The sequence below is a fragment of the Kitasatospora sp. NPDC094016 genome (assembly GCF_040304045.1).
GTDB lineage: Bacteria > Actinomycetota > Actinomycetes > Streptomycetales > Streptomycetaceae > Kitasatospora.
Genome location: NZ_JBEOUK010000014.1, coordinates 1 through 57281, shown reverse-complemented (window position 1 = coordinate 57281; position 57281 = coordinate 1). Strand labels below are relative to the sequence as shown.

53 protein-coding genes (1 of these 53 running past the window's edge) are annotated in these 57281 nt (G+C 72.2%); 37 read left to right on the top strand and 16 right to left on the bottom strand.

What is annotated here, in order from left to right:
- From rho to ABT015_RS15740, 20 genes are all read left to right on the top strand, one after another.
- Nucleotides 1-1010 carry the end of a transcription termination factor Rho gene (gene rho, locus ABT015_RS15835; protein ID WP_350879611.1) on the top strand. 1102 nt of this gene lie to the left of the window's left edge, so 1010 of the gene's 2112 nt are visible here — the last part of the coding sequence; its start codon lies off the left edge, out of view; the stop codon is at nt 1008-1010.
- A 138-nt stretch (nt 1011-1148) separates the two neighbouring features.
- Complete coding sequence (locus tag ABT015_RS15830) at nt 1149-2249, top strand: LCP family protein (protein ID WP_350879610.1); 1101 nt, start codon at nt 1149-1151, stop codon at nt 2247-2249.
- 137 nt (nt 2250-2386) lie between these two features.
- Nucleotides 2387-2608 carry a 50S ribosomal protein L31 gene (gene rpmE / locus ABT015_RS15825; protein WP_350879609.1) on the top strand — a complete coding sequence of 74 codons (222 nt, stop codon included), beginning with the start codon at nt 2387-2389 and terminating at the stop codon, nt 2606-2608.
- 156 nt (nt 2609-2764) lie between these two features.
- Nucleotides 2765-3841, top strand: a complete 1077-nt coding sequence (gene prfA / locus ABT015_RS15820; RefSeq protein WP_350879608.1) for a peptide chain release factor 1 — start codon at nt 2765-2767, stop codon at nt 3839-3841.
- A gap of 63 nt (nt 3842-3904) precedes the next feature.
- A complete protein-coding gene (prmC, locus tag ABT015_RS15815; protein WP_063347810.1) occupies nt 3905-4771 on the top strand; it encodes a peptide chain release factor N(5)-glutamine methyltransferase in 867 nt (288 codons plus the stop codon).
- Between the two features lie 178 nt (nt 4772-4949).
- Nucleotides 4950-5597 carry an L-threonylcarbamoyladenylate synthase gene (locus tag ABT015_RS15810; protein WP_350879607.1) on the top strand — a complete coding sequence of 216 codons (648 nt, stop codon included), beginning with the start codon at nt 4950-4952 and terminating at the stop codon, nt 5595-5597.
- 32 nt (nt 5598-5629) lie between these two features.
- The gene (locus ABT015_RS15805; protein ID WP_063351136.1) at nt 5630-6271 is read left to right on the top strand and encodes an arsenate reductase/protein-tyrosine-phosphatase family protein; all 642 of its coding nucleotides are present in this window, start codon (nt 5630-5632) and stop codon (nt 6269-6271) included.
- A gap of 180 nt (nt 6272-6451) precedes the next feature.
- Nucleotides 6452-7732, top strand: a complete 1281-nt coding sequence (glyA, locus tag ABT015_RS15800; RefSeq protein ID WP_350879606.1) for a serine hydroxymethyltransferase — start codon at nt 6452-6454, stop codon at nt 7730-7732.
- A 173-nt stretch (nt 7733-7905) separates the two neighbouring features.
- Nucleotides 7906-9183, top strand: a complete 1278-nt coding sequence (locus ABT015_RS15795; RefSeq protein ID WP_350879605.1) for an MraY family glycosyltransferase — start codon at nt 7906-7908, stop codon at nt 9181-9183.
- 301 nt (nt 9184-9484) lie between these two features.
- Nucleotides 9485-9928 (top strand): Cg1360 family ATP-synthase-associated protein, encoded by a 444-nt coding sequence (locus ABT015_RS15790; RefSeq protein ID WP_350879604.1) that lies wholly within the window; start codon nt 9485-9487, stop codon nt 9926-9928.
- 285 nt (nt 9929-10213) lie between these two features.
- On the top strand, nt 10214-11029 hold the full coding sequence (gene atpB, locus ABT015_RS15785; RefSeq protein WP_350879603.1) for a F0F1 ATP synthase subunit A: 816 nt from the start codon (nt 10214-10216) through the stop codon (nt 11027-11029).
- Nucleotides 11030-11122: 93 nt separating this feature from the next.
- On the top strand, nt 11123-11359 hold the full coding sequence (gene atpE, locus ABT015_RS15780) for an ATP synthase F0 subunit C (RefSeq protein ID WP_350879602.1): 237 nt from the start codon (nt 11123-11125) through the stop codon (nt 11357-11359).
- 34 nt (nt 11360-11393) lie between these two features.
- On the top strand, nt 11394-11951 hold the full coding sequence (locus tag ABT015_RS15775; protein WP_350879601.1) for a F0F1 ATP synthase subunit B: 558 nt from the start codon (nt 11394-11396) through the stop codon (nt 11949-11951).
- Nucleotides 11948-12763, top strand: a complete 816-nt coding sequence (locus ABT015_RS15770; protein WP_350879600.1) for a F0F1 ATP synthase subunit delta — start codon at nt 11948-11950, stop codon at nt 12761-12763. Before ABT015_RS15775 ends, ABT015_RS15770 begins: the two co-directional genes overlap by 4 nt.
- Nucleotides 12764-12924: 161 nt before the next feature.
- On the top strand, nt 12925-14499 hold the full coding sequence (atpA, locus tag ABT015_RS15765; protein ID WP_350879599.1) for a F0F1 ATP synthase subunit alpha: 1575 nt from the start codon (nt 12925-12927) through the stop codon (nt 14497-14499).
- A gap of 32 nt (nt 14500-14531) precedes the next feature.
- Nucleotides 14532-15446: a F0F1 ATP synthase subunit gamma gene (locus ABT015_RS15760; protein WP_350879598.1), complete on the top strand. Its 915-nt coding sequence runs from the start codon at nt 14532-14534 to the stop codon at nt 15444-15446.
- A gap of 2 nt (nt 15447-15448) precedes the next feature.
- Entirely contained in the window at nt 15449-16894 is a 1446-nt protein-coding gene (gene atpD, locus ABT015_RS15755; RefSeq protein ID WP_350879597.1) for a F0F1 ATP synthase subunit beta, read from the top strand.
- 182 nt (nt 16895-17076) lie between these two features.
- Nucleotides 17077-17460: a F0F1 ATP synthase subunit epsilon gene (locus ABT015_RS15750; protein WP_350879596.1), complete on the top strand. Its 384-nt coding sequence runs from the start codon at nt 17077-17079 to the stop codon at nt 17458-17460.
- A gap of 149 nt (nt 17461-17609) precedes the next feature.
- Nucleotides 17610-18110 (top strand): DUF2550 domain-containing protein, encoded by a 501-nt coding sequence (locus ABT015_RS15745; RefSeq protein WP_063347798.1) that lies wholly within the window; start codon nt 17610-17612, stop codon nt 18108-18110.
- A gap of 68 nt (nt 18111-18178) precedes the next feature.
- Entirely contained in the window at nt 18179-18751 is a 573-nt protein-coding gene (locus tag ABT015_RS15740; protein WP_350879595.1) for a cob(I)yrinic acid a,c-diamide adenosyltransferase, read from the top strand.
- A gap of 7 nt (nt 18752-18758) precedes the next feature.
- Here ABT015_RS15740 and ABT015_RS15735 read toward each other — a convergent pair whose 3' ends face one another.
- A complete protein-coding gene (locus ABT015_RS15735) occupies nt 18759-19361 on the bottom strand; it encodes a hypothetical protein (RefSeq protein WP_350879594.1) in 603 nt (200 codons plus the stop codon).
- A 157-nt stretch (nt 19362-19518) separates the two neighbouring features.
- On the opposite strand from ABT015_RS15735, the gene ABT015_RS15730 reads away from it, so the two are divergent.
- From ABT015_RS15730 to ABT015_RS15710, 5 genes are all read left to right on the top strand, one after another.
- Nucleotides 19519-20721, top strand: coding sequence for a sensor histidine kinase (locus ABT015_RS15730; RefSeq protein WP_350879593.1), 1203 nt, complete (start codon nt 19519-19521; stop codon nt 20719-20721).
- Nucleotides 20718-21368: a response regulator gene (locus ABT015_RS15725; RefSeq protein WP_350879592.1), complete on the top strand. Its 651-nt coding sequence runs from the start codon at nt 20718-20720 to the stop codon at nt 21366-21368. Before ABT015_RS15730 ends, ABT015_RS15725 begins: the two co-directional genes overlap by 4 nt.
- A gap of 224 nt (nt 21369-21592) precedes the next feature.
- Nucleotides 21593-22462, top strand: coding sequence for a 3-hydroxyacyl-CoA dehydrogenase family protein (locus ABT015_RS15720; protein ID WP_350879591.1), 870 nt, complete (start codon nt 21593-21595; stop codon nt 22460-22462).
- A gap of 389 nt (nt 22463-22851) precedes the next feature.
- Nucleotides 22852-23172 (top strand): STAS domain-containing protein, encoded by a 321-nt coding sequence (locus ABT015_RS15715; RefSeq protein ID WP_350879590.1) that lies wholly within the window; start codon nt 22852-22854, stop codon nt 23170-23172.
- A 296-nt stretch (nt 23173-23468) separates the two neighbouring features.
- Nucleotides 23469-25859 (top strand): ATP-binding protein, encoded by a 2391-nt coding sequence (locus ABT015_RS15710; protein WP_350879589.1) that lies wholly within the window; start codon nt 23469-23471, stop codon nt 25857-25859.
- 4 nt (nt 25860-25863) lie between these two features.
- Here ABT015_RS15710 and nucS read toward each other — a convergent pair whose 3' ends face one another.
- Nucleotides 25864-26523, bottom strand: a complete 660-nt coding sequence (gene nucS / locus ABT015_RS15705; protein ID WP_280676005.1) for an endonuclease NucS — start codon at nt 26521-26523, stop codon at nt 25864-25866.
- A 480-nt stretch (nt 26524-27003) separates the two neighbouring features.
- Between nucS and ABT015_RS15700 the strand changes: the two genes are divergently transcribed.
- Nucleotides 27004-27396, top strand: coding sequence for an SCO5389 family protein (locus ABT015_RS15700; RefSeq protein WP_063347790.1), 393 nt, complete (start codon nt 27004-27006; stop codon nt 27394-27396).
- 120 nt (nt 27397-27516) lie between these two features.
- On the opposite strand, the gene ABT015_RS15695 is transcribed toward ABT015_RS15700, so the two are convergent.
- Nucleotides 27517-28689 carry an LLM class flavin-dependent oxidoreductase gene (locus tag ABT015_RS15695; RefSeq protein WP_350879711.1) on the bottom strand — a complete coding sequence of 391 codons (1173 nt, stop codon included), beginning with the start codon at nt 28687-28689 and terminating at the stop codon, nt 27517-27519.
- Between the two features lie 391 nt (nt 28690-29080).
- Here ABT015_RS15695 and ABT015_RS15690 point away from each other — a divergent pair, with 391 nt between their 5' ends.
- Entirely contained in the window at nt 29081-29404 is a 324-nt protein-coding gene (locus ABT015_RS15690; RefSeq protein ID WP_350879588.1) for an Rv1322 family protein, read from the top strand.
- A gap of 17 nt (nt 29405-29421) precedes the next feature.
- Here ABT015_RS15690 and ABT015_RS15685 read toward each other — a convergent pair whose 3' ends face one another.
- A complete protein-coding gene (locus tag ABT015_RS15685; protein ID WP_350879587.1) occupies nt 29422-30189 on the bottom strand; it encodes an ABC transporter permease subunit in 768 nt (255 codons plus the stop codon).
- Between the two features lies 1 nt (nt 30190).
- Nucleotides 30191-31195 (bottom strand): ABC transporter ATP-binding protein, encoded by a 1005-nt coding sequence (locus tag ABT015_RS15680; protein WP_350879586.1) that lies wholly within the window; start codon nt 31193-31195, stop codon nt 30191-30193.
- Between the two features lie 254 nt (nt 31196-31449).
- Between ABT015_RS15680 and ABT015_RS15675 the strand changes: the two genes are divergently transcribed.
- Nucleotides 31450-32247 carry an alpha/beta fold hydrolase gene (locus ABT015_RS15675; protein ID WP_350879585.1) on the top strand — a complete coding sequence of 266 codons (798 nt, stop codon included), beginning with the start codon at nt 31450-31452 and terminating at the stop codon, nt 32245-32247.
- A complete protein-coding gene (locus ABT015_RS15670; RefSeq protein ID WP_350879584.1) occupies nt 32244-32555 on the top strand; it encodes a hypothetical protein in 312 nt (103 codons plus the stop codon). Before ABT015_RS15675 ends, ABT015_RS15670 begins: the two co-directional genes overlap by 4 nt.
- A gap of 141 nt (nt 32556-32696) precedes the next feature.
- On the opposite strand, the gene ABT015_RS15665 is transcribed toward ABT015_RS15670, so the two are convergent.
- From ABT015_RS15665 to mce, 3 genes are all read right to left on the bottom strand, one after another.
- Entirely contained in the window at nt 32697-33626 is a 930-nt protein-coding gene (locus ABT015_RS15665; RefSeq protein WP_350879583.1) for a coiled-coil domain-containing protein, read from the bottom strand.
- A gap of 107 nt (nt 33627-33733) precedes the next feature.
- Entirely contained in the window at nt 33734-38605 is a 4872-nt protein-coding gene (locus ABT015_RS15660; protein ID WP_350879582.1) for a polarized growth protein Scy-related protein, read from the bottom strand.
- Between the two features lie 498 nt (nt 38606-39103).
- Entirely contained in the window at nt 39104-39547 is a 444-nt protein-coding gene (mce, locus tag ABT015_RS15655; protein WP_350879710.1) for a methylmalonyl-CoA epimerase, read from the bottom strand.
- Between the two features lie 301 nt (nt 39548-39848).
- Here mce and ABT015_RS15650 point away from each other — a divergent pair, with 301 nt between their 5' ends.
- Nucleotides 39849-41057: an acetyl-CoA C-acetyltransferase gene (locus ABT015_RS15650; RefSeq protein ID WP_350879581.1), complete on the top strand. Its 1209-nt coding sequence runs from the start codon at nt 39849-39851 to the stop codon at nt 41055-41057.
- Nucleotides 41058-41136: 79 nt separating this feature from the next.
- Nucleotides 41137-42093, top strand: coding sequence for a methylmalonyl Co-A mutase-associated GTPase MeaB (gene meaB, locus ABT015_RS15645; protein ID WP_350879580.1), 957 nt, complete (start codon nt 41137-41139; stop codon nt 42091-42093).
- 58 nt (nt 42094-42151) lie between these two features.
- Here the strand turns inward: meaB and ABT015_RS15640 are convergent, their stop codons facing one another.
- From ABT015_RS15640 to ABT015_RS15620, 5 genes are all read right to left on the bottom strand, one after another.
- Nucleotides 42152-42667, bottom strand: a complete 516-nt coding sequence (locus ABT015_RS15640; protein ID WP_350879579.1) for a MarR family winged helix-turn-helix transcriptional regulator — start codon at nt 42665-42667, stop codon at nt 42152-42154.
- 39 nt (nt 42668-42706) lie between these two features.
- The gene (locus ABT015_RS15635) at nt 42707-43516 is read right to left on the bottom strand and encodes an AIM24 family protein (RefSeq protein ID WP_350879709.1); all 810 of its coding nucleotides are present in this window, start codon (nt 43514-43516) and stop codon (nt 42707-42709) included.
- A gap of 203 nt (nt 43517-43719) precedes the next feature.
- Complete coding sequence (locus ABT015_RS15630) at nt 43720-44370, bottom strand: AIM24 family protein (RefSeq protein ID WP_350879578.1); 651 nt, start codon at nt 44368-44370, stop codon at nt 43720-43722.
- The gene (locus ABT015_RS15625; RefSeq protein WP_079135621.1) at nt 44370-45008 is read right to left on the bottom strand and encodes an AIM24 family protein; all 639 of its coding nucleotides are present in this window, start codon (nt 45006-45008) and stop codon (nt 44370-44372) included. The genes ABT015_RS15630 and ABT015_RS15625 overlap by 1 nt, the downstream gene beginning before the upstream one ends.
- Nucleotides 45009-45088: 80 nt before the next feature.
- A complete protein-coding gene (locus ABT015_RS15620; RefSeq protein ID WP_350879577.1) occupies nt 45089-45886 on the bottom strand; it encodes a DUF2127 domain-containing protein in 798 nt (265 codons plus the stop codon).
- Nucleotides 45887-46200: 314 nt separating this feature from the next.
- Between ABT015_RS15620 and ABT015_RS15615 the strand changes: the two genes are divergently transcribed.
- Nucleotides 46201-46512: a DUF3817 domain-containing protein gene (locus tag ABT015_RS15615; protein ID WP_371517107.1), complete on the top strand. Its 312-nt coding sequence runs from the start codon at nt 46201-46203 to the stop codon at nt 46510-46512.
- A gap of 104 nt (nt 46513-46616) precedes the next feature.
- Here the strand turns inward: ABT015_RS15615 and ABT015_RS15610 are convergent, their stop codons facing one another.
- Both ABT015_RS15610 and ABT015_RS15605 read right to left on the bottom strand, forming a co-directional pair.
- On the bottom strand, nt 46617-48245 hold the full coding sequence (locus ABT015_RS15610) for a M4 family metallopeptidase (protein ID WP_350879575.1): 1629 nt from the start codon (nt 48243-48245) through the stop codon (nt 46617-46619).
- 443 nt (nt 48246-48688) lie between these two features.
- Complete coding sequence (locus tag ABT015_RS15605) at nt 48689-50326, bottom strand: M4 family metallopeptidase (protein WP_350879574.1); 1638 nt, start codon at nt 50324-50326, stop codon at nt 48689-48691.
- Between the two features lie 493 nt (nt 50327-50819).
- On the opposite strand from ABT015_RS15605, the gene ABT015_RS15600 reads away from it, so the two are divergent.
- The 3 genes from ABT015_RS15600 to icmA all read left to right on the top strand — a co-directional run bounded on the left by ABT015_RS15600 (nt 50820) and on the right by icmA (nt 53662).
- Nucleotides 50820-51359, top strand: coding sequence for a MarR family winged helix-turn-helix transcriptional regulator (locus ABT015_RS15600; RefSeq protein ID WP_350879573.1), 540 nt, complete (start codon nt 50820-50822; stop codon nt 51357-51359).
- 77 nt (nt 51360-51436) lie between these two features.
- Nucleotides 51437-51778, top strand: coding sequence for a DUF3817 domain-containing protein (locus tag ABT015_RS15595; RefSeq protein ID WP_350879572.1), 342 nt, complete (start codon nt 51437-51439; stop codon nt 51776-51778).
- Between the two features lie 198 nt (nt 51779-51976).
- Nucleotides 51977-53662 (top strand): coenzyme B12-dependent isobutyryl-CoA mutase large subunit, encoded by a 1686-nt coding sequence (gene icmA / locus ABT015_RS15590; protein ID WP_350879571.1) that lies wholly within the window; start codon nt 51977-51979, stop codon nt 53660-53662.
- Between the two features lie 57 nt (nt 53663-53719).
- On the opposite strand, the gene ABT015_RS15585 is transcribed toward icmA, so the two are convergent.
- The gene (locus ABT015_RS15585) at nt 53720-54280 is read right to left on the bottom strand and encodes a TetR/AcrR family transcriptional regulator (protein WP_402450727.1); all 561 of its coding nucleotides are present in this window, start codon (nt 54278-54280) and stop codon (nt 53720-53722) included.
- Nucleotides 54281-54774: 494 nt separating this feature from the next.
- Here ABT015_RS15585 and ABT015_RS15580 point away from each other — a divergent pair, with 494 nt between their 5' ends.
- Complete coding sequence (locus ABT015_RS15580) at nt 54775-55767, top strand: tetratricopeptide repeat protein (RefSeq protein ID WP_350879569.1); 993 nt, start codon at nt 54775-54777, stop codon at nt 55765-55767.
- A gap of 719 nt (nt 55768-56486) precedes the next feature.
- Nucleotides 56487-57149 (top strand): DUF6230 family protein, encoded by a 663-nt coding sequence (locus ABT015_RS15575; protein WP_063347768.1) that lies wholly within the window; start codon nt 56487-56489, stop codon nt 57147-57149.
- Nucleotides 57150-57281 lie beyond the last annotated feature (132 nt).

Sequence of the window (57281 nt, the reverse complement as noted above, 5' to 3'; positions counted from 1 at the left end):
GCCTGCGCAAGGGCGACGCCATCACCGGCGCGGTGCGCCAGCCCAAGGACGGCGAGCGCCGCGAGAAGTTCAACGCCATGGTGCGGCTGGACTCCGTCAACGGCATGGACCCGGAGAGCGGCCGCGGCCGCCCCGAGTTCAACAAGCTCACCCCGCTCTACCCGCAGGACCGGCTGCGTCTGGAGACCGAGGCGGGCATCCTGACCACCCGGATCATCGACCTGGTGTCGCCGATCGGCAAGGGCCAGCGCGGTCTGATCGTGGCGCCGCCGAAGACCGGCAAGACGATGGTGCTGCAGGCGGTCGCCAACGCGATCACCCACAACAACCCCGAGTGCCACCTGATGGTCGTCCTGGTCGACGAGCGTCCGGAAGAGGTCACCGACATGCAGCGGTCGGTGAAGGGCGAGGTCATCTCCTCGACCTTCGACCGCCCGGCCGAGGACCACACCACCGTCGCCGAGCTGGCCATCGAGCGCGCCAAGCGCCTGGTGGAGCTGGGCCACGACGTGGTCATCCTGCTGGACTCGATCACCCGCCTCGGCCGCGCCTACAACCTGGCGGCGCCGGCCTCCGGCCGCATCCTGTCCGGTGGTGTCGACTCGACCGCGCTGTACCCGCCGAAGAAGTTCTTCGGTGCCGCGCGCAACATCGAGAACGGCGGCTCGCTGACCATCCTGGCCACCGCGCTGGTCGAGACCGGCTCGCGCATGGACGAGGTGATCTTCGAGGAGTTCAAGGGCACCGGCAACATGGAGCTCAAGCTCGACCGGAAGCTCTCGGACAAGCGCATCTTCCCGGCCGTCGACGTGGACGCCTCCAGCACCCGCAAGGAGGAGATCCTGCTCGGCAGCGAGGAGTTGGCCATCGTCTGGAAGCTGCGCCGGGTGCTGCACGCGCTCGACTCGCAGCAGGCGATCGAGCTGCTCCTGGACAAGATGAAGCAGACCAAGAGCAACGCCGAGTTCCTGATGCAGATCGCCAAGACCACCCCCGGCTCCAACGACTGACCGTAGCCGGACGGTTGTCGCCCACCGAACCCCGGACCGCGCGAGCGGTCCGGGGTTCGGTGCGTCCACTCGGCTTTGTTCCAGAGTTGGGACATCATGAGGCTTTTTGATCATCTTGTCCGTTTTACTCTGGACCGTATGGCCGAGCACAAGAGGGTCCTGACCCGCCGCCGCAAGATCCTGCGGGCGGCCGCCTGCGCGTTCGCCGCGCTCGTCGTCCTCGGCGCCGGAGCGGCCGGGTACGCGTACGTCAAACTCAACGGCAACATCAAGAGCGTCGACATCAACGCCCGCCTCGGCGACGCCCGTCCGCCGGCCGCCACCGACGGCTCGTTCAACGTCCTGGTGCTGGGCTCCGACTCGCGCAGCGGCGAGAACGGCGACCTGGCCGGCGGCGACACCGGCGACACCGCCCGCTCGGACACCGCGATGGTGCTGCACGTCAACCAGGACCACTCGCACGCCGAGGTCGTCTCGATCCCGCGCGACACCCTGGTCACCCGGCCCGACTGCACCGACGCCACCGGCAAGGCGGTGGCCGGCGCCAAGCGCGCGATGTACAACAGCGCCTTCGAGGCCGGCGGCGCGGCCTGCGCGGTGAAGACCACCGAGCAGCTCACCGGGCTGCGGATGGACCACTACGTGCAGATCGACTTCGCCGGCTTCGCCCGCGTCGTGGACGCGATAGGCGGGGCCACCGTGAACACCACGGTGGCCATCCACGACAAGGACAGCGGGCTCGACCTGCCGCCGGGCGAGCACCACCTCGACGGGCAGCAGTCGCTGGCCTTCGTCCGCACCCGGCACGGCGTCGGCGACGGCAGCGACCTCGGCCGGATCGAACTCCAGAAGCAGATGGTGAAGTCGCTGCTCCAGCAGGCCGGCGGGATCGGGCTGTTCTCCAACCCGGTCAAGCTCTGGTCGATCGGCGACACCATGACCCGCAGCATCACCACCGACTCCGCGCTGGGCTCGGTGAACGCCCTGGTGGGGCTCGTCCAGGAGCTCAAGGGGATCGGGCCGGACCAGCTCGGCATGGTGACCCTGCCGGTGGTGACCGCCCCCAGCGACCCCAACCGGGTGGTCCAGCAGCAGCCGCAGGCGGACCAGCTCTGGGCGGCCCTCAAGGCCGACCAGCCGGTCCCGCAGGCGATCGTCTCGGCGCAGCCCGAGAACCCCGCCCAGGCCGCTCCCACGGCCGCTCCCACGGCCCCGGCGAAGGCTCCCGCCCGGCGCTGAGCCGCGCCCGGAATATCCCGGAACACGACCCGGTTTGGGAAGATGCGGCCGGTCCTGGCAGACTGGTCCGTCGGTCCCGGTTCACGTGCGGCGTTCCCGCCGCCGACCCGGTGCCCTCCCGAACCTAGGAGAACCCCTTGAAGCCCAACGTTCACCCCGAGTACGTGGTCACCCGTGTGACCTGCACCTGCGGCGCCGAGTTCACGACCCGCTCGACCGAGGCCAGTGGCGAGATCCGCGCCGAGGTCTGCTCGCAGTGCCACCCGTTCTACACCGGCAAGCAGAAGATCCTCGACACCGGTGGCCGCGTGGCCCGCTTCGAGGCCCGCTTCGGCAAGCAGCACAGCGCGAAGGCCTAGCGCTCCCACGGCGCCGGTTCCCGGCGCCCCCGTACTCGTTCCGGGGGCGCTGGGGGCCGGCGCCGTTCGCATCCCCCAGCACCCCCTCCAGCGGTTCGCACGACCGGCCGGTCCTCCCCGGCTTCCAACGGTTCTCACGGGAAGAAGGCCCACTCCATGTTCGAGGCAGTCGAAGAGCTCCTCGTCGAGCACGCCGACCTCGAGAAGAGGCTGGCCGACCCGTCCGTCCACGCCGACCAGGCCAACGCTCGCAAGCTGGCCAAGCGGTACGCCGAGCTGACCCCGATCACCCGGGTCTACCGGCAGTGGCGACAGGCCGGCGAGGACATCGAGGCCGCGCGCGAACTCGCCGCCGAGGAACCGGAGTTCCTCGCCGAGGTGAAGGACGGCGAGCAGCGCCGCGAGGGGCTGACCGAGGAGCTGCGGCTGCTGCTCGTGCCGCGCGACCCGAGCGACGACAAGGACGTCATCCTGGAGATCAAGGCGGGTGAGGGCGGCGAGGAGTCCGCGCTGTTCGCCGGCGACCTGCTCCGGATGTACCTGCGCTTCGCCGAGCGGATCGGCTGGAAGACCGAGATCATCGACGCCAACGAGTCCGACCTCGGCGGCTACAAGGACGTCTCGGTGGCCGTGAAGACCAAGGGCAACGCCGAGCCCGGGCAGGGCGTCTGGGCCCGGCTGAAGTACGAGGGCGGCGTGCACCGCGTGCAGCGCGTCCCCGCCACCGAGTCCCAGGGCCGCATCCACACCTCCGCGGCGGGCGTGCTGGTCACCCCCGAGGCGGAGGAGGTCGAGGTCGAGATCGTCGCCAACGACCTGCGGATCGACGTCTACCGCTCGTCCGGCCCCGGCGGCCAGTCGGTCAACACCACCGACTCCGCGGTCCGGATCACCCACCTGCCGACCGGTATCGTGGCGTCCTGCCAGAACGAGAAGAGCCAGCTGCAGAACAAGGAGCAGGCGATGCGCATCCTGCGGTCGCGCCTGTTGGCCGCCGCGCAGGAGGAGGCCGAGCGCGAGGCCTCGGACGCGCGTCGCAGCCAGGTCCGTACGGTGGACCGCTCCGAGCGGATCCGGACGTACAACTACCCGGAGAACCGCATTTCGGACCACCGCACGGGGTTCAAGTCGTACAACCTGGACCAGGTCCTGGACGGCGAACTGAACGCGGTGATCCAGTCCTGCGTCGACGCGGACGCGGCGGCCAAGCTCGCCTCGGCCCAACAGAACTGAGACCGGCGCGCCCCAGCCCGAGCGACGGCGCGAGCCGGAGCGCAGAAACAAGAGGTCGTACGGATGAACCTGCTGCTCGCCGAGGTGGCCCAGGCCACCCAGCGGTTGGCCGCGGCCGGCGTGCCGTCGCCGCGCTTCGACGCGGAGGAACTCGCCGCCTACGTCCACAACGTCAAGCGCAGCCAGCTGCACTCGGTGAAGGACGCCGACTTCGACGCCCGCTACTGGGAGGCCGTCTCCCGCCGCGAGGCGCGCGAACCGCTCCAGCACATCACCGGGCGGGCGTTCTTCCGCTACCTCGAACTGGAGGTCGGCCCCGGGGTGTTCGTGCCCCGGCCGGAGACCGAGACGGTCGTCGAGTGGGCCATAGACGCCGTCCGCGACATGGACGTGGCCGAGCCGCTGGTCGTCGACCTGTGCTCCGGCTCCGGCGCCATCGCGCTCGCCCTGGCCCAGGAGCTGCCGCGCTCGACCGTGCACGCCTTCGAACTCGACGAGGGCGCGCTGCAGTACACCCGGCGCAACATCGAGGCCAGCCCCGACCGCGCCCGGGTCACCCTGCACGCCGGTGACGCCACCCGGGCCTTCGCCGACGACCGCTCCTGGGACGGCCGCTTCGACCTGGTGATCTCCAACCCGCCGTACATCCCGCTCACCGAGTGGGAGTACGTCGCCCCGGAGGCCCGCGACCACGACCCGCAGATGTCGCTGTTCTCCGGCGAGGACGGCCTGGACACCATCCGCGGCATCGAGCGGGTGGCCGCCCGGCTGCTGCGCCCCGGCGGCGCGGTGGTGATCGAGCACGCCGACCAGCAGGGCGGGCAGGTCCCGTGGATCTTCAACGAGGAACGCGGCTGGACGGACACCGCCGACCACCGCGACCTGAACAACCGACCGCGCTTCACGACCGCCCGCAGGGCGTCGTTGTGAACGATCGAGCACAGCACGACCGCCCGCAGGGCGTCGTTGTGAGCGGTCGAGTGCCGTACGCCCACCCGAGGGGCGTCGTCGTGACCGGCCGGGCCGCGGCAGCGCCGCTCGCCCGGCCGCGCCGTGAAGACCGTGCTGTGAACGCTGTGATGAGCCATTTCGGAAGGGGACCGCACCGATGAGCCGCCGTTACGACTGTGCCGACGCCGGGGACCGCGCCACCGGCCTGCGCGAGGCCGCCTCGGCCATTCGCCGGGGCGAACTCGTCGTGCTGCCCACCGACACCCTGTACGGGGTCGGTGCGGACGCCTTCTCGCCGGAGGCCGTCGGCGACCTGCTGGCCGCCAAGGGCCGCGGCCGCAACATGCCCTCGCCCGTGCTGGTCGGCTCGCCGACCACCCTGCACGGCCTGGTCACCGACTTCTCCGAGCAGGCCTGGGAGCTGGTCGACGCGTTCTGGCCGGGCGGGCTCACCCTGGTCGCCAAGCACCAGCCCTCGCTGCGCTGGGACCTCGGCGAGACCCGCGGCACCGTCGCCGTCCGGATGCCGCTGCACCCGGTCGCCATCGAGCTGCTGAACGCCACCGGCCCGCTCGCCGTCTCCAGCGCCAACAAGACCGGCGGCCCGTCCCCGGCCACCTGCGACGCGGCGCAGGCGCAGCTCGGCGACGCCATCTCGGTCTACCTGGACGGCGGACAGGCGGACCACGCGACCGCCTCGTCCATCGTCGACGTCACGGGCAAGGTCCCGGTCCTGCTGCGGGCGGGCGCGATCAGCGTCGAGCAGCTGAGGGAGGTCGTCCCCGACCTGGAGGCCGGCAGTTGACGCCCATCGCCTCGCTCCATGCCGGGCCCGGCATAGCGCCGTACCTGAGCGTGGGCCCCAGGCCGCTGGACCACTTCCGGATCCTGTTCGTCTGCACCGGCAACATCTGCCGCTCGCCGATCGCCGAGCGGCTCACCCGGCGTGAGCTGGACACCCGGCTCAGCCCCCGGGTGGCGGGCCGGATCCTGGTGGAGAGCGCCGGCACCTGGGGCCACGTGGGCGCGCCGATGGAGGACCACGCCGTGACCGTCCTGGACGAGTACGGCGCCGACAGCGGCGGCTTCACCGGCCGCGAGCTGCTGGACGAGCACGTGGTCGAGGCCGACCTGGTGCTCACCGCGACCCTGGACCACCGCGCCCAGGTCATCTCGATGGGCCACGAGGCGGGGCTGCGCACCTTCACCCTGAAGGAGTTCACCCGCCTGGTGCGGACGATAGACCCGGGCACCCTGCCCGACCCGCGCCGCGGCGCCGACGTCACCGAGCGCGCCCGCGCCCTGGTCCGGGCGGCCGCCGCGCTGCGCGGCTGGCTGCTCGCCGCCACCCCGGAGTCCGACGAACTGGACGACCCGTACGGGGCCCCGATCGGCATGTTCCGCAACTGCGGCGAGGAGATATTCCACGCGGTCGACCCGGTGGTCACCGCGCTCACCGGCGTGCCCGCGCTGCGCTGACCGCCCGCGCCGCGAGCGGCCCGGAGGCCCCCCGGCGGCCCGGGGACGGCCCGCGGCGGCCGAGCGCCGAATGGCCCCGCGCCGACGAGCCGCCCGGCCCGGCCGGTCCTACGCTGGAGGAACCCATCCTTCCCGGCCCCCACGCCGGGAGGCGCCCCCACGCCGCCCCGGAGCCCCGCCATGACCGTCACCGACGCCCCGACCGGCCCGACCGCGACCAGAGGGCGCCCGTGGGCCTCCGAGGCACTGCACCGGGCCGATCCGCAGGTGGCCGACCTGCTGGCGGCCGAGGCCGAGCGGCGGGCCGAGACGGTCCAGCTGCTGGCGGGGGAGAACCTGACCTCCCCGGCCGTCCTGGCGGCGCTGGCCGGGCCGCTGATCGACAAGTACGCCGAGGGCTACCCGGGCCGCCGGCACCACACCGGCTGCGCCCTCGCGGACGCCGCCGAGCTGCTGGCGATCGACCGGGCCCGTGGGCTGTTCGCCGCCCCGCACGCCAACGTCCAGCCCCGGTCGGCGACTTCGGCGATGCTGGCGGCGTACGCGGCGCTGCTGCGGCCCGGCGACGGGGTGCTGGCGATGTCGCTGGAGCACGGCGGCCACCTCAGCTGCGGGTCGCGGGCGAACTTCTCCGGCCGCTGGTTCGACTTCACCGGGTACGGGGTGCGCGAGGCCGACGGCCTGATCGACCTCGACCAGGTGCGCGACCTGGCCCGCGAGCACCGCCCGAAGGCGATCGTGGCGGGCTCGATCTCGCACCCCCGGCACCCGGACTGGGCCGCCTTCCGGGAGATCGCCGACGAGGTGGACGCCTACCTGATCGCCTCGGTCGCCCAGACCGCCGGCCTGGTCGCGGCCGGGGTGGCGCCCTCCCCGGTGCCGTACGCGGACGTCACCGTGGCGGCCACCCACAAGCTGCTGCGCGGCCCGCGCGGGGGCCTGCTGCTGTCCACCGCGGAGCTGGCCGAGCGGATCGACCGGGCGGTGTTCCCGTTCAGCCAGGGCGGGGCGGCGATGAACGAGGTGGCCGGCAAGGCGGTGGCGCTCGCCGAGGCGTCGACGCCCGGCTACCGGGCTTACGCGCAGCGGGCGGTGGACGGGGCGCGGGTGCTGGCGGCAGGGCTCGCGGCGGCCGGGATGCGCCCGCTGACCGGCGGCACCGACACCCACCTGGTGACGGCGGACGTGAGCCCGCTGGGCGTCACCGGAGCGGAGGCCGAGCGGCGCTGCGCCGCGGCCGGACTGCTGCTCGGCAAGTGCGCGCTGCCCTACGACCCGGCGCCGGCCGCCGAGGCCTCCGGGATCAGGCTGGGCACCGGCACGGTGACCAGCCAGGGGATGGGCGAGGCGGAGCTCGCCGAGCTCGCCGGGCTGATCGCTCAGGTGCTCGCCGGGGGCACGGGCGCGCGGGTGGCGAACCGGGTCCGGGAGCTGGCCCTGTCCTTCGCCGACCGGCGGTGACGAGAGCGTCGTCGACGGATATTCGGATCTCCTACCCGGGAGAGCGAACCGCGATGCACGCCTTGAGCGTCCGACTCAATAAGGTGTGGGCGTGGCGACGCACCTCGAACCCCGGGAACGCAGGGGAGTACCTTCGGTACCTCCCCGTTGGACAGTGACGCAGGAGGCCGGTGGTGCGTGAGTATCTGCTGGTGCTGTTCTGCACCGCCGCCGTCACCTACCTGTTGACCGGCCCGGTCCGGAAGTTCGCCATCGCGGCGGGCGCCATGCCGCCGGTCCGCGCCCGGGACGTGCACCGCGAGCCGACGCCGCGGCTCGGCGGGATCGCCATGTTCGGCGGGCTGTGCGCGGGCATCCTGGTCGCCTCCCAGCTGGACAACCTGAGCAAGGTGTTCTCCCAGGGCACCGACATCCGCGCGCTGCTGTCCGGCGCCGGGATCATGTGGCTGCTCGGGGTGCTCGACGACAAGTGGGGCGTGGACGCGCTGGTGAAGCTCGGCGGCCAGATGATCGCCGCCGGTGTGATGGTCTGGCAGGGCGTCACGGTGATCACCCTCCCGGTGCCCGGTGTCGGCGCGGTCGCGGTGAGCCCCACCCAGGGCATGGTCATCTCGGTCACCCTGGTCGTCGTCATGGTCAACGCGGTGAACTTCATCGACGGCCTGGACGGCCTGGCGGGCGGCATGGTCTGCATCGCCGCGATGGCGTTCTTCCTGTACAGCTACCGGCTCTGGTACGGCTACACGATCACCGACGCGGCGCCCGCGGTGCTGTTCAGCGTGCTGCTGATCGGCATGTGCCTGGGCTTCCTGGCGCACAACATGCACCCCGCGCGGATCTTCATGGGCGACTCCGGCTCGATGATGCTGGGCCTGATGCTGGCCGTGGCCGCGATCTCCATCACCGGCCGCGTCGACCCGGACCTGATCAGCAGCGAGACCGGTTCGCAGACCGCGACCGTGCACGCCCTGGTGCCGATCTACATCCCGCTGCTGCTGCCGCTGACGGTCATCGCGCTGCCGCTGGCGGACCTGCTGCTCGCGGTGGTGCGCCGCACCTGGGCCGGCCAGTCGCCGTTCGCCGCGGACAAGCGCCACCTGCACCACCGGCTGCTCCAGGTCGGGCACTCGCACAGCCGTGCGGTGCTGATCATGTACTTCTGGGCCGCGCTGATCGCCTTCGGCACGGTGGCCTTCTCGGTCACCAACACCGGCCGCACGGTGGTGCTGACGCTCGCCGGGCTCTGCCTGGTCGGCCTGGTGGTGCTGCTGACGCCGCAGTTCCGGCCGCGCGCGCCGAGGGCGGTGCAGTCCTTCGTCCCGCCGCGCTACCGGCGCCGTCCGCCCGCCCCCATGGCTGAACTGTCGGCAAAGGACAAGCAACTTCTTGGTGAAGCCGACCGGGGCGCCTCCGCGCTCGACGACCACGGCCGAGCCACCGGCCGTCGCTAGCAAGGCAGTTGATGTTCCGTCAAATGGCCTCACCCGTTCGGCTGCATCGTTGCGCCGTCGGTGTGACAGGTGCCACACATTCATGGTAAAGCTCTCATCAAATAGTTTGTGATACCGTTCACGAGTACCGAGAACACGCCGAAAGACCTGACAGGTGGAGGACTTCCGTCCCTGGTCGGTCTCCCTCGACGGGCCCGCCGCTCCAGCGGGCGGCCCGGGCGGCGGCCTCTCGGTCCGGTGTCACCCACCACCTTCTGTGCCCCGTCCCCCGTCACATCGACATGCCGCCGGAGCTGCCGACATGCCGTCCACCGACGCCCGGATCCTCCGAGGCGCCGCGATTCCCACTGCGGCCGCCGGGATCATCGCCATGGCGATCTCGTTCGCCGTCGCCGGTGGGAAGGGGCTGCTCGGCGCCCTCTTCGGCGCACTCCTGGTGATGGCCTTCTTCAGCTTCGGCCAGGTCGCGCTCGACCGGCTGACCAGGTCGAACCCGCACATCATGATGGCCGCGGCGCTGCTCGTGTACACCACGCAGATCCTGCTGGTCGGCATCGTGCTGGCGGTCTTCAAGGACACCGAGCTGTTCAACCGGCAGACCTTCGCCTTCACCCTGCTCGGCTGCGCGCTGGTCTGGACGGGGTTCCAGGTGCGCGGTGCGCTGAAGGCCAAGACCTTCTACGTCGACCCCGACGCCTCCGAAAACAAGGGCGACAAGCCCTCCGACTCGGGGCGTCAACAGTGACGAGCCCTGGCTGTCCCCCCAACGAGGGGGGCGGTGTTTATGCCGCACTGACGGACTGCTATCGTCCGTCGCAACAACGGAGTACGGGAAGCGGCCAGGTCTGTCCGAACAGCGGACGGATCGCCCCCCGGATCCGCGCAGTCTTCGATGATCCCGCTGTGGTGCGGCGCACCGGCGCGCGGGATCCGCGAGAAACCCATCAAGTTCCAGTGCCGCTCCGTGGTCGCAGGCCACGCCGACACACCGAGGTTGCCGTAACCATGCGTCACGACGAAGGAGTCCGTGGTGAGTGCTGATCAGCTCACGTTCCTCGCCTCAGGCAGTTGCCACTTCGGGGACGCTGGCTGCGGCTTCCCGGCCCCGGGTCTGAACGAGTTCCAGTTCAAGCCGATCTTCTCGATCGGCAGCATCGAGTTCAACAAGCCGATGCTGCTGTCGGTCATCGTTGCGCTGCTGGTCGTCGTCTTCTTCTGGGCCGCCTTCGCCAAGCCGCGCCTGGTCCCCGGCAAGCTGCAGCTCGTCGGCGAGATCGGCTACGACTTCGTCAAGCGCTCCATCGTGCTGGAGACGATCGGCAAGAAGGGCGAGAAGTACGTCCCGATGCTCGTCTCGATGTTCTTCTTCATCTGGTTGATGAACATCATGTCGATCATCCCCTTCGCGCAGTTCCCCGTCTCGGCGGCGATCGCGTTCCCGGCCGGCCTCGCGGCGGTCGTGTGGATCACCTACATGACGCTGACCTTCAAGAAGCACGGCTTCGTCGGCGGTCTGAAGAACCTCTGCTGGCCCTCGGGCATCCCCGGCTGGGTCATGTTCATCCTGGTGCCGATCGAGTTCTTCTCGAACATCTTCGTGCGCCCCTTCACGCTCGCGGTCCGAGCCTTCGCGAACATGTTCGCCGGCCACCTGCTGATCGTGATGTTCTCCATCGCCTCCTGGTACCTGCTCAGCCCGACCCTGGGTGCGCTCTACGGCTCGGCCTCGTTCATCGTCGCCGTCGCGCTGACCGCCTTCGAGCTGCTGGTCCAGTTCCTGCAGGCCTACATCTTCGTGATGCTGGCCAGCAGCTACATCGCCGGTGCCCTCGAAGAGGCGCACTGAGCCAGGGGGCTTCGGCCCTCCCTGAACCAACCTCTCCGGATTGCCCGGTGGCCAATCACCACCGGTTCACCACCCCTGCAAAGGACAACGTCAATGAGCATCCTCGCTGAGGGCAACGTCTACGGTTCCGTCGCCTCCATCGGCTACGGCCTCGCCGCGATCGGCCCCGGCATCGGTGTCGGTCTGATCTTCGGCAACGGTGTCCAGGCCATGGCCCGTCAGCCCGAGGCTGCCGGCCTGATCCGCTCCAACATGTTCATCGGCTTCGCGCTGACCGAGGCGCTCGCCCTCATCGGCATCGTCATGCCGTTCGTCTTCGGCAACAAGTAATCCTGCCGCAGACCCATTCGAGGAAGGTCCAGATATGAGCATCGCGGTTACGCTCGCGGCCGAGGAGAAGATGAACCCTCTCCTCCCCGCGTGGCCCGAGATCATCATCGGCCTGCTCTGCTTCTTCATCGTCTTCGGTCTCCTCGGCAAGAAGCTCCTCCCCAGCATCGAGAAGGTGCTGTCGGAGCGTCGGGACGCCATCGAGGGCGGCATGGAGCGCGCCGAGGCCGCTCAGGCGGAGGCCCAGGCCCTGCTTGAGCAGTACCGCGCCGAGCTCGCCGAGGCGCGCCACGAGGCTGCCCGCATCGTCGAGCAGGCTCGCGAGCAGGGCGCTGCCCAGCTCACCGAGATGCGCGAGGAGGGCCAGCGTCAGCGCGAGGCCATCGTCGCCGCCGGTCACGCGCAGATCGAGGCCGACAAGAAGCAGGCGACTGCCGTCCTGCGCCAGGACGTGGGTTCGCTGGCCTCCCAGCTGGCTTCCCGCATCGTGGGCGAGTCCCTCGAGGACAGCGCTCGGCAGAGCGGCGTGATCGACCGCTTCCTGGACGAGCTGGAGGCCAAGGCCACCGTTGCTCAGGGTGCGGCCAAGTGATCGGCGCCAGCCGCGAGGCCCTCGCCGCCGGCCGGCAGAACCTGGAGAGCCTGACCGACTCCACCTCGGTGGACGCGGCCAAGCTCGCCGAGGAGCTCACCGCCGTCACGGCCGTGCTGGACCGTGAGGTGTCGCTGCGCCGTGTCCTGACCGACCCGTCCCGGTCCGGTCAGGACAAGGCCCAGCTGGTCTCCTCGCTGCTGACCGGTCAGGTCTCCGGCGAGACCGTCGACCTCGTCTCCGGCCTGGTCCGCTCCCGCTGGTCGGGCTCGCGCGACCTGGTGGACGGGACCGAGGAGCTGGCCGCGTACGCCGAGGTCATCGCGGCGGACAGGGCAGGCGCCCTGGACGACGTCGAGGACGAGCTGTTCCGGTTCAGCCGGGTGGTGGGCGGCTCGCACGAGCTGCGCGCCGCACTGACCGAGCCGAAGGCCGGCATCGCCGCGAAGGCCGCGCTGATCAAGAAGCTGCTCGGCGGCCGCGCCCACGCGGGCACCGTCCGGCTGGTCACGGCCATCGTCAACGCGCCGCGTGGCCGTAGCCTGGAGCAGGGCCTGGAGTCCTACTCGAAGCTCGCCGCCACGCGCCGCGACCGCGTGGTGGCCCTGGTCACCACCGCGGTGCCGCTGTCGGACACCCAGAAGGAGCGCCTGTCCGGTGCTCTGGGCCGGATGTACGGCCGCCAGGTCCACCTGAACATCGACGTCGACCCCGAGGTCGTCGGTGGTGTCCGGGTGCAGGTCGGCGACGAGATCATCGACGGCACCGTGTCGAGCCGCCTCGAAGGCGCTCGCCAGTCGCTCGAAGGCTGAGCACACCGAAGCAGCAGTACATCCGACCCTCGGTCGGGAAACCGGCTCCCCAAGGGGCCGGCACATCGGACGGCCGGTTCGGCAGACCCGGCCGAGAGTCGAATACTTGCGGCCCTCAATGGCGGGCCGAGGATCGCAAACTAGGAGAGCAGGGAAGCCTGATGGCGGAGCTTACGATCCGTCCGGAGGAGATCCGGGACGCGCTGGCCGACTTTGTCCAGTCGTACCAGCCGGACGCCGCTTCTGTGGAAGAGGTCGGCACGGTCACTGACGCGGCGGACGGCATCGCGCATGTCGAGGGCCTGCCCTCGGTCATGGCGAACGAGCTGCTGAGGTTCGAGGACGGCACGCTCGGCCTCGCGCTGAACCTCGACACCCGCGAGATCGGTGTCGTCATCCTCGGCGAGTTCGGTGGCATCGAAGAGGGCCAGACCGTGCGCCGCACCGGCGAGGTCCTCTCGGTTCCGGTCGGCGACGGCTACCTCGGCCGCGTCGTGGACCCGCTGGGCAACCCGATCGACGGTCTGGGCGACATCGCCTCCAGCGGCCGCCGCGCCCTGGAGCTGCAGGCCCCCGGCGTCATGGCCCGCAAGTCGGTCAAGCAGCCGCTGCAGACCGGCATCAAGGCCATCGACTCGATGACCCCGATCGGCCGTGGCCAGCGTCAGCTGATCATCGGTGACCGCCAGACCGGCAAGACCGCGGTGGCCGTCGACACGATCATCAACCAGCGCGACAACTGGCGCTCGGGCGACCCGGAGAAGCAGGTCCGCTGCATCTACGTCGCCGTGGGCCAGAAGGGCTCCACCATCGCGTCCGTCCGCGGCGCCCTGGAGGAGGCCGGCGCGCTGGAGTACACCACCATCGTGGCTGCTCCCGCCTCCGACCCGGCCGGCTTCAAGTACCTCGCCCCGTACACCGGTTCGGCCATCGGCCAGGAGTGGATGTACGACGGCAAGCACGTCCTGATCATCTTCGACGACCTGTCGAAGCAGGCCGAGGCCTACCGCTCCGTGTCGCTGCTGCTGCGCCGTCCGCCGGGCCGCGAGGCCTACCCGGGCGACGTCTTCTACCTGCACTCCCGCCTGCTGGAGCGTTGCGCCAAGCTGAACGACGCCCTGGGCGGCGGCTCGATGACCGGTCTGCCGATCATCGAGACCAAGGCCAACGACGTCTCGGCGTACATCCCGACCAACGTCATCTCCATCACCGACGGCCAGTGCTTCCTGGAGTCCGACCTGTTCAACGCCGGCATCCGCCCGGCCGTGAACGTCGGTATCTCGGTCTCCCGCGTCGGTGGCTCCGCCCAGATCAAGGCCATGCGTTCGGTCGCCGGCCGTCTGCGTCTGGACCTCGCCCAGTACCGCGAGCTGGAGGCCTTCGCCGGCTTCGGTTCCGACCTGGACGCGGCCTCCAAGGCCCAGCTGGCGCGTGGTGCGCGCATGGTCGAGCTGCTGAAGCAGGGCCAGTACCAGCCGTTCCCGGTCGAGGAGCAGGTCGTCTCCATCTGGGCTGGCACCAACGGCAAGCTGGACGACGTCCCGGTCGCCGAGATCCGCCGCTTCGAGCGCGAGTTCCTGGACCACGTGCGCCTCCAGCACAAGGACCTGCTCGCGGGCATCGTCGAGACCGGTCTGCTCGCCGAGGGCACCGTCGACGCGCTGACCACGGCCATCGACGCCTTCAAGCAGGGGTACCAGACCGCCGACGGCAAGCTGCTCTCCGAGCAGGCCTGAGTCCGGTAGCGAGGGAAAGGACGTAACGACCCATGGGAGCACAGCTTCGGGTCTACAAGCGCCGGATCCGCTCTGTCACCGCGACGAAGAAGATCACCAAGGCGATGGAGATGATCTCCGCGGCGCGCATCGGCAAGGCGCAGCGCGCGGTGGCCGCCTCCGCTCCGTACGCCGATGAGCTCACCCGGGCGGTGACGGCGGTGGCCACCCGGTCCAACGCCAAGCACCCGCTCACCACCGAGAACCCGAACGCCACGCGTGCCGCCGTCCTGCTGATCACGGCGGACCGCGGCCTGGCGGGCGGTTACTCGTCCAACGCCATCAAGGCGGCGCTGGCGCTCACCGAGCGCCTGCGCGGCGAGGGCAAGGACGTGGTGACCTACATCGTCGGTCGGAAGGGTCTGTCGTACTACACCTTCCGTGACCTGGCGGTCGGGAACTCGTGGACGGGCTTCTCGGACAAGCCGACCTACGGTGACGCGAAGTCGGTCGCGGGCGAGCTGATCGAGGCCTTCACGGCCGAGACGGGCGGCGTGGACGAACTCCACGTGGTCTCGACCGAGTTCGTGTCCATGCTGACGCAGGACGCGGTGGACGCCCGACTGCTGCCGCTGAAGCTGGACGAGGTCCAGCTCAGCGACCAGACGTCGGCCAAGGCCGAGATCTTCCCGCTGTACGACTTCGAGCCGTCGGCGGAGGGCGTCCTCGACGCGCTGCTGCCGCGGTACGTCGAGAGCCGGATCTACAACGCGCTGCTGCAGTCGGCCGCCTCCGAGCACGCCGCCCGCCGCCGCGCGATGAAGAGCGCGACGGACAACGCCGGCGAGCTCATCAAGTCGCTCACGCGGCTTGCCAACTCGGCCCGTCAGGCCGAGATCACCCAGGAAATCAGCGAGATCGTCGGCGGTGCCAACGCCCTCGCCGACGCTAGCCGCGGGAGCGAATGAGAATGACCACCACTGTTGAGCCGACCACGGCGACGGGCCGCGTCGCGCGGGTCATCGGCCCGGTCGTCGACGTGGAGTTCCCCGTCGACGCCATTCCGAACATGTTCAACGCCCTGCACGTCGAGGTGGACAACCCCGACGGCTCGGGCAAGAAGACCCTGACCCTCGAGGTCGCCCAGCACCTGGGCGACGGCATGGTCCGCGGCATCTCGATGCAGCCGACCGACGGTCTGGTCCGTGGCACCCAGGTCACCGACACCGGTGCCGCCATCTCGGTGCCCGTCGGCCAGATCACCAAGGGCAAGGTCTTCAACGCCCTCGGTGACGTGCTGAACGTGGACCAGAAGGAGTTCGACCAGCAGGTCGAGGTCCGCTGGCCGATCCACCGCAAGGCGCCGGAGTTCAAGGACCTCGAGTCCAAGACCGAGATGTTCGAGACCGGTATCAAGGTCATCGACCTCCTCACCCCGTACGTCCAGGGTGGCAAGATCGGTCTGTTCGGTGGTGCCGGTGTCGGCAAGACCGTTCTGATCCAGGAGATGATCTACCGCGTCGCCGAGAACTTCGGTGGTGTGTCGGTGTTCGCCGGCGTCGGCGAGCGCACCCGTGAGGGCAACGACCTCATCGACGAGATGGTCGACTCGGGCGTTCTGGACAAGACCGCGCTGGTCTTCGGCCAGATGGACGAGCCGCCGGGCACCCGTCTGCGCGTCGCGCTCTCCGCGCTGACCATGGCGGAGTACTTCCGTGACGTCGAGAAGCAGGACGTGCTCCTCTTCATCGACAACATCTTCCGGTTCACCCAGGCCGGTTCCGAGGTGTCGACCCTGCTCGGCCGCATGCCCTCCGCGGTGGGCTACCAGCCGAACCTGGCCGACGAGATGGGCCTCCTCCAGGAGCGCATCACCTCGACCCGCGGTCACTCGATCACCTCGATGCAGGCGATCTACGTCCCCGCGGACGACCTGACCGACCCGGCCCCGGCCACCACCTTCGCCCACCTGGACGCGACGACCGTTCTGTCGCGCCCGATCTCGGAGAAGGGCATCTACCCGGCCGTCGACCCGCTGGACTCCACGTCCCGCATCCTCGACCCGCGGTACATCGCGCAGACCCACTACGACACGGCCCTCCGTATCAAGGGGATCCTGCAGAAGTACAAGGACCTCCAGGACATCATCGCCATCCTCGGCATGGACGAGCTGTCGGAGGAGGACAAGATCACGGTCCACCGGGCCCGTCGCATCGAGCGCTTCCTCTCGCAGAACACCTACGTGGCGAAGCAGTTCACCGGTGTCGAGGGTTCGACCGTGCCGCTGTCGGAGACCATCGAGGCCTTCAACTCGATCGCCGACGGCAAGTACGACTCCGTCCCGGAGCAGGCCTTCTTCATGTGCGGTGGCATCGAGGACCTCGAGAAGAACGCCGCCGAGCTGGCGAAGAAGTAATCGCGGCCGGTAGCAGCTGAGTGACCGTGAGGGGTGGCCCCGAGCCCGGGACCACCCCTCGCGTCGCATCGGCTGTGATTCCGGTCAAATCCGTGCCGCCGGTTTCATGCCGGAGGCGCGCGGCCGTTATTCTTACCGAAACTCCCGAGTAATCGGGGGTTGCATGAGCCTAGGAGCCCACGTTGGCTGAGCTGCACGTCGAGCTGGTCGCAGCCGACCGCAAGGTGTGGTCCGGTGCGGCCACCATCGTCGTCGCCCGTACGGCCTCCGGCGACACCGGCATCATGCCGGGTCACACCCCGGTGCTGAGTGTGCTGGAGACCGGTCCGGTCACCATTCGCACGACGGACGGCGGCACCGTGATCGCCGCGGTGCACGGCGGCTTCATCTCCTTCGCCGACAACAAGCTGTCTCTGCTCGCGGAGATCGCCGAGCTGGCGGACGAGATCGACGTCGCCCGTGCCGAGCGCGCGCTGGAGCAGGCCAAGTCGGGCCTGGACGAGCACGCCGAGCGGCGCGCCGAGGTCCGCCTGTTCGCGGCGCGCGGCCTCAAGGCCCACGCCTGAGTGCGCCGAGACCCTGGTTCAGCGGGGTCGACCGACGGTCCCGGGGACGCGTGAGCGTGACCCCGGGACTGTCGTCGTAGTTGGTAGGTCAACGCGGTCGCTTGATACGACCGATACGGGGAACGCGGGTAGCGAGGAGGTAGGTGAGCATGGTCCTCGCGCTTGTGGTGTGTGCGGCGGTCGTGGCGCTGGGTGTGATCGGCCTGGTGGCGTTCGCGGTACGACGCCGCCTGATCCAGCGGGTCGGCGGCACGTTCGACTGCAGCTACCGACTCAAAATGCCCGCCGACGCCTCGACGCAGCCCGACCTCGACGAGAACGGCAAACCCACCTCGGCCCCGGTCCCCCAGACCGACGGCAAGGGGTGGGTTTTTGGTATCGGCCGCTACAGCGGTGACTCGATCGAGTGGTTCCGGGTCTTCTCGTACGCCCCGCGCCCGCGCAGGGTGCTGCCGCGCCGGGAGATCGAGGTGCTCGGCCGGCGCTACCCGGAGGGCCAGGAGGAGCTCGCCCTGCTCTCCGGCTCGGTGGTGCTGCGCTGCCTGCACAACGGGGAGCCGCTGGAGCTGGCGATGAGCGAGGACGCGCTCACCGGCTTCCTCGCCTGGCTGGAGGCCGCCCCGCCCGGGCAGAGGGTGAACGTCGCGTAGCGACGATCGTCGAGGGGTGGTCCCGCTAGGGGTCAACGCCGCCCAACCCGTCCGGCTACGCTGGCCGCATGGTCAATCTGACGCGCATCTACACCCGTACCGGCGACGACGGCACCACCGCGCTCGGCGACATGAGCCGGACCACCAAGACCGATCCCCGCCTGGTGGCGTACGCCGACACCAACGAGGCGAACGCGGCGATCGGCGTGGCCGTCGCCGCCGGATCGCTGCCCGAGGACGTCGTCACGGTGCTCGTCCGGATCCAGAACGACCTGTTCGACGTCGGCGCGGACCTGTCCACGCCGGTGGTCGAGGACCCGAAGTACCCGCCGCTGCGGGTGCTGCCGTCGTACGTCGACCGGCTGGAGGGGGACTGCGACCACTACCTGGAGCAGTTGGAGAAGCTGCGCAGCTTCATCCTTCCCGGCGGTACGCCCGGCGCGGCCTACCTGCACCTGGCCTGCACGGTGGTGCGGCGGGCCGAGCGGGCCACCTGGGCGGCGATCGCGGAGTACGGGGACAGCGTCAACCCGCTGACCGCGAAGTACCTCAACCGGCTCTCCGACCTGCTGTTCATCCTGGCCCGGGCGGCCAACAAGGAGCGCGGCGACGTGCTCTGGGTGCCGGGCGAGAACCGCTAGCGGTCCCTCAGAACCGCTTCTCCGGGACGCCGGCGACGGGCTGCTCGGCGATCGGGTCGTCCGCGTCCTGCTCGCCGGCCGGCGGCTGCTTCGGCCAGAGCGTGTAGCTGACGGCGATGACCACGTTGACCACGGCGGCGATGCCCAGCTTGAGGTACCACTGGAGGAAGGTGTCGAAGTGCGCGGAGCCTCCCGACAGCGGCACCAGCAGGGTGATCAGGCTCAGCGTGATCACGGCCGAGACCACCGTGCGGCGGCAGATCTGCCACTCGTACCGGGACCGCGCCAGGCCGTACTTGGGTGAGCGCGGCGGCTTGGGGCCGCCGGCGAAGCGGTACATGAAGTGCCGGTCGGCCCAGCGGACCAGCGAGGGCCCGTACCCGATCGAGAAGCCCGCGTAGCTCGCCGCGAGCGCGTGCGTCCAGCTCGCGGCGGCGCCGCCGCGCAGGTCGAGCACGGTGAGCACGTACAGGGTGAGGTCCACCACCGGCAGGCCGACCAGCAGGGCGGTGCTGGTGCGGCGCCACCGCAGCAGGTAGCGGGCGGTGAGACCGAGGCCGAGCAGGATCCAGAAGGAGATCTCGGCCGCGACGATGAGGGTGACGATCACGCTGTGCTCCCGGGCGGTCGGCGGTTGCCTCCAGCCTGGCGCGCGGGCGTGGCCGCGTCGTCGTCGCCGGGTGCCGTCCCGGCCTGCACCTTTCGATGTACGGCGGCTCCTCCGGGGACCGGAGTCGGCCGGCGCCCGGGGGTGGTGAGATGGAGGTGTGCTGAGACCGACCCTCACCCCGCGCCAGGAGGACCGGGGGATCGCCCTGCTCGGTCTGCTCGGCGGGGCGCTGCTGATCGCGCTCCGGGTCTACGACAACTCCGCGCGGATCTCGCGCTGGGCCGTGTTGCCGGCGCTGCTGGTGCTGGCGGTGCTGGAGCTGTTCCGCCGGACCAGGCCGGTGCTCACCACGACGCTGGGCGGGCTCGCCTTCGGGTACGGCATCTTCACCGGCGCCCTGCTGGCGACCAGCCTGATGTACACCGACCTGCTCTACGCGGCGGTGCTCTACGGCACCCCGAGGATGTCCCGGATCCTGCACCTGACCGGCACGGGCTCGGTGCTGGTGCTGTCCACCCTGGTGCTGATCTACAGCGACGCCTCGAACGCGGTGGCGGTGGTGGTGCTCACCGTGCTGATCTACCTGGCGCCGGTCTGGACCGGGGACGTGGTCCGCAAGCACCGCGACCGGGCGGTGAGCGAGCGGCTGCGGGCCGAACAGACCGCGCTGCTCTCGGAGATGGACCGGCGTGAGGCCGTCGTCGCCGAACGCGCGAGGATGGCAAGGGAGTTGCACGACGTGGTGGCCAACCACCTGTCGGCGATCGCGATCCACGCGACCGGCGCGCAGTCCGTCGCCCGGCGCCGTCGGCTGGCCGGGGACGACCCGCTGGTGGAGGTGCTGGCGGTGATCCGGGAGAGCAGCGTCCAGGGTTTGGCCGAAATGCGTCGCATGATCGGACTGTTGCGCGACAGCGGCGGGGGAGAGGCGGACGAGTCGTACGCGGCGCCCGACCTGGCCGCCGTGGACGCCCTGCTGGCCAAGGCCCGGGCGGCCGGCCAGGACGTCGGGCTGGACTTCGAACTCGCCGAGCGGGGCGAGCGCGGGGAGGTCCCGGTGCCGGTCCGGCTGGCCGCGTACCGGATCGTCCAGGAGTCGCTGACCAACGCGCTCAAGCACGCCGGGCCCGGACTGGTCAGCGTGCGGCTGGAGTTCGGCCCCGAGGAACTGCGGATCGCCGTCGACAGCCCGTACCGGCACGGACCGGGCCGCGAACTGCCCGGCGCCCGGGCCGGGCTGGTCGGTATGGCGGAGCGGGCCGGGCTGCTCGGCGGCAGCTTCGAGGCGGGGCCGCGGAACGACTACTGGAGCGTGCGCGCGGTACTGCCGCGCGGGCGGGAGAGCGGGGCAGGGGCATGACGATCCGGGTGCTGGTGGCCGAGGACCAGGCGGCGGTACGGGCGGCGCTGGTGATGATCCTGCGGGCCGAGCCGGACATCGAGGTGGTCGGGCAGGCCGCCGACGGCGAGGAGGCCGTCCGGCTGGCGCTGGAGCTGCGGCCCGACGTGGTGCTGATGGACGTGCAGATGCCCCGGCTGGACGGCGTCTCGGCGACCAGGCAGGTGGTCGCCGCCGGCGCCGGCCAGGTGCTCGTGCTGACCACCTTCGACCTGGACGAGTACGTCTACGGCGCGCTGCGGGCCGGCGCGGCCGGGTTCCTGCTCAAGGACCTGGAGGCGGACACCCTGGTCGAGGGCGTCCGGACGGTGGCGCGCGGGGACGGCATGCTGGCGCCCTCGGTGACCAGGCGGCTGATCGGCGCCTTCGCCCGGCCGGACCGGGCGGTCGGGCCGGAAGCCAGGGAGGCGGTGGCCGGACTGACCCCGCGTGAGCGGGAGGTGCTGGCCTGCATCGGGGCCGGGCTGTCCAACGGGGAGATCGCGGCCCGGCTGGAGATGGCGGAGGCGACCACCAAGACGCACGTCAGCCGGATCCTGGCGAAGCTGCGGCTGCGCAACCGGGTGCAGGCGGCGATCCTGGCGCAGGACCTCGGGCTGACCGTCTGACGGTCCGGTCGGATGGGCCGATCGGCCGGTCTGATCGGCTGGTCACGGCGGGTCTGGGTCGCCCGACCAGGTCGGGCGCAGATCACACTCCCGATTGACACCACGGGGCCGGATTGGGCATTAGAGTCCCGGCAACGAGCGACGCGGCTCTCCGGCGGTGACCCCTGCCCTGAGCCGCCTTCAGGGCCCGCCCCAGGGCGGCGACGGCATCGGGAGACCCAGCCATGAGCAATGCGTCCAGCAAGCAGATCGCCGTGATCGGTGCCGGCCTGATGGGCGCCGGCATCGCCCAGGTGTCCGCGCAGGCCGGCCACCCGGTGGTGCTGCGGGACGTCACCGAGGAGGCTCTGCAGCGCGGTCTCGCGGGCATCCGCGCCTCCTACGCGAAGTTCGTCGCCAAGGGCCGGCTGAGCGCCGAGGACGCCGAGGCCGCGCTGGGCCGGATCACCACCACCACCGACCTGGGCGCCGTCGCCGAGGCCGACATCGTGGTCGAGGCCGTGTTCGAGCAGTTCGAGGTCAAGGAGGGCGTCTTCCGGGAGCTCGACAAGCTCGCCAAGGACGGCGCGGTGCTGGCCTCCAACACCTCCGCCATCCCGATCACCCGGATCGCCGCCGCCACCCGCCGCCCCGAGTCGGTCGTCGGCGTGCACTTCTTCTCGCCGGTGCCGCTGATGAAGCTGGTCGAGCTGGTCCGCGGCTACAAGACCAGCGACGAGACCCTGGCCGCCGCCCGCGCCTTCGCCGAGGGCGTCGGCAAGGACGTCGTGGTGGTCAACCGGGACGTGGCCGGCTTCGTCACCACCCGCCTGATCACCGCGCTGGTCGTCGAGGCCGCCAAGCTGTACGAGTCGGGCGTCGCCACCGCCGAGGACATCGACACCGCCTGCCGCCTCGGCTTCGGCCACCCGATGGGCCCGCTGGAGACCGCCGACCTGACCGGCGTGGACATCCTGCTGCACGCCGCCCGCAACATCTACGACGAGACCCAGGACGAGAAGTTCGCCGCCCCGGAGATCATGGCGCGCATGGTCACCGCCGGCGATCTCGGCCGCAAGAGCGGCCGCGGCTTCTACCCGTACGAGGGCAAGTGAGCCCCCGCCGGAACGGGTGAACGACGACGCCCGGCGACCGGGCGGGCCGTGCGGCCGAACACCGTACGGCCCGCCCGGCCGGGGGCGGGTGAGTTTCCTCACGCCAGGTGCCGCAGACGGGTGATTTGGGCGGTAATCGAGCGTAGGTGTGGAGACTGACTGCGTATATTCCCTCGGACGAGTGAAGTTGCTTCAGATCTGGCCGGAACCAGCAACCTGCGCTGCTGGTTCGCCGTCAGAAGAGGGAGACCCGGCCCAGCACGACGAGGCTGCGACCGGACCCGGGTGAGGGGCCACGGCCCGCCCGGATGGACACCCCCACCCCCCGGACCCGGCACGGCCGGGTCGGACCACCCCCGTACCGGACCGGTCAGGCGAAGGAGGAGAGCATGCGCATCACCGGCGACCACAGGGCGCTGGCCATCGAAGGCCGCCTCGACGTGCGCACCGCCGCCGATGCGCGCGCCCAGCTGCACCAGGCCGTGGACGGCGGCCTCGGCGACCTCGTGCTCGACCTCGCCCGGCTGGAGTTCTGGGACGCCACCGGCCTCGGCGTGATCATGGGCACCCACCGCCGGGCCGGCCGGATCGGCCGCCGGCTGGTGCTGCGCTCCGTCCCGGCCCAGCTCCAGCGGCTGCTGGTGGCCACCAAGCTGCACCGCATCCTGGCCGTGGACGGCGTCACCGAGGCCCAGGGGATCGCCCTCTAGGGCCTGTCCGGTCCTGCCTTCGTTCGTCCGCTGCCTTCGTTCGTTCCCCGCCCGCTCCCCGCCCCCTCCCCGACCGGTCCTCGTCCGGCTCCGACCGGGCTCCGAGCTGGCTCTGATCGGCCGTCGCCCGGCCCCCGACCGGGCCGCCCCTGCGCGGGCGGGCCCGGATGTGCAAGAGTCTGCCCGTCAGATGACGGCCGCCTCAGCCAGCTGCCCCCAGCCCGCGCGCGGCCGCGACCGAGACGTCAGCCGGCCGGCGCGGGACGCCGGCGGCCGAGCAGGATGCGGAGCAGAACGTGGCACAGCCAACCGGGGAGTTCCGGCAGGAGGCCGCCCGCACCCGAGGCGGCGAACTCGTCTCCGGCGCCCTGCTGGTCGGCGTCGGCGCCCCGGACGGCTCCGAGGTCAGGCCCTGCCCCGAGGAGTGGCGGCCCCGCCCGCGCCGGATCGAGCGCAGCGAGCCCGCCCGGGGCCCGGTCGGCGGCGTCGGCCGCGCGGTCGGCCCGCTCGCCCTCGGCGCCGGGCCCGCCGACCTGCCGCTGCTCGACCGCGAGGCCGACGTCGCCGAACTCCTCGGCCTGCTCGCCGAGGGCCGCTCGATACGCCTGGTCGGCCAGGCCGGCTCGGGTCGCAGCGCGCTGCTGTCGGCCGTCGCCGAGGCCGCCGCCGACCTCGCCCCCGGCGGCGTCGTCCAGCTCTGCGGGCACCGCCGCACCGCCGCCGACCTGCTCCAGGACCTCTTCGCGGCCACTCACCACGCCCCCGGCTACCGGCCCGACCCGGGCCAGCTGGCCGTGCACCTCGCCGAGGTCGGCGCGATCGTGGTCGTCGACGGCGCGGAGCAGTCCGGAGCCGAACTGGAGGACCTGCTCGCCCTCGCCCCCGGCTGCGCCTTCCTGATCTCCGCCGCCCCCGGGAGCCCGGCGCCGTCGCCCGGCTCCCGCTTGCAGGACCACCTGGTCGCCGGGCTCTCCCGCTCCGCCTGCCTCGCCCTCGCCGCCCGCCAGGCCGGGCGGCCGCTGGACGTCGAGGAGAAGGCCTGGGCGGTCGACCTCTGGTTCGAGTCCGAGGGACTGCCGCTGCGCTTCGTCCAGGCCGCCGCGCTGCTGCGCCAGCGGGACGTCGCGGTGGACGCGCTGGTCGCCGCCGAGGAGGACCGGATGGGGGTCTTCGGCGCGGTCGAGGAGCCCGTCCACGACCCCGACCCGGCCGTCCGCGAGAACGCGCTGCGCCGCACCGTCCCGCTGCCGTCCGTCGCCGAGACCGCCTCACCCGCCGTCCGGCTCGCGGAGGGGCTGAGCGAGCCCGCCCAGGCCGTCCTGAGGCTCGCCGTCGCGCTCGGCGGCGAGTGCCCCACCGCGCCGCACCTGCCCGCGCTGATCGACGTCGGCCAGGGCGAGAGCGCCCTCGCCGAACTCGCCGACGCCGGGCTGGCGGTGTCCATCGGCGGGCACCACCGGCTGACCGCCGGGGTGCTGGACCTGCTCGCCCCGCACTGGCCGGCCCGCGGCTGCCTGGACGGCGCCGCCCAGCACTTCGCCTGGTGGGTCGGGCACAGCTCGGTGTCGCTGGAACAGGTCGCGGCCGAGGCGGAGGTGGTGGTCGGCGTGCTGGTCGCGGACCGGGCGGCCGGTCGGCACGACGCCGTCGTGCGCCTGGCCAGGGCCGCCGCGCCCGCGCTGGCACTGGCGCTGCGCTGGGGCGCCTGGGAGCGGGTCCTGCAGCTGGGGCTGGAGGCGGCCCGCCGGACGGGCTCCGGCACCGACCAGGCCTGGTTCCACCACGAGGCGGGCGTGCACGCGTTCTGCGTCCGGGAGCCGTCCCGGGCGATGGCCGAGCTGGAGACGGCGCTCACCCTGCGGTCCGCCGCCGGCGAGCAGCGCGGCGTCGCGGCGGCCGGCCGGATGCTGGACCTGCTGCGCGCCGACGGGCGGCAGCTGCCGCCCGCGGCGTCCCCCGGGCCGGCGCCGGTGCGGCGGCCCGTCATCCGCGCGATAGCCAAGGTGCCGTCCAGCCTGCGCTCCGGGACGAGGCGCCGGGTGATCGCCGCGTCGGCGGCCGTCCTCGCGCTCGGGGCGCTCGGGACGGCGGTGGCGATGAGCGCCACCGGTCCGGAGCAGCACCCGGGCAACGACCCGCACACCCGGCTCGACGACCCCGACGGCGGGCAGGGCGGGCCGCTCCCGTCGCCGCACGTCGGTGTCCCGACCGCCGGCGCCGGTGCCACCGGTACGGGGGCGCCAGGGGCGGGGGCGCCGGGGACGGACGCGGGGGGCGGTCCGGCGGCGGGCGGGACCAGCCCGGAGCCGCCGGCGAGCGGCGGCGCGTCGCACTCGCCGAGCGCGTCGAAGAAGCCGAGCCGCGGGGCGAGCGAGAGCGCGGGGACCACCGAGCAGTCGCAGCAGCCGCAGCCGCCCGCACCGGGACAGTCGCAGCCGCCGGCCCAGCAGTCCGGCCCGCCGCCGGGCGGCAACGGCGGCGGCAGTGGTGGTGGCACCGGCGGCAGCGGTGGCGGCGGCAACTCCGGGGGCACTCAGCCCGGCGGAGGCACCAGCACGCCGCCCCCGTCGAAGCCGTCGACCACGCCGCCCTCGGCGACCGCGACCACACCGCCGCCCGCCACGACGGGCCCCACGAGCGGGACGTCCAGCCCCCCGCCGACGACGCCCTCGCCGTCCGCGAGCTGACCGGTCAGAACAGCTTGAGCTTGTCGTCGTCGATGCCGCGCAGCTCGTCGTAGTCCAGCACCACGCAGCCGATGCCCCGGTCGGTGGCCAGCACGCGGGCCTGGGGCTTGATCTCCTGGGCGGCGAAGATGCCCTTGACCGGGGCCAACAGCGGGTCCCGGTTGAGGAGTTCGAGGTAGCGGGTGAGCTGCTCGACGCCGTCGATCTCACCGCGGCGCTTGATCTCGACGGCCACCGTGGCACCGTCCGAGTCGCGGCAGAGGATGTCGACCGGGCCGATCGCGGTGGGGTACTCGCGGCGGATCAGGGACCAGCCGGCGCCGAGCACCTCCATCCGGTCCGCGAGCAGCTCCTGGAGATGCGCCTCGACGCCGTCCTTGATCAGGCCCGGGTCCACCCCGAGTTCGTGGGAGGAGTCGTGCAGCACCTCCTCCAGCGTGATGATGAGCTTCTCGCCGGCCTTGTTCTCCACCGTCCAGACCCCGTCCGCCTCCTTGAGCGCGCACGGCGGGGACATCCAGTTGAGCGGCTTGTAGGCGCGGTCGTCGGCGTGGATGCTGACGCTGCCGTCGGCCTTGACCAGGATGAGCCTGGTGGCGGAGGGCAGATGGGCGGAGAGCCGACCGGCATAGTCGACTGAGCAGCGGGCAATTACGAGACGCACGGTCGACCACGCTAGCCCACCGGGGCCAGTTGATGCGATTCCACGACGACCGGGTGAAGAAACCGGGAACCCCGCGAACATGGAGGTTCGGCAATTCCGCTCACCGCCCGTCGCGGTCTGGCGCCCACCCCCTGGGGTCGCTACCGTACGTGACGGCACGCGTGCGGGATCGCTGTCAACGGGGACGGAGACTTCAGATGAACGATCCGACGGGATCCGGCCAATGTGGTGCACCGCCGCGTATTTCCGAAGCAATCCACAGGAATGACCGGCCCGTCCCGCCGTTGACTGCCACGCTGTTCCGAGCGCGGTCGGTGTCCGGGACGTCACGTCCCGTGGTGCCGCCGCCTTCGCAGGGTGTCAAAAACGCCCGTTCCACGGCGTTCCGGACACCCCGCGCGATCCGCCCACCCTCACTGTGAGCTTGGACTACGCACGACCACCCGGGCGCCGCGCGGGTGGACCGCGAGAGGAGAATCCATGTCGCTCGACGTCTCACCGGCCCTGCTGGAAAAGGCCGAGCGGGGCGAGGTCGACGAGCGGGAATTCGTCGACTGCGTCCGCGTCTCGCTGCCGTACGCCTGGGACCTGATCAGCTCGCTGGTCGCCCAGGCGAAGGTCGACGGTACCGACTTCGCCGACAACCAGGTACCGCCGCCCAGCGAGCAGGCCCGCGGCCAGCTCCTGCGGGCCCTTGCCAGCGACGCCATCCGGGGGGCCCTGCAGCGGCACTTCGGGGTGCGGCTGGCCTTCCAGAACTGTCACCGGGTGGCGGTCTTCCTGCCGTCGGACGCCAACGAGGCACGGCACGCACGCTTCACCTCGGTCCGGGAGCAGTTGCTCAACCAGTCCGAGGAACTGCGGGACTGCTGACCCGGCAGCACCGCCGATGCCGGGTCGCAGTGGCCCGGAAGGTCGTCGGGCCGCCCCCGTCCCCCGGTGCGAGGGGAGGGGCGGCGGCCCGGACCGGGCCCGGCCGCTCCGCTCCCGGGCTCACCCCAGCTGCGGCAGCACCTCGGAGCCGAGCCGGGCGATGTTGTGCAGGGTCGCCTCGTGGTCGCCGCTGCCCTCCGCGAGCAGCGCGAAGCGGCGGATTCCGGTCCGCTCGGCGGTGGCCAGCAGCCGGTCGGCGCACTGCCGCGGCGTGCCCACCGCGTGCAGGTCGCAGAGGAGTTCGGTGTACTCGCGCGGGTCGCGCATCGTGCGCTCCCGGCCGTCCACGGTGCGGTGGGCGCCGAGCCCGTACTCGAACCAGCCCGGCATGGCGTTCAGCAGGGTGGCGCGGGCCGCCGAGGTGCGGTCGTCGACCTGGGCCACCCCGGCCGCGACGTGCTGGCGGTTCACCCGGCGCAGCTGCTCCTCGCCGCGCCCGGCGGCCAGCCAGGCGCTGCGGTACAGCGCCAGCATGCGCAGCTTGTCGTCGTCGCCGGAGTGCATGCCGAGCAGCATCGGCAGGCCGCGTTCGGCGGCCAGTCGCACCCCGTTCGGCGAGGTGCACGCGACCACCATCGGCGGGCCGGCCACCGGCCGCCCGGACGGGTCGAGTTCCTCACCGACGCCCCCACCGACGCCCTCTCCGAGGCCCTCGACGTCCTGGCGCTGACGCGGGAAGCGCACCGGGCCGGACGGCTCGCCGAGACCGAGCCAGCTGCCCAGTCCGGACCGGCGCACCGGTTCGGTGGCGCGCGGCACCACCGCCACCTCGGGGAAGGTGAACTGCGGGCCGTCCGCGCCGACCCGGGAGCCGCGCAGCCAGCGGAGCAGCAGGTCCAGCCGCTCCGGGAAGCCGTTCTCGAAGGCGTCCACGCCGCCGCCGAACACGTCCAGGTCGATCCAGGGACCGCCGCGGCCCACCCCGAGCGTGAAGCGCCCGTCCGAGGTGAGGTGCAGCAGCGCGGCCTGCTCGCCGAGCGCCACCGGGTGGGCGGTGGAGAGCACGCTGACCGCCGTGCCGACGCCGATCCGGCGGGTACGGCCGAGCAGCAGCGCGGCCAGCGTGGCGGCGTTGGGGCAGACCCCGTACGGGACGAAGTGGTGCTCGGCCAGCCAGACGCTGTCCAGGCCCGCGCGTTCGGCCTCGACGGCGGCCCGGACGGTGCGGTCCAGCGCCTCGCGGTGGCTCTGCCCGGGGAACTGCGCGGACAGCAGGAACGCGCCGACCCGCACCGGTGCGGTGTCCGGCGGGAGCGCGCCCGCCCGCTGCGGCACGGGCAGCGGCTCGCCCGCCGCGGCCGTGACCGGGGCGGGCGAGGTCAGCACCGGCCCGGTGGTGGGCGGCCGGACTCCGACGGGTCGACGGGTCTCGGCGCGGGCGCTGGTCTTGGTCATGGTGGGGCCTCCTCGGGTGCGCGCAGGGTCTGCGGGCCCCGCCTGTTCCCCTTGTGGGTATCCGATGTCATGTGCCAATGGCACGCGGAAGCCCGGATTTCGTCGAAGATCGGGTGGATCTCGGCAAAAACGCGGGAGCGTCGGACGATGCCGTGATAGTGGCCTGTCGGAGGGGCGGCCGGCCGTAGGCTGGAACGGACCCGAAACCCCGGAAGAGAGGTAGTCCGACGTGTCGCCGCGCCGCAACCGGATCAAGAGCGCCGAGCCGGGCGGGAGCGCCGAGCAGGCCTCCCCGCTCGGCGGATCGCTGCGCCGCACCGAGAGCCACCAGGGCGACGACTGGGTGGTCCAGACGGTCGCCGGGACGGCCGGGCGGCACTACCGGTGCCCGGGCTGCGACCAGGAGATCCCGCCCGGGATGGGTCACGTGGTGGCCTGGCCGATGCACGGCGCGGGCGTGGACGACCGGCGGCACTGGCACCGCGCCTGCTGGGGCGCGCGGGAGCGCCGGGCCTCCAACGTCCTGCGGGGCCGCGGCGCTCCGCGGTACTGAGCACTCCCCAGGCGTCCCTAGGCGTCCCGGTTCTTGAGCACCAGCGCACCGCCGAGCAGGGCGGCGAGCGTCCAGGCCAGGCAGATCACGAAGCCCTCCCACGGCCCGTACGGTTGGCCGTGCTGCTCGTACACCAGCAGCATCCGCGAGCCCGCGTAGTCCGGGAAGTAGTGGGCCAGGGTCCTGACCTTCGGCACCGCCGAGAGGATCGGCGAGAGCAGGAAGAAGAACGGGACCAGTACGCCCAGCGCCAGCGTCTGGCTGTGCAGCATCGTGGTGACGCCGGCCGAGAACAGGCAGAGCATCGTCAGGTACAGCGCGGCGCCGAACACCGCGCGCAGCACGTGCGGTTGGTCGAGGCTGGTGGAGTGCGAGCCGAGCAGCGCCTGGCCGGTGAAGAAGGTGACGAAGGCCGTCACCACCGAGACCGCCAGGGCCATCGCGCCGAGCACCACCGCCTTGCCGGTGAGCAGGGTGCCGCGCTGCGGGACGGCGGCCAGGGTGACCCGGATCATGCCGGTGCTGTACTCGTTGCCGATGGCCAGCACGCCGAACACGATGATGGCGAGCTCGCCGAGCATGATGCCGGAGAAGGCCGTGCCGGTGGCGTCGAAGACGACCTGGTCGCCCCGCCGGAACTCGCCGAAGTTGTTGTTGGTGAGCAGGGACAGCAGCGCGCCGATGCCGACGGTGACGACGAAGGTCAGCGCGAGCGTCCAGATCGTCGAGCGGACGCTGCGGATCTTCGTCCACTCGGAGCGCAGGATCGCCGGGAAGGACGTCATCTCAGTTCTCCTCCTGCCGGGCCGCCGCGGTCCGCGGGGCGCCGTCCGCCTTCCATTCGGCGCCCCAGACGCCGGGTGCGCCGGCCGCGTCCCGGCCCGGGCCGTCGCCCGCGTGGTACTCCACCGAGTCGGCCGTCATCTGCATGAACGCCTCCTCCAACGAGGCCTGCTGCGGGCTGAGTTCGTGCAGGACGACGTCGTGGGCCGCGGCCAGGTCGCCGAGCCGGGCGAGATCGCCGTCGACCACCTCGTAGGAGCCGCCGGGCCCGGGTTCGGGCCGGAGCCCGGCCCCGGACAGGGCGTCGAGCAGGCGCTCGGGGTGCGGGGTGCGCAGCCGGACGGCGGAGCGGGAGTTGCGCCGGATGAACTCCGGCATCGGCAGGTCGGCGAGCAGCCGGCCCTTGCCGATGACCACCAGGTGGTCGGCGGTGACGGCCATCTCGCTCATCAGGTGGGAGGAGACGAAGACGGTCCGGCCCTCGGTGGCGAGCCGCTTCATCAGGTTGCGGATCCAGAGGATGCCCTCCGGGTCCAGTCCGTTGACCGGCTCGTCGAACATGACGATCTCCGGGTCGCCGAGCAGGGCGGAGGCGATGCCCAGGCGCTGGCCCATGCCGAGCGAGAAGCCGCGGGCCCGCTTGCGGGCGACCGGGGTGAGGCCCACCAGGCTGAGCACCTCGTCCACCCGGCGGGTCGGGATGCGGTTGCTCTGGGCGAGCCAGAGCAGGTGGTCGCGGGCGGTGCGGCCGGGGTGGACGGCCTTGGCCTCCAGCAGCGCGCCGATGTACTTGAGCGGTTCGCTGAGCTGCCCGTAGCGCTTGCCGTCGATGGTGACCCGGCCGCTGGTGGGGCGGTCGAGGTCGAGGATCATGCGCATGGTGGTGGACTTGCCCGCGCCGTTGGGGCCGAGGAATCCGGTCACCACGCCCTGGGGGACCTGGAAGCTGAGCCGGTCCACCGCGAGGGTCCCGCCGTAACGTTTCGTCAGGTCGTGCAACTCGATCATTCGCGCTCCCTTACTTTTGGTCAGGTTAGGGCCTGTCTCGTGGTTTGCGCCGGATCGGACTGCGGCGTCCGGGTGCGTGCATCGCAAGGCGGAGGAGGGAGCCACTGCGGAGCATTGGCGACTGACGACAACGCGGCGAGGTGCGTGCCAGGGCGCCGTGGGCCCGGCGGAAACCACGAGACAGGCCCCGGGACAAAGCGGATATCGCGGCCCGCTGAGTGGGCCCGCCGGGCGTGCCGGAATACGGTGGGCCCATGACCCAGCCCCCCTCCGCAGTGTCCGTCCGCGAGAGCGGCACCGGAACACCCCTCGTGCTGTTGCACGCCTTTCCGTTGAACGCCTCGATGTGGTCCGCCCAACTGGACGCGCTGCCCGGCCTGACCGGCGACGAGGCCCGGGTGCTCGCCCCGGACCAGCGCGGCTTCGGCGGCACCGAGCTGGGGGCCGACGAACCCTCGCTGGACCTGGTCGCCGACGACCTCGCCCTGCTGCTGGACGCGGCCGGGATCGAGCGCGCGGTGGTCGGCGGGCTCTCCATGGGCGGCTACGTGGCGCTGGCCTTCGCCCGCCGCCACCCGGACCGGCTGGCCGGACTGCTGCTGGCCGGCACCCGCGCCACCGCCGACACCGACGCCGTCCGGGCCAACCGGGAGCGGATCGCGGCCGCCGTCACCGCCCGGGGCAGCGTCCAACTGCTGCTCGACGAGGAGGTCGCCGCCGGGCAGCTGGGGCCGGACTCGCCGCACCTGGTGGAGCGGGTGCGGTCGCTGGTCGCCGCCGCGTCGCCGGCCGCCGTCGCCTGGGCCCAGCGGGCCATGGCGGCCCGGCCGGACGCGCTGGACGTGCTGGCCGGGCTGCGGGTGCCCACCGCCGTCGTCGTGGGCGCACAGGACGGCCTGGTGGCACCGGAGGAGGCCGAACAGATGCTCCGGGCCCGTCCGGACGCCGAACTGACCGTCATCCCCGGGGCGGGCCATCTGAGCGCCCTGGAGGCACCGGAGGCGTTCAACGCCGCCGTCCGCGACCTGCTGGCCCGGGTGGCGGCCGGATGAGGGAGGAATCGACCGGCTGGGACTTCTCGGCGTTGGAGGTGACCGGCCGGATGCCCGTGACCAACCGCGGCGAGGGTCTGGTCGAACTGACCCTGGAACCGCTCGGCGAGGACTACTGGCTGCGCCCCGGCGAGACCTTCATCGTCACCTCGTACGGGGACCACGGCTCCGGCCACCCGTTCGAGGTGCAGTACTGGCCGGACTCGGTGTCGGTCTGGTGCACCTCGTGGTTCGGCACCGTCTCCGACGACGAGGGCAACCAGCTCAGCAGCGGGCACCAGCGGCCCGACGGGGCCTACCCCAGGTGACGCCCGCTCACCCAGGTCACCCGAGATGATGACGGTGGAAAGAAGGCAGGCCCTCACCCGGGTGGGTGAGGGCCTGTCCGCTGTTCCGGACGTGCCGTCCGTTCCGCACGTACCGCCGGGCACCGGCGCCCGGCGGCGGCGTCAGCGCGACTGCTGGGCGGGCACGCCCATGGTGTCGTCGCCCGGCAGCGAGGCGGCGGCCACGGCCGCGCCGGTCAGCGTCGCCAGCATCTCGCGGACGTTGGTCAGCTGGGCGTTGATGCTGTCGCGGCGGTTGGTGAGCGCCGCCAGCTCGCGCTCGGACTCGCTGCGGATCCGGTCGGCCTTGGCGTTGGCGTCCGCCACGATGTCCTCGGACTGGCGCTGCGCCGTCTCGACGGTCTGGCGGGCGCGGCGCTCGGCGTCGGTGCGCAGCTTCTCGGCCTCCAGGCGCAGCTGCTCGGCCCGGTGCTCGATCTCGGCCAGGCGCTTCTCGGCCTTGGCCTGACGGGCGGCCAGGTCGCGCTCGGACTGCTCGCGGCGCTTGGCCAGGTTGGTCTCGAACTCCAGCGCGGCCTGGGCGGCCTTGGTGCGGGTCTCCTCGAAGAGGGCGTCCGCCTCCTCGCGCTTGTTCTGGGCGTCCTTGTTGGCCTCGGCGCGCAGCTGGGCGCTGTCGCTCTTGGCCTTGTCGACGATCCGCAGACCCTCGTCCTCCGCCTTGGCCTTGCGGTCCTTGGCGTAGTTCTCGGCCTCGGTGCGGACCTGCTGGGCAGCGGCCTCGGCGAGCTCGCGGTGCTGCTCGGAGGCGCGGTGCGCCTCGTCGCGCAGGTCCTTGGCCTCCTCCTCGGCCAGTCGCAGGATCTTCTCGACCCGGGCGCCGAGACCGGCGTACGAGGGCTCGGTCTCGGTGACCGCCGCCTGCGCGGTCTGGGTCTCCAGGTGGAGTTCCTCGATGCGCTTCTCGAGCGCGCTGATCCGGGTCAGGGCACTGTCACGGTCGGCCACCAGCTTGGTGATCCGCTCGTCGACCTGGGCGCGCTCGTACCCACGGCGCACCAGGTCGAAGCCGTGAGGGGAGTGACTGTCGCTCATGGGGTTCTGGGCTTCCTGTCGTCAAACCGTTGAGGTGGTTGAGGGAATCCTGACACGGTACCGGAGTGTCGACGGCGAGATGCCGTCGTCCCGCGGACAATGTCCGCTCAATCGGGTGGTGCGTTCTTGGAACGATTGCCGCCCGACCGGGGGGAACCAATTCCGGCACCCGCCTTGGCACCCCCGTCCTTCTTGGTGCTGCTTCCCCCGTTGGTCTGGGCGACCGGTGCCGGTGCCTCGAACGCCTCCAGTGCGGACAGCACGTCCTGCACCCTGGAGATCTCGGTGTTGATGTCCTTGCGCCGCCGCACCAGCTCGTCCAGCTCGCGCCGGCCCTCGTCGGTGACCCGCTTCGCCTCGGCCTGTGCCTCGGCGAGCAGCCGTTCGGCCTCCGCCTTGGCCAGTTCGACCTGCTCGTCCGCGCCGCGGTCGGCGTCCCGCAGCCGCTTCTCGGCCTCGGTGGCGGCGTTCTCCAGCCGCTCCTCGGACTCGGCCTCGGCCGACTGGAGCTTGGCCTCGGCCTTGACGATCAGCGCCTCGGCGCGGCTGGTGGAGTCGGCGAGCTTGGTCTCCGCCTCCTTCAGCAGCCCCTCGGCCTTGCGGACGGCCGAGATCCGGACCTTGCTGGCCTCCGCGGACGCCTCCGAGGTGAGCTCGCCCGCGCGGTCCTCGGCGGCCGCGACCAGCGCCGCCGCCCGGTCCTCGGCCTCGGCGACGGTGGCCACCGCCTGCTCCTCGGCCTCGGTCAGCTGCTCCTGAGCGGCCGTCACCAGGGCGTCGACCCGCTCGCCGGCCGACTTCATGGCCGCCGCGTTCTCCTTGCGGGCGCGCTCGTGCAGCGCCTCCACCTCGGCGTCGGTGCGCTCGCGCAACTCCTCGGCGCGCTCGCGGATCGCGGTGGAGTCCCGGCGGGCCTCGGCGAGCAGCGTGTCGGCGTCGGACCGGCCCTTTTCCACCTCGGCCTGACCGGCCGCCTCGCCGGCGGCGACCAGCCGGTCGGCCTCCTTGCGGGCGGCGGCGACCATCGCGTCCGCCTGCTCCTCGGCGGCGGCGGTGGTGGCCAGTGCGGTGGTCTGGGCGTCCTCGCCGAGCGACTCGGCGTCCGCGAAGGCCTTCTCCAGGACGGAGTTGGCCTGCTCGCGGGTGGCCTTGTCGAACTGCTCGGCGGCCTCCCGGGTCTCCGCGTCGTACGCGTCGGCGCGGCTGTGGGCGGCGGCGTCGTACTCGTCGGCGAGGGTGCGGGTGGCGAGCGCGTACTCCTCGGCCTCGGCGCGCAGGGCGGCGGCCAGCTCCTCGGCGTCGGCGACCAGGCCGGCCGAGCGCTCGTCGGCGGCGGCCATCGTCCGGACGGCCTGGGCCTCGGCGTCCGCGCGCAGCTGCCCGGCGCTCTCCCGGGCCGCGTGCAGAACGGCGTCGGCCTCCGCCCGCAGGTGCTCGTCGTAGGCCTGGGCCTCGGCGCGCTGACGGCCCAACTCGGCCTCGTGGGCCTCGCGTTCGGCGGCCAGCTCGCGGTCGGTCAGCTCGCGCAGGGCGGTGGTCTCGGCGTCGGTGCGGGCGCGCAGTTCGGCGGTCTCGTGGTCGGCGAGGGCCCGCTGCTCGGTGGTCTCGGCGTCGGCGAGTTCGCGCAGGGCGGTGGTCTCGGCGTCGGCGAGGGCCCGCTGCTCGGCGGTCTCGCGCTCGGCCAGCTCGCGCAGTTCGGCGGCGGCCTGCTCGGCCCGGTCGCGGACCTCGGCGGCCTTCCGCTCGGCGGCGGCCTTCCGCTCGGCGATCTGCTCGGCGGCGGCCTCGTGCATGCCGGCCACCGACTGGCGGACCTCGGCGGCCTCCTCCTCGGCGGCCTCGACCAGGGCGGCGCCCTCGACGCCGGCGGCGGCGACCAGTTCCTCGCCGTCGACCCGGGCCTGCTCCAGGACGGCGGTGGCCTCGGCCCGGATGCCGTCGGCGGTGGCGCGGGCCTCGGACAGCTCGCGGCCGGCCTCGGCGCGGACCGTCTCGGCCTGCTCGGCGGCGAACGCCAGCTCGGCGGCGGCCTTCTCCCGGACGGCCTTGGCGTCCCGGGCCGCCTCGGCCTGGCGCTGCTCGGCGGCGCTCCGGGCGCCCTCCACCAGTTCCTCGGCCTCGGCACGCTGGGCCGCGACGTGCTGTTCGGTCGCCTCGCGCAGTTCGGCGGTCTCCCGCTCGGCCAGCTCGCGCTGTTCGGCGGTCTCGCGTTCGGCGAGGGCGCGCAGTTCGGTGACGTGCTGTTCGGTCGCCTCGCGCTGTTCGGTGGTCTCGGCGGTGGTGCGTTCGGTGAGTTCGGTGGCGGCCTGTTCGGCCTTGGCCCGGACGTCGGCGGCGTACGCCTCGGCGGCGGTGCGCTGTTCGGCGCTCTCGCGGTCGGCGAGCTCGCGCAGTTCGGCGGTCTCCCGCTCGGCGAGGGCGCGCTGTTCGGCGGTGTCGCGTTCGGCGAGGGCGCGCAGCTCGGTGACGTGCTGTTCGGTCGCCTCGCGCTGTTCGGTGGTCTCGGCGGTGGTGCGTTCGGTGAGTTCGGTGGCGGCCTGTTCGGCCTTGGCCCGGACGTCGGCGGCGTACGCCTCGGCGGCGGTGCGCTGTTCGGTGGTCTCACGGTCGGCGAGCTCGCGCAGTTCGGCGCTCTCCCGCTCGGCCAGCTCGCGCAGTTCGGCGCTCTCGCGTTCGGCGAGGGCCCGTAGCTCGGTCGCGGTCTGCTCGGCCTGCTCGTGGGCGGCCTGGGCGGCGGCCAGCTGCTCGGCGGTCTCCTCGCGCTCGCGGTGCAGCCCGGCGGCGGCCTCCTCGTGCTCGCGCCGGCTCTCCTCCCGCAGCGCGTTCGCGGCGGCCTCGGCCTCGCCCCGGGTACGGGCCGCCTCGGCGTCGGCCTCGGTGCGGACGCGCTCGGCGTCGGCCACCGCGGCGTCCCGGACGGCGCTCGCCTCGGCCTGCGCGTCGGCGCTGAGGGCGGTCGCGGCGGCGGTCGCCTCGGCCCGGACCCGCTGGTCGAACTCGGTCGCGTCCCGGCGGAGTTCGGCGGTCTCGCGCTCGGCGGCGGCGCGGTTCTCGGCGGCCGCGGCCTTGGCGGCGGCGAGGGCGTCCTGGCCCTGCTGCTCGGCGGCGGTGGTGGTCTTCTCGGCCTCGGTGCGGGCCCGGGCGAGGGTCTGCTCGGCCCGGCCCTGGGTCTCGGCGGCCTGTTCCTGGGCCTGCGCGCGCAGCCGCTCGATCTCCCCGGCGGCGCCCGCGCGCAGCTCGTCGGCGTCGGTCTTGGCCCTGGTGAGCAGTTCCTCGGCGTTCTTCGCCGACTCCTCGATCTGCACGACGGCCTGGCGGCGGGCCTCGCCGCGCACCCGGTCGGCCTCGGCGGCGGCCTGGGCGCGCAGCTCCTCGGCCTCGGCCCGCAGCCGGGCCGCCTCGTCCTGCATCTGCTCGATCCGCTCGCGGATCGCGGCGGCGTCGTCGAGGGCGGCGTTCTGGGCCTGCTCGACGGCGGCCTGGGCCTGCTCGCGCAGGCGCTGCGCCTCGGCGGCGGCCTCGGTGCGGATCCGCTCGGCCTCGGTGGCGGCCTCGGTGCGGGCGGTCTCGGCGTCCTGGTCGGCCTGGCCGAGCACCTCCTCGGCGGTCTTGGCAGCCTTGGCGAGGTGGACGGTGGCGTCCTTGGCGCCGGCTGCCCGGCCCTCCTCCTCGGCCGCGTGGCGCAGCCGCTGGGCCTCGGCCTCGGCGTGGGCGCGGAGTTCGGCGACGTCCCGGTCGGCCTGGGCGCGCAGTTCGGCGATCGCGGCCTCGGCCTCGGCGCGCAGCTCGCCGGCCACCGATTCGGCGGTGGCCCGCAGCCGTTCGCTCTCCTCGGCGGCGGCGGCCTTGGCGGCCTCCGCCTCGGCCTGCTTGGTGGCGGCCTCGGCGCGGATCGCCTCGGCCTCCTTGGTGGCGTGGGCGACCATCCGGGCGACCTCGGCACGGGCGGTCTGCGAGCGCTGCTCGTTGGCGGCCTCGCCGTCCGCGGCCTTGCGTTCGGCGGCGGCCTCGGCGTCGGCCTGGAGCTGTTCGGCGGCCTGTTCGGCCTGGGCCCGCAGCTCGGCGGACTCGCGGCGGGTGCGTTCGGCCTCGGCGATCGCCTCGGCACGCAGCCGCTCTATCTCGGCCTGGGCGTGGGCGAGCTGCTGCTCGGCCCGGATCTGCTCGGCGGAGGCCTGCTCCTTGAGCCGGCCGATCTCGCGCTTCGCGACGGCGAGCTGCTGCTCGGCGGCGGCGTGCGCGGCGGCCAGCTGCTGCTGGGCCTCGCCGCGGGCGGCGTCCACGTCGGCGGCGGCCTGGGCGCCGGCCTGCTGGGCGTGCTCGGAGGCGGCGCGCAGCAGGCGCTCGGCGTCGCTCTGGGCCCGCTGGATGGCGGCCTCGGCGGCGGCCTGGGCCTCGCCGCGGGCGGCGTCGACGTCGGCGGCGGTCTGGGCGCGGGCCTGGTCGGAGAGCGCGACGGCCTCCGCGCGGGCGGCGGCGACCATGCGTTCGGCCTCGGCGCGGGCGTCCTGGAGCAGGCGCTGGGCCTCCTGCTCGGAGCCGGTCCTGGTCTGCTCGGCCCAGCCGTTGACGTGCTGCTCGGCGGTGCGGCGCAGCTCGGTGAGCTCGTCCTCCAGCTGGCGGCGGCGGGCGGTGAGCTCGGCCTCCAGTCGGGCGGTGCGCTCGGCGGCCTCGGCCATGATCCGCTGGGTGGCGGCCTGGGAGTCGCGCAGCTGGCGTTCGGCGTCGGCGCGCAGCTGCTGGGCCTGCATCTCGGCAGTGCGGAGCATCTGCTCGGCCTGGCCGGAGACGGCGTCGAAGGCGCGCGGCTGGGCGAGCATGCGGCGGGACTCGTGCAGCTTGGCCCGGAGCACCTCCACCTGGTAGGCGAGGTCCTCGGCATGCTCGACTGCCTTGTCCCGCTCCTTTCGAGTCCGACCCATCTCGGCCTCGAACTGGGAGAGGTGATCGTCAACCTCGTAGCGGTCGTTGCCCCGCACTCCGCGGTCCCATCCATCTCCTGGTCGCGTCCTCGACCCGGCCGGTCCAGGGCACCCGTTGTCCGGGTACTGGTCCGACTGGCTCCTTGCATCCGCAGCCGGTGGACGGCCCGCCGGTCAAGCCGGGGCCGCCCGCCGCGGTCGTCGGAGCCCTGGGCGTGGAAGCGCGGTGATGCCGCGTTCCCCCGTCCGGGTGGACTCCTGGGCGAACTCTTGCCTTGTGGAGAATGGTGACAGATCAGTGTTGCGACTGTTCAGCCGTGCCCGCGTTGTGGACTCCCCTGCGACGGGCCGGCCACCGTTGGGCGGACGGGCCTGTCATCGGCCGTGCTCGTCGCCTCCGTCCCCCGGAGCCTTCGCGCACCTGGGCATTGTAGTGGGAGCGCACTGCGGGGGAATGGCCGCGTGGTGGTTTTCCGGCTGTCGGACGAGGTTACTGACGGGTCATGACCGGTGATCGGGGGGTGCCGCCCGGTCGTGGGCGGCACCTGGCGGGGGTCAGTGGGCGTCGTGGGCGCCCGGTTCGGCGGAGGTGACCAGCTCGGTCAGGACGCCGCCGCAGTCCTTGGGGTGCAGGAAGGTGATCCGCGAACCCATCGAGCCGATCCGGGGCTCGTCGTAGAGGACCCGCACGCCCTTGGCCCGGACGGCCTCGGCGTCGCCGTCCACGTCGGCGGTGCCGAAGGCGATGTGGTGCACGCCCTCGCCGTTCTTCTCCAGCCACTTGGCGACGGTCGAGTCGGGCCGGGTGGGCTCCAGCAGCTGGAGGTAGGAGGCACCGCCGTCACCGGTGTCGTTGATCTTGAGCATGGCCTCGCGGACGCCCTGCTCCTCGTTGACCTCGGTGTGGAACACCTCGAAGCCGTAGGTGGCGCGGTAGAACTCGACCGTCTTGTCGAGGTCGCGGCAGGCGATGCCGATGTGGTCGATACGGGTCAGCACGGCGACCTCCGGGGGCGGGTTGGGTACCTCGGGAACCAGGTGGCACCAGTGCAGCGCATCGCCGCTGACCGGCGCCAGCGCCGGACGTGCGAGTCTGCTCACACGCCGGGGGTCCACCCGGGCCGCGCACCGGGGGCTCGCCCGGGGCGGACGCCGGGGTTCACCCGGGCCGCGTTGACACGGTGTTGACTGGAAGGTGCCAGTGCGCTCGATCACACCGTCGCTCCGGTGACGGGCGGGTAACAGGTCAGTACATTGAGCGCATCCTCACCTGGCCACGACGTGCGAAGGGGCTCGTCCCATGACCAACACCACCTCTGTGATCGTTGCCGGTGCGCGGACCCCGATGGGTCGCCTGCTCGGTTCCCTCAAGGGCTTCTCCGGTGCCGACCTCGGCGGTTTCGCGATCAAGGCCGCGCTGGAGCGGGCCGGCATCACGGGTGAGCAGGTCCAGTACGTGATCATGGGCCAGGTACTGCAGGCCGGCGCCGGCCAGATCCCGGCCCGCCAGGCCGCCGTCCAGGCCGGCATCCCGATGAGCGTCCCGGCGCTCACCATCAACAAGGTCTGCCTCTCCGGCCTGGACGCCATCGCGCTGGCCGACCAGCTGATCCGGGCCGGCGAGTTCGACGTCGTGGTGGCCGGCGGCCAGGAGTCGATGACCAACGCCCCGCACCTGCTGCCGAAGTCCCGCGAGGGCTACAAGTACGGCGCGATCGGGATGCTCGACTCGATGGCCCACGACGGCCTCACCGACGCCTACGAGAACATCCCGATGGGCGAGTCCACCGAGAAGCACAACACCCGGCTGGGCATCGCCCGCGAGGTGCAGGACGAGATCGCCGCGGCCTCCCACCAGCGGGCCGCCAAGGCGCAGGCCGACGGCGTCTTCGACGCCGAGATCACCCCGGTCGCGATCCCGCAGCGCAAGGGCGAGCCGGTGCTGTTCGGCCAGGACGAGGGCATCCGCGCGGACACCACCGTCGAGGGCCTGGCCAAGCTGCGTCCGGCGTTCGCCAAGGACGGCACGATCACGGCCGGCACCTCCTCGCAGATCTCCGACGGCGCGGCCGCGGTGGTCGTGATGAGCAAGGCCAAGGCCGAGGAACTGGGCCTGAGCTGGATCGCCGAGATCGGCGCGCACGGCAACGTGGCGGGCCCGGACAACTCGCTGCAGTCGCAGCCGTCCAACGCGATCAGGCACGCGCTGGCCAAGGAGGGCCTGGAGGTCTCCGACCTCGACCTGATCGAGATCAACGAGGCGTTCGCGGCCGTCGCCCACCAGTCGACCAAGGACCTGGGCGTCTCCTCGGACATCGTCAACGTCAACGGCGGCGCGATCGCGCTCGGCCACCCGATCGGGATGTCCGGCGCCCGCGTGGTGCTGCACCTGGCGCTGGAGCTCCAGCGGCGCGGCGGCGGGGTCGGCGCGGCCGCGCTGTGCGGCGGCGGCGGCCAGGGCGACGCCCTGATCGTGCGCGTCCCCAAGGACGCCAGCCCGAAGGCCTGATCAGCTGACATGCCTTCGGGGCTGCGGACCGCCACGAGCGGCGCCGCGGCCCCGAAGGCATCCGCGCTAGGAGCTCCCGATGATCGATGTCGCCACGCTGGTCGAACAGGCCCGGGAGGGCCGGCCGCGGGCGGTCGCCCGGCTGATCACGCTGGTCGAGAACGCCGCCCCGCAACTGCGCGAGGCGATGGCCGCGCTCGCGCCGTACACCGGGCAGGCCTACACGGTGGGCCTGACCGGCTCGCCCGGGGTCGGCAAGTCCACCTCGACCTCGGCACTGGTCTCCGCCTACCGGCGGCTCGGCAAGCGGGTCGGGGTGCTGGCCGTCGACCCGTCCTCGCCGTTCTCCGGCGGCGCGCTGCTCGGCGACCGGGTCCGGATGCAGGACCACGCCACCGACCCCGAGGTGTTCATCCGCTCGATGGCCACCCGCGGCCACCTCGGCGGGCTGTCCTGGACGGCGCCGCAGGCCCTGCGGGTGCTGGACGCGGCCGGCTGCGACGTGATCCTGGTCGAGACCGTCGGGGTGGGCCAGTCCGAGGTGGAGATCGCCGCCCAGGCCGACACCACCGTGGTGCTGCTCGCCCCCGGCATGGGCGACGGCATCCAGGCCGCCAAGGCCGGGATCCTGGAGATCGGCGACGTCTTCGTGGTCAACAAGGCCGACCGGGACGGCGCCGACGCCACCGCGCGCGAGCTCAACCACATGCTCGGCCTCGGCGAGGCCCGCGGGGCGGGGGACTGGCGCCCGCCGATCGTCAAGACCGTCGCCGCCCGCGGCGAGGGCGTCGACGAACTGGTCGAGGCGCTGGAGAAGCACCGCGCCTGGCTGGAGGAGCACGGCGAACTGGCGGCACGCCGCCGCCGCCGGGCCTCCGACGAGATCGAGGCGATCGCGCTGGCCGAACTGCGCACCCGGATCGGCGACCTGCGCGGGGACCGCCACCTGGCCGGCCTGGCCGAGCGGGTGGTGGCGGGCGAACTGGACCCGTACGGCGCGGCCGACGAACTCGTGGCCGGCCTCACCCGGGGCTGAGGACGGCGCGGGGCCGGCCCCCGGTGGGGTCGGCCCCGGTGTGCTGGGGGGCGGCGCGTCAGGCGCGGCCGCGCAGGCCGCGCAGGTGTTCGGCGACCGGGGCGAGGGCCTCGTACATGGCGTCGAGCTGCTCCTGGGTGAAGCGGTCGATGAAGTGGGCCCGGACGCTGCGCACGTGGTCGGGGGCGACCCGCTGCATGGTCTCCCAGCCGTGCTCGGTGAGGTGGGCGTAGAGGCCGCGGCGGTCGCCGGGGCACTCCTGGCGCAGCACCAGACCGGCGTTCTCCATCCGGGTGATCTGGTGCGAGAGCCGGCTCTTGGACTGGAGGGTGGCGGTGGCGAGGTCGGTCATCCGCATCCGGCGGTCGGGGGCCTCGGAGAGCACGACCAGGATCTCGTAGTCGTTGATCGCCAGGTTGTGCGGCTGGAGTTCACGGCTGAGCTGGTACTCCAGCAGCTTGGCGACCTCCAGATGGGCGCGCCACATCCGCTGCTCCCTGGCGGTCAGCCAGGGAGTCTCCTCCTCGGGCTGCGACGGAGGGGTGTCCGCAGTGTTGATCGTGTGCGTATCCATGGGCTCAGCATACCCTATTTAGTTCAATCTTGTACAAGTTTACAGGCCGAAACGTCGCCCCAGATCGCCCAGATTGCCGAGACCCGGCACGTTGAGGTTGCCCCCGCCGTGGCCCGACGCCGCCGGCTGCGACGGCACCCCGCCCACCGGCACGCCCGCCTCGGCGTCCACCTGGCCCACCGACCGCTCGGCCATCAGCTTCTCGCTGGACTGCAGCAGCACCTGGCCGGCGCCGATGAACTCGAACTGGTGCTCCTCGCCGGAGGCCCCGCCCAGCCCGGTCAGCCGCCGGATGCCGCCGATCAGCCCGTGCATGTAGTCGTGGTCGTAGTGGTGGCACGGCGCCGGGCAGTCCGCCCAGCCGACCAGCGCCTGCGGGTCCACCCGGATCGGCGGCTCGACGAAGTGCACCGGCCCGTTGGAGGCGGCGACGAACCTCCCGGTGCCGAGCAGGGTCAGGAAGCCCGGGATGATCGACTGCTTGAGCCGCAGCGACGGGTCGAAGGCCAGCAGGTTGCCGGAGCGGACGGTCAGGTTGCCGTCGTCCAGGTCGTAGGAGTTGAGGTCGAAGGCCCGGTCGGCCAGCAGCAGCTTGCCGCGGCCCTGGGCGACCACCCAGTCCGCCGCGTGCATCGGCGAGTTGAAGTTCTGGCCGATCACCCGGTCCAGCATGCCGGCGCCGACGCCCTTGAAGGTGATGTCGCCGTAGTAGGCGACCATCTTGCCCTTCTGCAGGAAGTACGAGCCGTTCAGGTCGACCGAGAAGGCGTACGGGTTGACGTTGTCGTTCACCGGCAGGGTGTACGCGTCGTGCACCACCGGGCCGGAGCCGCCGTGCGCACTCGGCAGCGGGGCCTGCGGGCCGCCGAACTGCTCCTGGGCGTAGGCCTGTTGGGGCTGCTGCGGGGGAGGCGGCGGCGGGTAGCCGCCCTGCTGGGGGTAGCCCTGCGCGGGCGGCGGCGCGTAGCCCGGCGGGGGAGGGGCGGCGAAGCCGGGCTGGGTCGGCTGGTCGTACGGTGACTGCCCGTACGGGGGCTGCGGCGGGTAGGACATCAGAGCTTCTCCTCGCTCGCCTGGACGTACACCGCGCCCTGTCCGGACAGCTCCAGCTGGAAGGCCTCGCCGGAGCCGCGGCCGATCATGTCGCGCCAGCCCAGCGCCGTGGACAGCTTGTTCTGCACCTGGCCGCGGTGCGCCACGTACGCCTGCGGGTCGACGTGCACCGGCCGGCCCGGGACGATCGGCAGCTCGAAGACGCCGCCGTGCGCCATCACCGCGACCGAGCCCTTGCCGTCCAGCTGGGTGGTGAACAGGCCCTGGCCGGTGACCTGACCGCGGACCATGCCCATCACCCCGCCCTGCGAGCCCATGAACATGGTGGACTGGCGCAGCGTGCCCTCGAAGGCCAGCAGCCGGTCCGCCTCGACGTACAGGGTGTCGCCGGCCAGGTCGATCACGTGCACGTGGTGGCCGCCGTGGCCGAACATCACCCGGCCCTGGCCCTCGACGGTCATCAGCGGGGTGTCCTCGTTGGCCACCCGGCGGCCGATCATCGACATCACGCCGCCCTGCCCGCCGGTGATGTTCGGCGTGAAACGGACGTCCCCGCTGTACGCGAGCATGGCGCCGCGCTGACTGAACAGCCGCTGCCCGGGCAGCACCACGGCCTCGACCATCTTGCCGTTGATCTTCGTGAAGCCCATCAGACGTCGCCCCCGATGGTGACCTTCTCCGACGGCTGCACGTACACCAGGCCCTCTCCGGTGAACTCCACCTGGACGGCCTCGCCGCCGCCCTCGCCGATCACCGTGGTCCAGCCCGCGCCCGACTTCAGGCTGCGGTGCAGGCTGCCGGTGTGCGCCACGTAGGCGCCCGGGTCCACCCGCAGCGGCTGGCCCTGGCCGACCCGCAGGATGATCGCGGGCCCGTTCGAGGTGACGGCGGCCCAGCCGTGGCCCTCCACCTTGGTGGTGAAGAGGCCGTTGCCGGAGGACATGCCGTTGAGTCCGGTGAAGGTGGTGCCGGTGCGCAGCGAGCCCTCCGTGCAGAGCAGGTTGTCCGCCTCGACGAACAGCGTCTCGCCGTTCAGCCGGACCAGGTTGATCTCGGTGGCCTTGTCGGCGAAGTAGCAGGTGCCCTGGCCCTTCACCTCCATGACGGTCATCTGCTCGCCGGTGAGCCGGCGGGCGACCATGCCGCGCAGGCCGTCCCCGCCGCCGGTCAGCTTCTTGAAGCTCATCTGGCCGGTGTAGGCGACCATCGAGCCGTGTCTGGCCTTGACGGCCTCGCCGGCCAACTCGACCGCGAGTACCCGGGATCCCTGGAGTCTGAACTGTGCCACGGCCGCAATCTAGCGGGCGCGGCCGGTGCAGGGGGAGGGGCGGGAGCGGAACTGGTACCGGTCTGCGACAAACGCGCCGGTCACGCCCGCGCGTGCGCCCCCCGGGCGGCGTGCGGGACGGCGCCGGCCGCCTCCTCGACCTCCAGCAGCGAGGCCGAGTGGCGCTCCGCCTCGAAGGCCACCACACCGCCGCGCAGCCCGAACAGCCGCTTGGACAGCATGATCCAGAGCACCGCGGCGATGTTCAGCACCAGCGTGCCGATCTTCACGGCGCTGACGTGCTCGCTCAGCTCGTAGCCCTCCAGCGGCAGGAAGGCGGCGGTGGCCACGACGGTGAGGTACTCGGCCCAGCGCCTGCCCAGCCAGAGGCCGACCGCCTCGACGATCTCGATCAGCGCGTAGGCCACCAGCGCGCCCGCGACGATCAGCAGGGTGCTCTTCTTGTAGTCGAAGGTCTTGCGGATGGTGTCGACGATCGGGGAGTGTTCGAGGTCCCAGTGGAAGTGGTCGGTGACCGGCCGGAAGACCGACAGGTTCTCGTCGAAGACCCGGTGCACGGCGTCCTGGCTGTTGGAGAACTTCCAGACGGCCCAGGCCACGATGATGATCAGCAGGCCGCGCAGCACCCGCTCGACGGCGAGGAAGCGCAGGATGAAGAGGTCCCGCAGCGCCTTGCCGCGCGGCACCAGCGGGGCGTCCTGCGCCGGGCCGGAGCCGTGCGGGGCGCCGAGCGCGAAGTCGCCGCAGCGCAGGCAGCGCCAGGCGTCGCCGAGGGCGGTCGCGGCGTGCAGCCGGGCGGCCAGCTCGGGCTCGGTCGGCGCGTAGGTGGTGTGGCCGCGCTTGGCGCAGGTCCTTCGGTCCCAGTCCCGCTTGAACATGTGGTCGCTACCCCCGGTCGCCCGATGTCTACGGCGCCCGGTGCGTCGGGCGCGGGCAGCAGGATAGGGGCAGCGGGTGACGGGCCGGCGCGACCAGCCGGGTTCTGGCGCACAGCTGTGACACGGACACGACGGCCGTGGCGGGGTCGGGCGCGGCGGCCGTGGCGCCGGTGTCGGGCGCGGCGGTTGTGACGTCGGGCACGGTGCCCACCCCGGCCGGGGCTTCGGACAGGTGCTCGGTGATAATGGCCGGAAGGCTTGTGAGTCGCTTCACAAGCAGGTACGCCTCCGACCCCCGTATTGAGGTACCCATCGTGAACAGCAGCGCCGTCCACCGCCTGCGCCTGGTCTCCGGCCCCGAAGGGGTCTCGTTCATCCTGCTGCTGATCTGCTCCGTGCTGAAGCGGACCACGTCCTTCGACGGCGTCCCGGTGATGGGCATGGTCCACGGGATCCTGTTCATCCTGTACGTCGTCTTCTGGATCCAGGCCTGGCAGGCGCAGAAGTGGGACGCCAAGCGCGGCGTGCTGCTGTTCGTCCTCTCGGTGCTGCCGACCGGCGGCTTCTTCGCCGAGCGGATGCTCGCCAAGGAGGAGCGCGGCGAGCTGAAGCCGGCCACCGCGTAGGGACGCGCGCCCGCCACGCGACGGTCGACAGGCTGCCGCGGCCTCCTCTCCCAAAGGGCCGCGGCAGCCTGTCGCCGTTTCTTACCGGGGGTGGCTGGGGGGTACTAGTTGACGTTGACGCCGCTCCACGCGGCCGCCACGGTCTTGTACTCGGTGCTGGTGGCCCCGTACAGGTCGGTCGCGGCCTTCAGGGTCGCCGTGCGGGCGGCCTTGTAGTTGGTGGTGGAGGTCATGTAGACGGTCAGCGCGCGGTACCAGATCGCGGCCGCCTTGGTCCGGCCGATGCCGGTGACCGTCGAGCCGTTGGAGGTCGGGCTGTTGTAGCTGACCCCGTTGATCACCTTGGCGCCGCTGCCCTCGGACAGCAGGTAGAAGAAGTGGTTGGCGATGCCCGAGGAGTAGTGGACGTCGAGGTTGCCGACGCCCGAGTACCACGAGTCCGCGGAGCTGCCGTCCTTGGAGGGCTTGTCCATGTAGCGCAGCGGCTTGCCGTTGCCGAAGATGTTGAGCTTCTCGCCGATCAGGTAGTCCGGCGGGTCCGCGGGCAGGTTGGCCGACCACTCGACCATGGTGCCGAAGATGTCGGAGGTGGCCTCGTTGAGGCCGCCGGACTCGCCGGAGTAGTTGAGGTTCGCCGTGGCGGAGGTGACGCCGTGGGTCATCTCGTGGCCGGAGACGTCGATCGCGGTCAGCGGGTTGGTGTTGCCGGAGCCGTCCCCGTACGTCATGCAGAAGCAGGAGTCGTCCCAGAACGCGTTGACGTAGTTGGAGCCGTAGTGGACGCGGCTGGCGGCGCCGACGCCGTTGTTCTTGATGCCGTTGCGGCCGAAGGTGTTCTTGTAGTAGTCCCAGGTGGCCGCGGCGCCGTACTGGGCGTCCACGGCGGCGGACTCGCGGTTGGAGGCCAGGCCGTTGCCCCAGGAGTTGCTGGTCTTGGCGAACAGCGTGCCGTTGCCCGAGGTGGCGCCCTTGAGGTCGGTGGTGGACTGGCCGCCGCGGGTGGCGTCCTTCAGCGAGTAGGTCGAGCCGCTCTGGGTGGTGGTCAGCGTGACGGTGCCGACGTTGACGCCCTTGCCGGTGCCGGAGGCGGTCTGCACCTGCTCGCGGGTGGACAGCACCTCGCCGGTGGCGGCGTCGGTGACGACCTGCTGGCTGCTCGGGGTGCCGTCGGCCCGCTCGCCGTGGACCACCGTGCGGTGGGCCAGCCGCGGCGCGCCGTCGGCCGCCCACACCACCAGCTCGGCCGCGCCCGCGCCGTCGACCCGGCTGAGCGCCGCCTCGTCCTCGTCGGCGGCCGTCCCGACGGTCGCCCGCACCGCGGCGGTGGCCCGCTCGGCCGCCTGCCCGGCGGCGAGGCCCGGGGCCAGGCTCGGGAGCGACAGGCTGCCGTCGAAGGCCCGGTCGACCGAGTCCACCGAGCCGTCGGCGCGCTGGTGGACGACCAGGTCGCCGCCGAGCACCGGCAGGCCGGCGTAGGTCCGCTCGTAGCGCAGGTGGCGTTCGCCGTTGGCGTCCGCGACGACGTCCTTGACCACCAGCCGCTCCTGGCCGCCGAGGGCCAGGGCCTGGGCGACCGGGCTGCTCTGCCCGGCGGCCACCGCGAGCAGCGCGGCGCGCTGCTGCTCCGGCGACGGGGCGGCGGCCTGGGCGGCGGGGACGATGGCGATCTGGATCACGCCGGCGAGCAGGGCGGTGGCGGAGAGTATGGCGCCGGCTGTCAGCTTTCGCTTCACGTGCGGGGGTTCCTTCCACGAAACCGCGTGTGCGCGCGGTTGCGCCGCGTACCGGGGCGCCGGGGTTGGCGCCGTGGGGCGGTAGGGCGCGGACGTGCTGCTCCCGTGCGGTACCTGACGATCCGTCGACGGGTGGGGGTGACGGATGTCGGACGGGGCTTCGGCAGAAGCATGACAATCGATGGCAGGAAATGACAGAGCACGGACAGGGATTGGCCGGGATCCGCCAGTGCTGGTGCGGATGGTTCGGCTGCCGCCCGGTGCCCGCTACGGGCGGTTCGTCCGGCTGGCAGGACTTCGCCACCCGGGGAGCGGAGCGGGCGGGAGACCGGGCACGAGGGGGAGCGGGCACGCGGGGGAGCGGGCGCGCGGACGCCCGGGGCCGCCCTTCGCGGAGGCCCCGGACGTCCTGTCACCGTGCGCCGTGCGCCGTGCGCCGTGCGTCAGTTGACGTTGACCCCGCTCCACGCGGCCGCGACCGCCTTGTACTCGGCGCTGGTGGCGCCGTACAGGTCGGAGGCGGCCTTCAGGGTGCCGGTGCGGGCACTCGCGTAGTTGGTGGTGGAGGTGAAGTAGACGGTCAGCGCGCGGTACCAGATCTGCGCGGCCTTGTCGCGGCCGATGCCGGTGACCGCCGAGCCGTTGGAGGTCGGGCTGTTGTAGCTGAAGCCGTTGATGCTCTTCGCGCCGCTGCCCTCGGACAGCAGGTAGAAGAAGTGGTTGGCGATGCCCGAGGAGTAGTGGACGTCGAGGTTGCCGACGCCCGAGTACCAGGAGTCCGCCGAGGCGCCGTCCTTGCTGGGCTTGTCCATGTAGCGCAGCGGGGTGCCGTCGCCGTTCAGGTTGATCAGCTCGCCGATCCAGTAGTTCGGCGGGTTGGAGGGCAGGTTGGCGTAGAACTCGACCATGGTGCCGAAGATGTCGGAGGTGGCCTCGTTGAGGCCGCCGGACTCGCCGGAGTAGTTGAGGTTCGCCGTGGCGGAGGTGACGCCGTGGCTCATCTCGTGGCCGGCCACGTCGATCTCGGTGAGCGGGTGGGTGTTGCCGCTGCCGTCGCCGTAGGACATGCAGAAGCAGGCGTCGCTCCAGAACGCGTTCACGTAGTTGGAGCCGTAGTGGACGCGGCTGGTCGCGCCGACGCCGTTGTTCTTGATGCCGTTGCGGCCGAAGGTGTTCTTGTAGAAGTCCCAGGTGGCGGCCGCGCCGTACTGGGCGTCCACGGCGGCGGACTCGCTGTTGGAGGCCAGGCCGTTGCCGAAGGCGTTGGTCGAGTTGGCGACCAGCGTGCCGGTGCCGGAGGTCTTGTTCTTCAGGTTGACGGTCGACTGGCCGCCGCGCGTGGCGTCCTTCAGCTGGTACGAGGTGCCGCTCTGGGTGGTGGTCAGCGGGACGTTGCCGACGAAGACGCCCTTGCCGGTGCCGGAGGCGGTCTGCACCTGCTCGTGGGTGGACAGCACCTGGCCGGTGGCGGCGTCGGTGACCAGCAGCTGGCTGCTGGGGGTGCCGTCGGCGCGCACGCCCTCGACGGTGGTGCGGTACGCCAGGCGCGGGTTGCCGTCGCTCGCCCAGACCACCAGCTCGGCCTTGCCGGTCTGGTGCACGGCCGCCAGCGGGGACTCGTCCTTGCCCGCGGCGACGCCGACGGTGGCCTGGACGGCGCCGGTGGCCTGCGCGGCGGCCTTGTCGGCCGGGATCTGCGGGGCCAGGCTCGACAGGCTCAGCTGCGCGGAGACCGCCTTGTCGACCGACTCCACCGTGCCGCGGGCGCTCTGGTGGACGACCAGGTCGCCGCCGAGCACCGGCAGGCCGGCGTAGGTGCGCTCGAAGCGCAGGTGCCGGGTGCCGTCCTTGTCCACCACGGCGTCCTTCGCCACCAGTTGCTCCTGGCCGCCGAGGGCGAGGGCCTTCGCCAGCGGGCCGGACTGGCCGCCCGCCAGGGCGAGCGCCGCCGCGTGCTGCTCGGCGGCCTGCGCCTGCGCCGCGGGGATCGGGCTGGCCTGGGCGGCGGTGCTCACCTGGACGACGCCGGTGAGCAGGGCGGTGGCGGAGAGTACGGCGACTGCTGCGAGCTTTCGCTTCACGGACGAGTCCTTCCGGGTAACCGCGTGTGGGCGGTCGCACCGCGTCCCGGGGGCCGGGGTCGGCACCTGAGGGGCGGGACGGGCGCTGACGTGCTGGCCCCGTGCGGTCGAGCGGCGGGCCACCGGTGGGTGGGGGTGGTGGCTGCCGGACGGGGTTGGCGGAAAGCATGACAATCGAGCAAATCAAATGACAGGTCTTGCTCATGAATTGGCCAAGTCCCGCCAGCCGGAGGGATTGTGAACGGGCGGATAAAAGGTGCGAATCACCCGGCCTTTCAGCGGGTTACCATCCGAACCGAGGCCTGATAGTGCGGCTGCGGACCGATCGGCCGTCAACTCCGCCGCGCCCCGGTCCCGTTGCCCCGCATTCACACCGGTGCAACGTCCTGGTATGGACCTGACAGCCCTTTTGGCGGGTTCCCGCCACGCGTCGCGCTTGTCCACCATCAGGACGGCTGGTAGCGCCCGACCCGTCCGCCGGTACGGTAAGGAGGTGCCCAAGCCCCTAGCCCTCGACTTCGACCCGATCGCCCGCGCCGACGAGCTCTGGACCCGCCGCTGGGGCGGGGTCCCCCCGATGGCGGCGATCACCTCGATCATGCGAGCCCACCAGATCCTGCTCTCCCGGGTCGACGCGGTGCTCAAGCCGTACGGGCTGACCTTCGCCCGGTACGAGGCGCTGGTGCTGCTGACCTTCAGCCGGACCGGCGAGCTCTCGCTGTCCAAGATCGGCGAGCGGCTCATGGTCCACCCGACCAGCGTCACCAACACCGTCGACCGGCTGGAGCGGGCCGGTCTGGTCGCCCGCCGCCCCAACCCGCTGGACGGCCGCGGCGTGCTCGCCGCGATCACCGGCCGCGGCCGCGAGACGGTCGAGGAGGCCACCCGGGAACTCATGGCGATGGAGTTCGGGCTGGAGGAGTACGACACCGAGCAGTGTCGGCAGGTGTTCGAACTGCTCAGGCCGCTGCGGATCGCCGCCGGCGACTTCACCGACGAGCGCGGCGAGGGGGCTGCGCGGGAGCGGCCGTGAGGACGGTTACCCTCGTGTGAGCGGTGCGCGGATCCGGGCGTACCGGTCGATCCCTGCCGAACGAGGCGATGAAGAGTATGAAGGCGACCCCCCTGCTGGGCTGGTACCGGGCCCTGGCCATTGCGACCGGTGTGGCCCTGCTGGTGTTCTGCGGCTTCATGGTCGCGAAGTACGGCTTCGACGCGGCCGAGGACCTGACCACGTACGTCGCGATGCTGCACGGCTACCTGTACATCGGGTACTTCGTGGTGACCTTCCTGCTCGGGCAGAAGCTGAAGTGGCCGCTCGGCCGGATGATCCTGACCCTGGCCGCCGGCTGCATCCCGTTCGCGTCCTTCGTCTTCGAGCGCAAGGTGGTCCGCGAGGCCGCCGAGCGGCTCCCGGCCGGCGCCGACGCCCGCCAGCCCGCCGGCGTCTGATCCGACGCCCCGGCGAGTGCCCCTTCCCTCGCGGGGGAAGGGGCACTGCGCGTTTCCGGCCCCGGAGAGGGCGGCCCCCGGCGTTTCGCCTCCGGCATCCATCGACAGCTGCTAGGACGTCCGAGTAAATTAGTAGGACGTCCTAATAGCTGTGCCGCCCCGGTGCCGTGGCGGCCGTACGGAGCGGAGTTCGGGGTCATGGACGCCGAGGAGATCGAGCGCGGACGGCAGCGCTGGCAGCAGCGGTACGACAGCGCCCGCAAGCGGGACGCGGACTTCACCACCCTGTCCGGCGACGAGGTCGAGCCGGCGTACGGTCCCGCCCCCGGGCAGGCCGTCGAGGGCTTCGAGCGGATCGGCTGGCCGGGCGAGTACCCCTTCACCCGCGGGCTGCACCCCACCGGCTACCGGGGCCGCACCTGGACCATCCGCCAGTTCGCCGGCTTCGGCAACGCGCAGCAGACCAACGAGCGCTACCGGATGATCCTGGAGGCGGGCGGCGGCGGCCTCTCGGTCGCCTTCGACATGCCCACCCTGATGGGCTACGACTCCGACGACGCCAAGTCGCTCGGTGAGGTGGGCCACTGCGGCGTCGCCATCGACTCGGCCGCCGACATGGAGGTGCTGTTCAACGGCATCCCGCTCGGCGAGGTCACCACCTCGATGACGATCAGCGGCCCGGCCGTCCCGATCTTCTGCATGTACCTGGTCGCCGCCGAGCGCCAGGGCGTCGACCCGGCGGTGCTCAACGGCACCCTGCAGACGGACATCTTCAAGGAGTACATCGCCCAGAAGGAGTGGCTCTTCGCCCCCGAGCCGCACCTGCGGCTGATCGGCGACCTGATGGCGTACTGCGCCCAGGGCATCCCCGCGTACAAGCCGCTGTCCGTCTCCGGCTACCACATCCGCGAGGCCGGGGCGACGGCCGCGCAGGAGCTCGCGTACACCCTCGCCGACGGCTTCGCCTACGTCGAGCTGGGCCTGTCCCGGGGCCTGGACGTGGACGTCTTCGCGCCCGGCCTGTCCTTCTTCTTCGACGCGCACCTGGACTTCTTCGAGGAGATCGCCAAGTTCCGCGCCGCGCGCCGGATCTGGGCCCGCTGGATGCGCGACCGCTTCGGCGCCAAGACCGACAAGGCGCAGTGGCTGCGCTTCCACACCCAGACCGCCGGCGTCTCGCTGACCGCGCAGCAGCCGTACAACAACGTGGTCCGCACCGCCGTGGAGGCGCTGTCCGCGGTGCTCGGCGGCACCAACTCGCTGCACACCAACGCCCTGGACGAGACCCTGGCGCTGCCCTCCGAGCAGGCCGCCGAGATCGCCCTGCGCACCCAGCAGGTGCTGATGGAGGAGACCGGCGTCGCCAACGTGGCCGACCCGCTGGGCGGTTCCTGGTACGTCGAGGCGCTCACCGACCGGATCGAGCAGCAGGCCGAGGCGATCTTCCAGCGGATCCTCGACAAGGGCCGCGAGGACCACGGGATCGGCCCGATCACCTCCGGCATCCTGCGCGGGATCGAGGAGGGCTGGTTCACCGGCGAGATCGCCGAGGCGGCCTTCCAGTACCAGCAGTCGGTGGAGAAGGGGGACAAGCGCGTGGTCGGCGTCAACTGCCACCCCCGCAGCGTCACCCCCGAACTGGAGATCCTCCGGGTCAGCCACGAGGTCGAACGCGAGCAGGTGCGGGTGCTGCGCGAGCGCAAGGAGGCCCGGGACGAGGCGGCGGTGCGGGCCGGGCTGGACGCCATGCTGGCGGCCGCGCGCTCGGGCGAGTCGATGATCCCGCCGATGCTGGACGCGGTGCGCGCCGAGGCGACCCTGGGCGAGATCTGCAACGCGCTGCGCGAGGAGTGGGGGACGTACCGGGAGAACGCGTCCTTCTAGGGCGTGCCGGTGGGCCGCCCCGTACGGAGCTCCGTGCGGGGCGGCTTCGTCGTACCCTCAGTCGCCCAGCAGGCTGGGGAAGGGGCCGAGCAGCAGGTTGGTGAAGCGGCGGGTCCAGTCGGCGGTGATCGGCTCGCCGCTGACCAGGACGCGGTGCTCGACCGTCCCGGCGATGGTGTCGAAGATGATGTCGATCTCCTCGCAGGCCGTCCGCGGGTCGGCGTCCGGGGCGAGTTCGCCGCGCGCCTGGGCGGCCGCCCGGCCCTGCCGGACCAGGCGCTTCTGCGGGTCGACGATGGCCTCCCGGATCCGGCGGCGCAGGTGCGGGTCGCGGGTGCCCTCGGCGAACAGCGCGAGCAGCGCGGCCTGGGTCTCGGGGCGGGCCAGCAGGTCGGCGAACTGGGCGACCACCGCCTCGATGTCGGCCCGCAGGCTGCCGAGGTCGGGCATCACCAGGTCGTCGAAGAGGCTGGCGACGGCGTCCACCACGAGTTCGTTCTTGGACGGCCAGCGGCGGTAGAGGGTGGTCTTGGCGACCTTGGCGCGGGTCGCGACGTGGCCCATGGTCAGCCCGCCCCAGCCGAGTTCGGCGAGGGCCTCGCGGGTGGCGTCGAGGATGGCGCGGTCGGCGGCGGCGCTGCGCGGGCGGCCCTTGGCCCTGGTCGCGGCACCCGCCGAGGGGGCGGGGCCGTCCGCGGTCTCCGGGCCCGTGACGTCCGGGTTCGCGGGGGGCTGGGGGGCCGGCAACCGGGCCTCCTTGCGCTCTACTGGTGAGTAACATGGGTGGGGCTGGTAACGGTAGCGGCTGTTCGCCCGTTCGGGCAGCCGGGCCGCCCCGGAAAGTGGGGCAGGTCACGTCGCGGAACCGCCGGTGGGGCTTGCGGCCGGGACCCCGGCTCCAGTTACGCTACGACTCGTAGCGAAAGCAGTGACAACCAGGCGCCGCACCCGTGGGACGGGGCGGCGCGGGCGCGGGTGGGGATCCGCGCCGAACGGTTCAGGCTACCGGGGGAGGGCCACTGCGCCCGGGAATCCGCGCCGCGCGGCCCGTGCGGGGCGACTTTCCGGAGGTTGGTTGCCCGCAGGCGGCGCGGACGGGGGAGGATGGTGCCATGCAGCCACGGAATTCGCGTCTCAACAGCTCCGCCCTGCGCGGTGCGGTCGACCTCGCCGCAGTGAAGGCAGCCGGCGAGGCTGCCCAGAAGGCCGAGCAGGCCAGGGTCGAGCGGGCCCGCCAGGCGGCCGCCGACGAAGCGGCCGGAGTCGCCCCCGCGCAGTCCGCCTACGCGCTCGTCATCGACGTCACCGAGGACACCTTCGAGGCCGAGGTCGTCCAGCGCTCCACCGAAGTGCCGGTCGTCATCGACTTCTGGGCCGAGTGGTGCGGCCCCTGCAAGCAGCTCAGCCCGATCCTGGAGGGCCTGGCCGAGGAGTACGCCGGCCGGTTCGTGCTCGCCAAGATCGACGTGGACGCCAACCCGCTGATCTCCCAGCAGTTCGGCATCCAGGGCATCCCGGCCGTGATGGCCGTGGTGGCCGGCCAGCTGGTGCCGCTGTTCCAGGGCGCCGAGAGCGCGGCCAACGTCCGCAAGGTGCTGGACCAGCTGATCCTGGTCGCCGAGCAGCGCTTCGGCGTGGTCGGCGGCGCCGGGGCCCCGGGCGAGGCGCCGGACGCCGCCCCGCAGCGGCCGGAGGACCCGGCCCTGGCCGCCGCGCACGACGCGCTGGACAGCGGCGACCTGGGCGGCGCCGTCCAGGCCTACCGGAACGTTCTGGCCGACCAGCCGGGCAACACCGAGGCCAGGCTGGGCCTCGCCCAGGCCGAACTGCTGCAGCGGATCGAGAGCGTGGACCCGCAGGCCGTCCGCGCCGCGGCCGCGGCCGACCCGAAGGACGTCGAGGCCCAGCTGCGGGCGGCCGACCTGGACCTGGTGGGCGGTCACGTCGAGGACGCCTTCGGCCGGCTGGTGGACACCGTCGGCCGGACCGCCGGTGAGGACCGGGACGCCGCCCGGCTGCGCCTGCTGGAGCTCTTCGAGGTGATCGGCCCGGAGGATCCGCGGGTCACCGCGGCCCGCACCGCGCTGGCGCGCGTGCTGTTCTGACGCCGCCTCCGGTCCTGGCCCGGGCGGTCCCGGGCGGGTCCTGGCACGGCGAATGACCTGCGGTGTCGCCGGGTGATTTGGCGACAATCCGGTCAACCGGACAGAGGTTTACCAAATCTTGACAACACCCGTGGACAGTCACACTTGGTGACTGTCCACGGGTGTTTCGTTCGTGTTTCCGGCGGATTTCTTCGTCACGTTTCCTTCATGGCGTCACACACGGTGCATGCTGCGCCGATTCCGTGGTCAATGCCACCGGGTGTTGCATTACCCGTCAGTAAGGAACCTCTTGTGCTTCGCCCGGGATTCGAGCACGATCGGCGACGCCCGGTCCCTGACTCCACACCCTCCGATCCGGTCGGCCACGTGGAGCACGGGATCCCCACCGGGTGATCCGCCGGCCCCGGTCGGCGGTAGGGAGGGCAGGGGGGTATCCGCGGTCCCACGGCGGTTCCTGTCCTTCGACCGGCCGCGCGGCCCTGCGCGGTCGCTGGTTGTCGCTCGGGGGTGATCGCCGATGTCGTCGGTCCTGCCCGCCGCCCCGCAAGGACGGCCGGTGGAGGGACGGGAGTGCCGCTGTGTGCCGGCCGCTCCCGCGTCCGACGACGCCCAAGGCGCTCTCCGCTACCGAGGACGTAGCTCTCTCCCATCCCAGTCCCCCACCGGCGCGGGCGCGCCGCCGGGGAGCCGGAGATGTACGTCCTAGAAGGAGGACTCGCATGTCCCAGACCTACGGCAAGACCCGCTGGAAGCGCTTCGCGCTGGTGATGGTGCCGAGCATCGCGGCCACCGCGATGGTCGGCGCCGCCATGGCCAACAACGCGCTGGCGGCTTCGTTCAGCGTCTCCGGCCAGAGCTTCAAGGTCACCACGCCGGAGCTGCACGGCAAGAACTTCGCCCAGTTCGGCTCGATCGACGCCGAGGTGAACGGCACTCCGCACCCGGTCGCCGTCTCGGCCTTCGACGAGGCCACCATCAAGGGCCTCTGCCAGTCGGTGGTGACCGACCCCAACGTCATCCCCGGCCTGCCGTGGAAGCTGCCCAAGATCGTCCTTCGCCTGGAGGCGGGCAACAGCGACGACGTCAAGAAGCAGGTCTACGCCAAGAACCTGCTGATCGACCTCGACCAGCTGAACGCGGACGCCGAGTTCACCAACATCAACATCGGCCAGGACGCCTCGACCCTCAAGGGCGAGGCCACCCAGGGCTGGAAGTCCAAGCTCGGTGGCCTGCCGTCCGGCGCGACCGGCTTCGCCCAGGCCGCCGACAAGGCCGACCTGTACAACGTGCAGCAGACCGCCTGGGCCACCTCGGCCGGCACCTTCAAGCTCCCCGGCCTGAAGCTCGCGCTGCACACCGACGGCACCGGCGAGTGCTACTAGGCCGTTGACGGGCGGCGGACCGGGCCCGGTCCGCCGCCCCGACGGCACCTGTGGGACCGGTGGGGGGGGGGGCGGCCCCCCCGGGAGCCGGGTGTCGTCCAACCCGCCGTCACAACCACGATGAGCCGGCCG

Coding starts and splice junctions, on each gene's coding strand:
- ABT015_RS15830 (WP_350879610.1), top strand. CDS start 1,149: ATGGCCGAGCACAAGAGGGTCCTGACCCGCCGCCGCAAGATCCTGCGG.
- prfA (WP_350879608.1), top strand. CDS start 2,765: ATGTTCGAGGCAGTCGAAGAGCTCCTCGTCGAGCACGCCGACCTCGAG.
- prmC (WP_063347810.1), top strand. CDS start 3,905: ATGAACCTGCTGCTCGCCGAGGTGGCCCAGGCCACCCAGCGGTTGGCC.
- ABT015_RS15810 (WP_350879607.1), top strand. CDS start 4,950: ATGAGCCGCCGTTACGACTGTGCCGACGCCGGGGACCGCGCCACCGGC.
- glyA (WP_350879606.1), top strand. CDS start 6,452: ATGACCGTCACCGACGCCCCGACCGGCCCGACCGCGACCAGAGGGCGC.
- ABT015_RS15790 (WP_350879604.1), top strand. CDS start 9,485: ATGCCGTCCACCGACGCCCGGATCCTCCGAGGCGCCGCGATTCCCACT.
- atpE (WP_350879602.1), top strand. CDS start 11,123: ATGAGCATCCTCGCTGAGGGCAACGTCTACGGTTCCGTCGCCTCCATC.
- ABT015_RS15775 (WP_350879601.1), top strand. CDS start 11,394: ATGAGCATCGCGGTTACGCTCGCGGCCGAGGAGAAGATGAACCCTCTC.
- atpA (WP_350879599.1), top strand. CDS start 12,925: ATGGCGGAGCTTACGATCCGTCCGGAGGAGATCCGGGACGCGCTGGCC.
- ABT015_RS15760 (WP_350879598.1), top strand. CDS start 14,532: ATGGGAGCACAGCTTCGGGTCTACAAGCGCCGGATCCGCTCTGTCACC.
- atpD (WP_350879597.1), top strand. CDS start 15,449: ATGACCACCACTGTTGAGCCGACCACGGCGACGGGCCGCGTCGCGCGG.
- ABT015_RS15745 (WP_063347798.1), top strand. CDS start 17,610: ATGGTCCTCGCGCTTGTGGTGTGTGCGGCGGTCGTGGCGCTGGGTGTG.
- ABT015_RS15740 (WP_350879595.1), top strand. CDS start 18,179: ATGGTCAATCTGACGCGCATCTACACCCGTACCGGCGACGACGGCACC.
- ABT015_RS15725 (WP_350879592.1), top strand. CDS start 20,718: ATGACGATCCGGGTGCTGGTGGCCGAGGACCAGGCGGCGGTACGGGCG.
- ABT015_RS15720 (WP_350879591.1), top strand. CDS start 21,593: ATGAGCAATGCGTCCAGCAAGCAGATCGCCGTGATCGGTGCCGGCCTG.
- ABT015_RS15715 (WP_350879590.1), top strand. CDS start 22,852: ATGCGCATCACCGGCGACCACAGGGCGCTGGCCATCGAAGGCCGCCTC.
- ABT015_RS15700 (WP_063347790.1), top strand. CDS start 27,004: ATGTCGCTCGACGTCTCACCGGCCCTGCTGGAAAAGGCCGAGCGGGGC.
- ABT015_RS15685 (WP_350879587.1), bottom strand. CDS start 30,189: ATGACGTCCTTCCCGGCGATCCTGCGCTCCGAGTGGACGAAGATCCGC.
- ABT015_RS15680 (WP_350879586.1), bottom strand. CDS start 31,195: ATGATCGAGTTGCACGACCTGACGAAACGTTACGGCGGGACCCTCGCG.
- ABT015_RS15675 (WP_350879585.1), top strand. CDS start 31,450: ATGACCCAGCCCCCCTCCGCAGTGTCCGTCCGCGAGAGCGGCACCGGA.
- ABT015_RS15670 (WP_350879584.1), top strand. CDS start 32,244: ATGAGGGAGGAATCGACCGGCTGGGACTTCTCGGCGTTGGAGGTGACC.
- ABT015_RS15665 (WP_350879583.1), bottom strand. CDS start 33,626: ATGAGCGACAGTCACTCCCCTCACGGCTTCGACCTGGTGCGCCGTGGG.
- ABT015_RS15650 (WP_350879581.1), top strand. CDS start 39,849: ATGACCAACACCACCTCTGTGATCGTTGCCGGTGCGCGGACCCCGATG.
- meaB (WP_350879580.1), top strand. CDS start 41,137: ATGATCGATGTCGCCACGCTGGTCGAACAGGCCCGGGAGGGCCGGCCG.
- ABT015_RS15640 (WP_350879579.1), bottom strand. CDS start 42,667: ATGGATACGCACACGATCAACACTGCGGACACCCCTCCGTCGCAGCCC.
- ABT015_RS15630 (WP_350879578.1), bottom strand. CDS start 44,370: ATGGGCTTCACGAAGATCAACGGCAAGATGGTCGAGGCCGTGGTGCTG.
- ABT015_RS15620 (WP_350879577.1), bottom strand. CDS start 45,886: ATGTTCAAGCGGGACTGGGACCGAAGGACCTGCGCCAAGCGCGGCCAC.
- ABT015_RS15595 (WP_350879572.1), top strand. CDS start 51,437: ATGAAGGCGACCCCCCTGCTGGGCTGGTACCGGGCCCTGGCCATTGCG.
- icmA (WP_350879571.1), top strand. CDS start 51,977: ATGGACGCCGAGGAGATCGAGCGCGGACGGCAGCGCTGGCAGCAGCGG.
- ABT015_RS15580 (WP_350879569.1), top strand. CDS start 54,775: ATGCAGCCACGGAATTCGCGTCTCAACAGCTCCGCCCTGCGCGGTGCG.
- ABT015_RS15575 (WP_063347768.1), top strand. CDS start 56,487: ATGTCCCAGACCTACGGCAAGACCCGCTGGAAGCGCTTCGCGCTGGTG.